The organism is Enterococcus caccae ATCC BAA-1240 (genome assembly GCF_000407145.1).
In the GTDB taxonomy this organism is placed as follows: Bacteria; Bacillota; Bacilli; order Lactobacillales; family Enterococcaceae; genus Enterococcus_L; species Enterococcus_L caccae.
Genome location: NZ_KE136473.1, coordinates 781853 through 836759 on the forward strand (window position 1 = coordinate 781853; position 54907 = coordinate 836759).

General features: G+C 35.8%; 82 protein-coding genes (1 of these 82 only partly in view). 68 read left to right on the plus strand and 14 right to left on the minus strand.

The genetic code is table 11. The annotated features are described in order from the left end of the window. Positions 1–1154 carry the 3' portion of an NADP-dependent isocitrate dehydrogenase gene (icd, locus tag I580_RS09150; RefSeq protein ID WP_010771680.1) on the plus strand. The gene continues 124 nt to the left of window position 1, outside the view, so the window shows 1154 of its 1278 coding nt (coding positions 125–1278); its start codon lies off the left edge, out of view; it ends in the stop codon at positions 1152–1154. Between the two features lie 113 nt (positions 1155–1267). On the opposite strand, the gene I580_RS09155 is transcribed toward icd, so the two are convergent. From I580_RS09155 to I580_RS16745, 6 genes are all read right to left on the minus strand, one after another. Then, the gene (locus I580_RS09155) at positions 1268–1468 is read right to left on the minus strand and encodes a cold-shock protein (protein ID WP_010760878.1); all 201 of its coding nucleotides are present in this window, start codon (positions 1466–1468) and stop codon (positions 1268–1270) included. Positions 1469–1941: 473 nt separating this feature from the next. After that, a complete protein-coding gene (locus I580_RS09160) occupies positions 1942–3072 on the minus strand; it encodes a baeRF6 domain-containing protein (RefSeq protein WP_010771681.1) in 1131 nt (376 codons plus the stop codon). A gap of 552 nt (positions 3073–3624) precedes the next feature. Next, entirely contained in the window at positions 3625–4767 is a 1143-nt protein-coding gene (locus I580_RS09165) for a tyrosine-type recombinase/integrase (RefSeq protein ID WP_010771682.1), read from the minus strand. A 130-nt stretch (positions 4768–4897) separates the two neighbouring features. Then, positions 4898–5353 carry an Ltp family lipoprotein gene (locus I580_RS09170; protein WP_010771683.1) on the minus strand — a complete coding sequence of 152 codons (456 nt, stop codon included), beginning with the start codon at positions 5351–5353 and terminating at the stop codon, positions 4898–4900. Positions 5354–5483: 130 nt separating this feature from the next. Next, complete coding sequence (locus I580_RS09175; RefSeq protein WP_010771684.1) at positions 5484–6398, minus strand: helix-turn-helix domain-containing protein; 915 nt, start codon at positions 6396–6398, stop codon at positions 5484–5486. Between the two features lie 790 nt (positions 6399–7188). After that, a complete protein-coding gene (locus I580_RS16745) occupies positions 7189–7557 on the minus strand; it encodes a helix-turn-helix domain-containing protein (protein ID WP_010771685.1) in 369 nt (122 codons plus the stop codon). Between the two features lie 299 nt (positions 7558–7856). On the opposite strand from I580_RS16745, the gene I580_RS09185 reads away from it, so the two are divergent. After that, positions 7857–8681 (plus strand): ORF6N domain-containing protein, encoded by an 825-nt coding sequence (locus I580_RS09185; protein ID WP_010771686.1) that lies wholly within the window; start codon positions 7857–7859, stop codon positions 8679–8681. 659 nt (positions 8682–9340) lie between these two features. Next, on the plus strand, positions 9341–9487 hold the full coding sequence (locus tag I580_RS16935; RefSeq protein ID WP_010771689.1) for a hypothetical protein: 147 nt from the start codon (positions 9341–9343) through the stop codon (positions 9485–9487). Here I580_RS16935 and I580_RS09195 read toward each other — a convergent pair. After that, entirely contained in the window at positions 9465–9662 is a 198-nt protein-coding gene (locus tag I580_RS09195) for a hypothetical protein (RefSeq protein WP_010771690.1), read from the minus strand. The genes I580_RS16935 and I580_RS09195 overlap by 23 nt on opposite strands. Before the next feature lie 79 nt (positions 9663–9741). Here I580_RS09195 and I580_RS09200 point away from each other — a divergent pair, with 79 nt between their 5' ends. The 19 genes from I580_RS09200 to I580_RS16945 all read left to right on the plus strand — a co-directional run bounded on the left by I580_RS09200 (position 9742) and on the right by I580_RS16945 (position 19091). Continuing rightward, positions 9742–9933 (plus strand): hypothetical protein, encoded by a 192-nt coding sequence (locus I580_RS09200; protein ID WP_010771691.1) that lies wholly within the window; start codon positions 9742–9744, stop codon positions 9931–9933. Between the two features lie 12 nt (positions 9934–9945). After that, positions 9946–10242, plus strand: a complete 297-nt coding sequence (locus I580_RS09205; RefSeq protein ID WP_010771692.1) for a hypothetical protein — start codon at positions 9946–9948, stop codon at positions 10240–10242. Between the two features lie 5 nt (positions 10243–10247). Next, the gene (locus tag I580_RS09210) at positions 10248–10466 is read left to right on the plus strand and encodes a hypothetical protein (RefSeq protein WP_010771693.1); all 219 of its coding nucleotides are present in this window, start codon (positions 10248–10250) and stop codon (positions 10464–10466) included. 1 nt (position 10467) lies between these two features. Next, on the plus strand, positions 10468–10722 hold the full coding sequence (locus I580_RS09215; RefSeq protein WP_010771694.1) for a helix-turn-helix transcriptional regulator: 255 nt from the start codon (positions 10468–10470) through the stop codon (positions 10720–10722). Further along, complete coding sequence (locus I580_RS09220) at positions 10715–10909, plus strand: hypothetical protein (RefSeq protein WP_010771695.1); 195 nt, start codon at positions 10715–10717, stop codon at positions 10907–10909. The genes I580_RS09215 and I580_RS09220 overlap by 8 nt, the downstream gene beginning before the upstream one ends. Before the next feature lies 1 nt (position 10910). After that, positions 10911–11108, plus strand: coding sequence for a hypothetical protein (locus tag I580_RS17140; protein WP_034860204.1), 198 nt, complete (start codon positions 10911–10913; stop codon positions 11106–11108). Then, positions 11105–11368, plus strand: coding sequence for a hypothetical protein (locus tag I580_RS09230; protein WP_010771696.1), 264 nt, complete (start codon positions 11105–11107; stop codon positions 11366–11368). The genes I580_RS17140 and I580_RS09230 overlap by 4 nt, the downstream gene beginning before the upstream one ends. A 31-nt stretch (positions 11369–11399) precedes the next feature. Continuing rightward, positions 11400–11768: a hypothetical protein gene (locus tag I580_RS09235; protein WP_010771697.1), complete on the plus strand. Its 369-nt coding sequence runs from the start codon at positions 11400–11402 to the stop codon at positions 11766–11768. Next, positions 11765–13708 (plus strand): AAA family ATPase, encoded by a 1944-nt coding sequence (locus I580_RS09240; protein ID WP_010771698.1) that lies wholly within the window; start codon positions 11765–11767, stop codon positions 13706–13708. Before I580_RS09235 ends, I580_RS09240 begins: the two co-directional genes overlap by 4 nt. Positions 13709–13711: 3 nt before the next feature. Next, positions 13712–14005, plus strand: coding sequence for a hypothetical protein (locus tag I580_RS09245; protein ID WP_010771699.1), 294 nt, complete (start codon positions 13712–13714; stop codon positions 14003–14005). Between the two features lie 3 nt (positions 14006–14008). Next, entirely contained in the window at positions 14009–14149 is a 141-nt protein-coding gene (locus I580_RS16940) for a hypothetical protein (RefSeq protein WP_010771700.1), read from the plus strand. Between the two features lie 200 nt (positions 14150–14349). After that, entirely contained in the window at positions 14350–15225 is an 876-nt protein-coding gene (locus I580_RS09250) for a recombinase RecT (RefSeq protein ID WP_010771701.1), read from the plus strand. Then, positions 15222–15950: an MBL fold metallo-hydrolase gene (locus tag I580_RS09255; protein WP_010771702.1), complete on the plus strand. Its 729-nt coding sequence runs from the start codon at positions 15222–15224 to the stop codon at positions 15948–15950. Before I580_RS09250 ends, I580_RS09255 begins: the two co-directional genes overlap by 4 nt. A gap of 22 nt (positions 15951–15972) precedes the next feature. Continuing rightward, entirely contained in the window at positions 15973–16833 is an 861-nt protein-coding gene (locus tag I580_RS16465) for a DnaD domain protein (protein ID WP_010771703.1), read from the plus strand. Between the two features lie 3 nt (positions 16834–16836). After that, positions 16837–17679, plus strand: coding sequence for an ATP-binding protein (locus I580_RS09270; protein WP_010771704.1), 843 nt, complete (start codon positions 16837–16839; stop codon positions 17677–17679). An 11-nt stretch (positions 17680–17690) separates the two neighbouring features. Continuing rightward, positions 17691–18092, plus strand: a complete 402-nt coding sequence (locus I580_RS09275) for a hypothetical protein (protein WP_010771705.1) — start codon at positions 17691–17693, stop codon at positions 18090–18092. Continuing rightward, complete coding sequence (locus I580_RS09280) at positions 18080–18313, plus strand: hypothetical protein (protein ID WP_010771706.1); 234 nt, start codon at positions 18080–18082, stop codon at positions 18311–18313. Before I580_RS09275 ends, I580_RS09280 begins: the two co-directional genes overlap by 13 nt. 161 nt (positions 18314–18474) lie before the next feature. Further along, complete coding sequence (locus tag I580_RS09285) at positions 18475–18942, plus strand: DUF1064 domain-containing protein (RefSeq protein WP_010771707.1); 468 nt, start codon at positions 18475–18477, stop codon at positions 18940–18942. A gap of 11 nt (positions 18943–18953) precedes the next feature. Continuing rightward, a complete protein-coding gene (locus tag I580_RS16945) occupies positions 18954–19091 on the plus strand; it encodes a hypothetical protein (RefSeq protein ID WP_010771708.1) in 138 nt (45 codons plus the stop codon). Here the strand turns inward: I580_RS16945 and I580_RS16470 are convergent, their stop codons facing one another. Continuing rightward, positions 19092–19805 carry a DUF4145 domain-containing protein gene (locus tag I580_RS16470; protein WP_010771709.1) on the minus strand — a complete coding sequence of 238 codons (714 nt, stop codon included), beginning with the start codon at positions 19803–19805 and terminating at the stop codon, positions 19092–19094. Positions 19806–19867: 62 nt separating this feature from the next. On the opposite strand from I580_RS16470, the gene I580_RS09295 reads away from it, so the two are divergent. From I580_RS09295 to I580_RS09500, 44 genes are all read left to right on the plus strand, one after another. Further along, complete coding sequence (locus tag I580_RS09295) at positions 19868–20578, plus strand: hypothetical protein (RefSeq protein ID WP_010771710.1); 711 nt, start codon at positions 19868–19870, stop codon at positions 20576–20578. Beyond that, complete coding sequence (locus tag I580_RS09300; protein WP_034860207.1) at positions 20575–20763, plus strand: hypothetical protein; 189 nt, start codon at positions 20575–20577, stop codon at positions 20761–20763. The genes I580_RS09295 and I580_RS09300 overlap by 4 nt, the downstream gene beginning before the upstream one ends. Before the next feature lie 5 nt (positions 20764–20768). Further along, a complete protein-coding gene (locus tag I580_RS09305; protein WP_010771711.1) occupies positions 20769–20993 on the plus strand; it encodes a hypothetical protein in 225 nt (74 codons plus the stop codon). Continuing rightward, positions 20986–21348 carry a hypothetical protein gene (locus tag I580_RS09310; protein WP_143141666.1) on the plus strand — a complete coding sequence of 121 codons (363 nt, stop codon included), beginning with the start codon at positions 20986–20988 and terminating at the stop codon, positions 21346–21348. The genes I580_RS09305 and I580_RS09310 overlap by 8 nt, the downstream gene beginning before the upstream one ends. Then, a complete protein-coding gene (locus I580_RS09315; RefSeq protein ID WP_010771713.1) occupies positions 21341–21763 on the plus strand; it encodes a YopX family protein in 423 nt (140 codons plus the stop codon). Before I580_RS09310 ends, I580_RS09315 begins: the two co-directional genes overlap by 8 nt. Then, positions 21760–21948 carry a hypothetical protein gene (locus I580_RS09320; RefSeq protein ID WP_010771714.1) on the plus strand — a complete coding sequence of 63 codons (189 nt, stop codon included), beginning with the start codon at positions 21760–21762 and terminating at the stop codon, positions 21946–21948. The genes I580_RS09315 and I580_RS09320 overlap by 4 nt, the downstream gene beginning before the upstream one ends. Positions 21949–21951: 3 nt before the next feature. Next, the gene (locus I580_RS09325) at positions 21952–22131 is read left to right on the plus strand and encodes a hypothetical protein (RefSeq protein ID WP_010771715.1); all 180 of its coding nucleotides are present in this window, start codon (positions 21952–21954) and stop codon (positions 22129–22131) included. Positions 22132–22160: 29 nt separating this feature from the next. Next, complete coding sequence (locus I580_RS09330) at positions 22161–22925, plus strand: DUF1642 domain-containing protein (RefSeq protein ID WP_143141665.1); 765 nt, start codon at positions 22161–22163, stop codon at positions 22923–22925. After that, complete coding sequence (locus I580_RS09335) at positions 22926–23150, plus strand: hypothetical protein (protein ID WP_010771717.1); 225 nt, start codon at positions 22926–22928, stop codon at positions 23148–23150. Then, on the plus strand, positions 23147–23710 hold the full coding sequence (locus I580_RS09340; RefSeq protein ID WP_010771718.1) for a hypothetical protein: 564 nt from the start codon (positions 23147–23149) through the stop codon (positions 23708–23710). Before I580_RS09335 ends, I580_RS09340 begins: the two co-directional genes overlap by 4 nt. Next, on the plus strand, positions 23688–24212 hold the full coding sequence (locus I580_RS09345) for a hypothetical protein (protein WP_010771719.1): 525 nt from the start codon (positions 23688–23690) through the stop codon (positions 24210–24212). Before I580_RS09340 ends, I580_RS09345 begins: the two co-directional genes overlap by 23 nt. A gap of 16 nt (positions 24213–24228) precedes the next feature. Further along, positions 24229–24447 carry a hypothetical protein gene (locus tag I580_RS09350; protein WP_010771720.1) on the plus strand — a complete coding sequence of 73 codons (219 nt, stop codon included), beginning with the start codon at positions 24229–24231 and terminating at the stop codon, positions 24445–24447. 65 nt (positions 24448–24512) lie between these two features. Beyond that, complete coding sequence (locus tag I580_RS09355; RefSeq protein WP_010771721.1) at positions 24513–24839, plus strand: hypothetical protein; 327 nt, start codon at positions 24513–24515, stop codon at positions 24837–24839. After that, the gene (locus I580_RS17095; protein ID WP_010771722.1) at positions 24839–25009 is read left to right on the plus strand and encodes a hypothetical protein; all 171 of its coding nucleotides are present in this window, start codon (positions 24839–24841) and stop codon (positions 25007–25009) included. The genes I580_RS09355 and I580_RS17095 overlap by 1 nt, the downstream gene beginning before the upstream one ends. Further along, positions 25009–25527 (plus strand): class I SAM-dependent methyltransferase, encoded by a 519-nt coding sequence (locus I580_RS09365; RefSeq protein WP_010771723.1) that lies wholly within the window; start codon positions 25009–25011, stop codon positions 25525–25527. The genes I580_RS17095 and I580_RS09365 overlap by 1 nt, the downstream gene beginning before the upstream one ends. Before the next feature lie 186 nt (positions 25528–25713). Next, positions 25714–25995, plus strand: coding sequence for a hypothetical protein (locus tag I580_RS09375; protein ID WP_010771725.1), 282 nt, complete (start codon positions 25714–25716; stop codon positions 25993–25995). Then, positions 25988–26119, plus strand: coding sequence for a hypothetical protein (locus I580_RS17340; RefSeq protein WP_010771726.1), 132 nt, complete (start codon positions 25988–25990; stop codon positions 26117–26119). The genes I580_RS09375 and I580_RS17340 overlap by 8 nt, the downstream gene beginning before the upstream one ends. A gap of 91 nt (positions 26120–26210) precedes the next feature. After that, entirely contained in the window at positions 26211–26678 is a 468-nt protein-coding gene (locus I580_RS09380; protein ID WP_010771727.1) for an ArpU family phage packaging/lysis transcriptional regulator, read from the plus strand. 328 nt (positions 26679–27006) lie between these two features. Then, positions 27007–27162: a hypothetical protein gene (locus I580_RS16950; RefSeq protein ID WP_010771728.1), complete on the plus strand. Its 156-nt coding sequence runs from the start codon at positions 27007–27009 to the stop codon at positions 27160–27162. 118 nt (positions 27163–27280) lie between these two features. Further along, entirely contained in the window at positions 27281–27793 is a 513-nt protein-coding gene (locus tag I580_RS09385) for a hypothetical protein (protein ID WP_010771729.1), read from the plus strand. 334 nt (positions 27794–28127) lie between these two features. Further along, positions 28128–28832, plus strand: a complete 705-nt coding sequence (locus I580_RS09390; RefSeq protein WP_010771730.1) for a DUF5677 domain-containing protein — start codon at positions 28128–28130, stop codon at positions 28830–28832. A gap of 48 nt (positions 28833–28880) precedes the next feature. Beyond that, positions 28881–29699 (plus strand): phage terminase small subunit, encoded by an 819-nt coding sequence (gene terS / locus I580_RS09395; RefSeq protein ID WP_010771731.1) that lies wholly within the window; start codon positions 28881–28883, stop codon positions 29697–29699. Then, the gene (locus tag I580_RS09400; protein ID WP_010771732.1) at positions 29700–30986 is read left to right on the plus strand and encodes a PBSX family phage terminase large subunit; all 1287 of its coding nucleotides are present in this window, start codon (positions 29700–29702) and stop codon (positions 30984–30986) included. A gap of 3 nt (positions 30987–30989) precedes the next feature. Further along, entirely contained in the window at positions 30990–32405 is a 1416-nt protein-coding gene (locus tag I580_RS09405) for a phage portal protein (RefSeq protein WP_010771733.1), read from the plus strand. Beyond that, positions 32398–32826 (plus strand): ribosomal-processing cysteine protease Prp, encoded by a 429-nt coding sequence (locus tag I580_RS09410; protein WP_010771734.1) that lies wholly within the window; start codon positions 32398–32400, stop codon positions 32824–32826. Before I580_RS09405 ends, I580_RS09410 begins: the two co-directional genes overlap by 8 nt. Next, entirely contained in the window at positions 32827–34110 is a 1284-nt protein-coding gene (locus tag I580_RS09415; RefSeq protein ID WP_010771735.1) for a minor capsid protein, read from the plus strand. Between the two features lie 186 nt (positions 34111–34296). Then, positions 34297–34953 carry a DUF4355 domain-containing protein gene (locus I580_RS09420; RefSeq protein ID WP_010771736.1) on the plus strand — a complete coding sequence of 219 codons (657 nt, stop codon included), beginning with the start codon at positions 34297–34299 and terminating at the stop codon, positions 34951–34953. A gap of 13 nt (positions 34954–34966) precedes the next feature. Continuing rightward, the gene (locus I580_RS09425) at positions 34967–35344 is read left to right on the plus strand and encodes a hypothetical protein (protein ID WP_010771737.1); all 378 of its coding nucleotides are present in this window, start codon (positions 34967–34969) and stop codon (positions 35342–35344) included. An 11-nt stretch (positions 35345–35355) separates the two neighbouring features. Further along, positions 35356–36465, plus strand: coding sequence for a major capsid protein (locus I580_RS09430; RefSeq protein ID WP_010771738.1), 1110 nt, complete (start codon positions 35356–35358; stop codon positions 36463–36465). Between the two features lie 13 nt (positions 36466–36478). Continuing rightward, positions 36479–36763: a hypothetical protein gene (locus I580_RS09435; RefSeq protein WP_010771739.1), complete on the plus strand. Its 285-nt coding sequence runs from the start codon at positions 36479–36481 to the stop codon at positions 36761–36763. Positions 36764–36778: 15 nt separating this feature from the next. Next, complete coding sequence (locus I580_RS09440; protein WP_010771740.1) at positions 36779–37114, plus strand: phage head-tail connector protein; 336 nt, start codon at positions 36779–36781, stop codon at positions 37112–37114. Continuing rightward, positions 37111–37467: a hypothetical protein gene (locus I580_RS09445; protein ID WP_010771741.1), complete on the plus strand. Its 357-nt coding sequence runs from the start codon at positions 37111–37113 to the stop codon at positions 37465–37467. Before I580_RS09440 ends, I580_RS09445 begins: the two co-directional genes overlap by 4 nt. Further along, the gene (locus I580_RS09450; RefSeq protein WP_010771742.1) at positions 37451–37996 is read left to right on the plus strand and encodes an HK97 gp10 family phage protein; all 546 of its coding nucleotides are present in this window, start codon (positions 37451–37453) and stop codon (positions 37994–37996) included. Before I580_RS09445 ends, I580_RS09450 begins: the two co-directional genes overlap by 17 nt. Before the next feature lies 1 nt (position 37997). After that, on the plus strand, positions 37998–38372 hold the full coding sequence (locus I580_RS09455) for a hypothetical protein (protein ID WP_010771743.1): 375 nt from the start codon (positions 37998–38000) through the stop codon (positions 38370–38372). Positions 38373–38384: 12 nt separating this feature from the next. Continuing rightward, the gene (locus I580_RS09460; protein ID WP_010771744.1) at positions 38385–38831 is read left to right on the plus strand and encodes a phage tail tube protein; all 447 of its coding nucleotides are present in this window, start codon (positions 38385–38387) and stop codon (positions 38829–38831) included. A gap of 73 nt (positions 38832–38904) precedes the next feature. Beyond that, positions 38905–39321 carry a DUF6096 family protein gene (locus I580_RS09465; RefSeq protein ID WP_010771745.1) on the plus strand — a complete coding sequence of 139 codons (417 nt, stop codon included), beginning with the start codon at positions 38905–38907 and terminating at the stop codon, positions 39319–39321. A gap of 104 nt (positions 39322–39425) precedes the next feature. After that, on the plus strand, positions 39426–39713 hold the full coding sequence (locus I580_RS09470; RefSeq protein WP_010771746.1) for a hypothetical protein: 288 nt from the start codon (positions 39426–39428) through the stop codon (positions 39711–39713). Positions 39714–39745: 32 nt separating this feature from the next. Further along, positions 39746–44602 carry a hypothetical protein gene (locus I580_RS16475; RefSeq protein WP_010771747.1) on the plus strand — a complete coding sequence of 1619 codons (4857 nt, stop codon included), beginning with the start codon at positions 39746–39748 and terminating at the stop codon, positions 44600–44602. A gap of 13 nt (positions 44603–44615) precedes the next feature. Continuing rightward, positions 44616–44981 carry a DUF6711 family protein gene (locus I580_RS09480; RefSeq protein WP_010771748.1) on the plus strand — a complete coding sequence of 122 codons (366 nt, stop codon included), beginning with the start codon at positions 44616–44618 and terminating at the stop codon, positions 44979–44981. 8 nt (positions 44982–44989) lie between these two features. Next, positions 44990–47719 (plus strand): phage tail protein, encoded by a 2730-nt coding sequence (locus tag I580_RS17145; protein WP_010771749.1) that lies wholly within the window; start codon positions 44990–44992, stop codon positions 47717–47719. A 3-nt stretch (positions 47720–47722) separates the two neighbouring features. Then, positions 47723–47854, plus strand: a complete 132-nt coding sequence (locus I580_RS17345) for a hypothetical protein (RefSeq protein ID WP_010771750.1) — start codon at positions 47723–47725, stop codon at positions 47852–47854. A gap of 218 nt (positions 47855–48072) precedes the next feature. Then, positions 48073–48636 (plus strand): hypothetical protein, encoded by a 564-nt coding sequence (locus tag I580_RS09490; protein WP_143141663.1) that lies wholly within the window; start codon positions 48073–48075, stop codon positions 48634–48636. A 97-nt stretch (positions 48637–48733) separates the two neighbouring features. Continuing rightward, entirely contained in the window at positions 48734–49126 is a 393-nt protein-coding gene (locus I580_RS09495; RefSeq protein WP_010771752.1) for a phage holin family protein, read from the plus strand. Then, positions 49119–49871, plus strand: coding sequence for a peptidoglycan amidohydrolase family protein (locus I580_RS09500; RefSeq protein ID WP_010771753.1), 753 nt, complete (start codon positions 49119–49121; stop codon positions 49869–49871). Before I580_RS09495 ends, I580_RS09500 begins: the two co-directional genes overlap by 8 nt. Positions 49872–49913: 42 nt before the next feature. On the opposite strand, the gene I580_RS09505 is transcribed toward I580_RS09500, so the two are convergent. Together I580_RS09505 and I580_RS09510 are read right to left on the minus strand one after the other, a co-directional pair. Next, on the minus strand, positions 49914–50120 hold the full coding sequence (locus I580_RS09505; RefSeq protein WP_010771754.1) for a hypothetical protein: 207 nt from the start codon (positions 50118–50120) through the stop codon (positions 49914–49916). 25 nt (positions 50121–50145) lie between these two features. Then, a complete protein-coding gene (locus I580_RS09510; protein ID WP_010771755.1) occupies positions 50146–50730 on the minus strand; it encodes a hypothetical protein in 585 nt (194 codons plus the stop codon). 196 nt (positions 50731–50926) lie between these two features. Between I580_RS09510 and I580_RS16750 the strand changes: the two genes are divergently transcribed. Beyond that, entirely contained in the window at positions 50927–51664 is a 738-nt protein-coding gene (locus tag I580_RS16750; protein ID WP_010771756.1) for a DNA/RNA non-specific endonuclease, read from the plus strand. Positions 51665–52486: 822 nt separating this feature from the next. Further along, entirely contained in the window at positions 52487–53056 is a 570-nt protein-coding gene (locus tag I580_RS09525) for a hypothetical protein (protein ID WP_010771758.1), read from the plus strand. 78 nt (positions 53057–53134) lie between these two features. Here I580_RS09525 and I580_RS09530 read toward each other — a convergent pair whose 3' ends face one another. The 4 genes from I580_RS09530 to I580_RS17100 all read right to left on the minus strand — a co-directional run bounded on the left by I580_RS09530 (position 53135) and on the right by I580_RS17100 (position 54762). Next, complete coding sequence (locus tag I580_RS09530) at positions 53135–53698, minus strand: Ig domain-containing protein (protein WP_010771759.1); 564 nt, start codon at positions 53696–53698, stop codon at positions 53135–53137. Between the two features lie 74 nt (positions 53699–53772). After that, positions 53773–53946 carry a hypothetical protein gene (locus I580_RS16960; RefSeq protein WP_010771760.1) on the minus strand — a complete coding sequence of 58 codons (174 nt, stop codon included), beginning with the start codon at positions 53944–53946 and terminating at the stop codon, positions 53773–53775. Between the two features lie 47 nt (positions 53947–53993). Beyond that, complete coding sequence (locus tag I580_RS09535) at positions 53994–54473, minus strand: hypothetical protein (RefSeq protein ID WP_010771761.1); 480 nt, start codon at positions 54471–54473, stop codon at positions 53994–53996. A 130-nt stretch (positions 54474–54603) separates the two neighbouring features. Continuing rightward, positions 54604–54762 carry a hypothetical protein gene (locus tag I580_RS17100; protein ID WP_010771762.1) on the minus strand — a complete coding sequence of 53 codons (159 nt, stop codon included), beginning with the start codon at positions 54760–54762 and terminating at the stop codon, positions 54604–54606. Positions 54763–54907 lie beyond the last annotated feature (145 nt).

Below are 54907 nucleotides of genomic sequence, written 5' to 3' on the forward strand. Positions count from 1 at the left end.
TTGATGCGGCAATAGCCAAAGCATATGAAGGAACACGAAAAGTAATGTGGCAAGAGGTTTTGGCAGGAGAAAAAGCTTTTAATGAAACAGGAAACTGGCTGCCGAATGAAACGTTAGAAATGATCAAAACCCATCTTGTCGCAATCAAAGGGCCATTAACGACTCCGATTGGTGGAGGTTTCCGTTCGTTGAATGTAGCATTACGACAAGAATTAGATTTATATATTTGCTATCGACCAGTTCGCTATTTTGATGGTGTTCCATCACCTCTGAAGCATCCGGAAAAAACAAATATGATGATTTTTAGAGAAAATACGGAAGATATTTATGCAGGAATCGAATTTTCAGCAAAAAGTCCTGAAGCAGTGAAACTGATTTCGTATTTAAAAACAGAATTTGGTGTCAATAAGATTCGCTTCCCAGAATCATCGGCGATTGGGATTAAGCCTGTTTCTAAAGAAGGAACGGAGCGTTTAGTACGTGGGGCAATTGAACACGCATTGAAAAATAATCGAAAATCCGTCACGTTAGTCCATAAAGGAAACATCATGAAATTTACAGAAGGTGGTTTCAAAAACTGGGGCTATGCTTTGGCTGAAAGTGAGTTTGCAGAGAAAGTATTTACTTGGAAAACCTATTTAGATATCAAAGAAAAAGCAGGGAAAGTGGCGGCTGATCAAAAGCTAGAAGAAGCAAAAGCAGCTGGGAAATTGATTATCAAAGACCGGATCGCCGATATTTTCCTACAAGAAATTTTACTGCATCCTGAAAATTACGATGTGATTGCAACGTTGAATTTAAATGGCGATTATATTTCCGATGCATTAGCTGCTCAAGTTGGTGGTATTGGCATCGCTCCAGGGGCAAACCTAAACTTGGAAACAGGACATGGAATTTTCGAGGCAACCCATGGAACAGCACCTGAATTTGCTGGTTTGAATCAATTGAATCCATCATCATTACTATTGTCAGGGGTATTAATGTTTGATTATTTAGGTTGGTCTGAAGTTAGTGAGCTGATCACGAAAAGTATTGAAGAAGCTTTAGTAAATAAAACTGTTACAAAAGATTTTGCGGACCAAATGGAAGGAGCAAATTTATTGAGTTGTTCTGATTTTGGAGAAGAGTTGGTACGCTTGATTAAAAAGAACTAAAAATGAGGGGGCTGCGGCAAACATCTATCAGTGTTTGCCGCAGCCCATTCATTTGTTTAGGATATAAAAAAACCTGACGACTAGTCGTCAGGTTTTGAGTTTACTAAAGTTAATTACGCTTTGTTAACGTTAGTAGCTTGAGGACCACGTTGGCCTTCTTCAACGTCGAAAGTCACTGCTTGACCTTCTTCTAAAGTTTTGAATCCGTCGCCTTGGATAGCTGAGAAATGTACGAATACATCGTTACCGTTTTCTGCAGTGATAAATCCAAAACCTTTGTCTGAGTTAAACCATTTTACTGTACCTGTTTCCATAATAAAAATCCTCCTTGTGATAGACACATATTTTGCAATTACTTGAAAGGTGAAAATGTGGAAGATGTTTATTTGAAACAGCTACACATATATTACCGAACAAAAACTACACTCTTAATATAGCATATTTAGACCCGTTTGACTAGTAATATCTCTCTTTAAAATAAAAATTTGTTAAGAAATAAAGATTAATTGTCAAAAAAAACTTATTTCTGTTATAGTATAGAAGTATTGAGCGTTAAATATGAAAGTAATGATAGAGTTATATCGTAGAAATCTATTCCGAAGGCGCAGCCTTGGAGCTGCATAGATTTGAAAGTAGGAAGGGTTCAGATTGTTTAGATGAGAATAAGGTTATCCTTACTAATAGATAGTTTTCACATGGTTTTATAGCTAACAAAATATTTAATCAACTTAATTAAAGAGCCACTCAACATTTTGTTGAGTGGCTCTTGTCCATTTTATCTACCTTGTCAGTAGCGTAGAACGGCTAATAACGTTTTTTCATCTGGGGAAGCTTTTTGATCTAATACAAAAACTTTTCCCCCAGTTCTAAGCACATTGTCCGTTACTTTATTTAAAACTTTTCGACGATCAAATTCTTCTGTCGACATGTCCGTTGTTTCATTGACAAAGTTTGAAGTAGAGATAAAGAAGTGGGAAACTTTTCCTTCAGCGGATGCAGGGACGATATCTACAAGCTGATCAGCAAATTTCTTATCTAACAACTGATTATAAGAAGCTGTTTCGATTGCTTCTAATTCTTGATTGATTTTTTGCGCTCCTTTTTCAATATCCTGGAAAGAAACTTGCGCAGGAGACAGTGGAATAGAGGCATCTGTTGTTAAAAATGGATTTTTCGCTATTTTTTTGAAAAGTGTTTGATTTTCTGGTAAAGCGTATAAACGGATCGGCAACTTATCAGAATTTACAAAGGTGTCTTTCAAGTAATTGTCAATAGCTTGATAGTAGTTTGTCCAATCGATTTTCACTTCTTCATCCTTTGTGTTGACACCGTGATAGGCAACGCCTTCTTTAGAAGAACCGTTATAGCCCGCTCCACCTTGAATAGAGTAGTTCATACTACCACCAGTTAGCTCATCACCTAAAGTGCCAACAAGATCAGTCGGTGCATCGGCAGGCAGATCAACCGTCTTCACTTGATTGTTTTCAACTAGATAAAGCTTCATAGAATCACGGTTCAACGTCATTAGATAATAACGATAGTTAAATTGATTATTTTTGATGATACCTAGGAGATAAGGTCGATCGTCAACATAATATTGATTGTCGACAGGTACATTTAATCGATGAATAAAAATGTCTTTTTCACTAATAATGATTGATACACTTTTTGAAGCATTCCGCCAGAATGAAGCATCAGCAAGTAATGCATCAATTTTATCTTGGAAAGAAGCCCAAGTTAAATCAGTATATTTTTTCTCAAAGCGGATTTTTGCAGCTTTCGCAAAATTTTTTAAAGCTAAGGAATCTTTTTCGACATCTTGATGAGCGACATGAGTATTTAGAATAAATGTTACAAAGGGACCTTGAACTTCGTCAGAGAATAGAACAGATAAGTTGTCTTTTTCTTGAGCTAACATAATACATTCCTCCTAAATTTTAACGTTAAATGAACCGCTTTAGACTTGACTGGAAAATAGGGAATTAAGGATGTGAGGTATTGGACCACACGTATACGTTCTCTTTTCTCCATAGAGCAAGTCAGTAGTAAAAAATAATACAGCGGTAACATTTCTTTGCTACTAATAAAAGTGTAGCACAGCCACAAAAATGTTGGAACTAATAAGGTTTGGAATAAACAAAAGTAAGAAAAACATAAAAAATAGAGTATATGAGGGTTTACTCATGATTTTTTTATGAAATACAAAATAGCCATTCATTTATATTTTAAGTGAAGGTGTTAACATGTCTTCATGCCAATTATCCCGAATTGGTTTTTCATACTTACTCCTACCAAGAGTAAATAACAACCTTCATTTCCACCACATGCGACGGCAAGTGGTGGTTTTTTTGTTCTTATAAAAGACTTATATAAAGGCTTTTTATTAAAAATACTAGTTATTTTATATGTTGGCATTCAGTTGCTGGGAAATTAGTTTTCCACAAATTTTCCACAGTTAAGTCTAAAAAAATTAAAGCTTATCAAGGATTTCACCAAACATATCACCTGTTTCAGTTTCTTTGTTTTTTAATAGGTGAGTATAGGTATCTAATGTTGTAGTGATTTTCTTGTGACCTAATCGTTCCGATACATATTTTGGATCTGCTCCTTCAGCAAGAAGAAAAGTAGCGTGAGTATGTCTCAAACCATGGATAGTGATATTTCTAATAACTGCTTTTTCAGATGAATCATTTATTGTAGTGATGATTTTGTCAAACGCATATCTAGCGTTAACTGGACTATAAGGATTATCGTATTCATTGTTGAACAAGTAATCAATTGAGTGAGTAAATCTAGTTGCAACTTTCAATTGTTTTAGTAAAGAAATTACGTTTTTATGAACTGAAATGATCCTCTTACTTGTATAAGTTTTTGTCTTACCCAATCCGTTGGCATTTCTAGATTTATTGATATCAATCTTTCGATTTTCGAAATCAACATCACTCCAGGTTAATCCCAAAGCCTCACCAATCCTCATACCTGTATTTAGGATTAATGAAAACAACGTCTTGTTAGTTATGTTTTCATTTGCCAATTGTGCATTAAAAAGTTTCAATTCTTCTTTGGTAAATGCTTTAATCACTTTTTCTTCGGATGGTAGTTTTATTCCAGTTAATCTGTTGCGATCTAGTTTTTCATGCTCTACCGCTGCGTTTGTCATTGTCATAAAACGTCTATGATAAAGACGGACAGTCGCTGGTTTGTATATCTCAAGTAGTGGATCAATAAATAATTTTTTATAAGTTACCTTATCTAACTTAGCATACTTTTGAGTACCTAGTTTTGGAACAATAGCTTTTTTTATAGCCTGCTTAGTATTTTGTAATGTGCTAGGAGACCAGGTATCTTTGTAAAAATTAAACCATTCGGTAGACCATGCTTCAACGGTCATATTTTTACTGTCGAATAATTGTATGTTTCCATTCTCAATCTGATTCATAACTTCTAATAGTTCTGCATATGCATTTTTTTCAGAAGAGAAGCTTGCTTTACTAGCTTCTACACGTTTCCCTAAAGAATTATAGTAAGGATATCTATAGCCCCAGAAAGTGCCCTTTTTATTTGAATAAGAGTAGATATGTTTAAATCTATCTGACCATTCTTTTTTTACCATCCTGTATCACTCCTAATTTCTTGACACAATAGACATGACTTAGTAAGCCTATTGTAGGTTTATTTTAAGCACCCGCTCATTTTTTGTGAGTGGGTGCTTTTAATTTATAGAGAAGAACCTTAAACTAGTCTTAGTTCCCTAAGTTTTGGATAGCATATTCAGCTTCTTCAGGAGTAAATTTTTCTCCGTGTTCAGATGTTAATTGATCCCTAACCGCTTCTTTAGACATAGACATCGACTCTTGATAACTTTTAGCTTTTTCTAGTGCATTTGCATTCCAATCAGCTTTTACATTATCAATAGCGTATTGCGCGGCTTCAAGTGGGAATTTTTCACCATACTCAGATGTTAATTGATCAAAAACACCAGCTTTTGACATATGCATTGATGTTGCATATGATTCAGCTTTTTTAAGTGCTGATTTAAATTCCGTGGAAACACCATCATCTTGTTGTTTCGCTTCATTGTTAGCAGGAGTTTCCGATTTTTCAGCTGCCTTATCTGATGGAGAGCTAGTGCTACTAGTTCCACATCCAGCTAACATCAGAGTTGCGACTAAAGACATACCAATTAAACTTTTTTTCATTTTTGTATTTCCTCATTTCAAGATATAATTTTATTACAATTTGATTATATCATGAAAGTTGAAAGTATTTTATACATTTTAAAACTAAAACATTCTATTATAAAAAAAATTTAATTCACTCATCACAGAATTAGTAAGTATCTTTGATTAGGGCGATTATGTATTCATTATTAGAGTCCCTACCGTTGTTATATGTTAATTTTTTTACTTCTTCTTTGACACTTTGAGCGTATGTCAAGTCACCAATGTCCTCTATGTTTTCTATAAAATTATAAACTTGCTTCATATATTTAGTTTCACCTTTAATAAGATAATTTGTAAGATTTTCAAGATACTTAAGATTCATTCTAAAGCTGTAGTTACTAGCTGATTTGTCTTGCTTTTGTGCAATTTTTATATATTTTAGAGCCCTTGTATAATCATTTTCGTGTAGACGAATTGAAATTAGATTGAGTAATGTATTATAAGCAAATTTCTTCGTAATATAATCTCTATCTTCCTCAAGTTCTATAGGGTAAGCCTTGCTGATAAGAATGTCACTTTGTTGTACAGAGAAGTAGGTAATTAAATTTGATAGTAAGACATAGTCATATTGAAAGTAGAACTTTCTTTGATTTAATTCATTAAACAAAGACTTCACTTCTTCGGTGCTAATTGTATTTACTTCATCCCAATGCTGGTGAAAGAAATTTTTTATGGCAATGTAGTTTGATATTTGTCTCAAACTTTTGCCTTTATTATTTTCTAAATCAAAATAGTAATCAAGTAACTTTTTCTTTTTTGTCTTATTGTCAATATGATTTCCACAATAATAAAATAGATTTCTAAATTGTTGTTGTTCGTGATCTAAAGAACTTAAACTGAAAAATTCATCAGGTGTTATAGATAGCCTATCTAGTATTTCCTGCAAATCATTAATTCTTATGGGTCTTTTTTGTGACTCTACGCGAGAATATGCAGAGGGATCAATATAATCAGGGAGTATTTCTTTTTGCGTAAGATTCTTTTTTGTTCTTATAAATTTTAAAGTTTCACCAGTATTCATATAGTTTACCATCCTTTCAATTGACATTATATCATTAAAATTAATACTTAAAAGATATAGATTAGGATATTTTGATTAAATATAACTATTTTATGACATATAGTCAATAATCGAAAATAAGACTTTTCTTTCTCCTGATTGTTTGATATTGTTGTCTTACAGATAATTATATGTTTGCAAACGTCTTTTGTCTTATAGTATATGTAGTTAGGAGGGAATAAACATGGTTAGCATACTAGTAGCAGCTGTTAGCGTAATTAGTGTTTTTGTTATTCAAGGTGGGGCATAGAAGCAACATTAAAAATAGAAATTAACATTTAGAATATGATGTATTAAATGAAAAGCGCGTAACACAAAAAAGTATAAAAAAATAAAGAGCTGACCTTAACATCCACGGGCTACCAACCTGTGTCAATCGTTAAGGCCAGACACTAAAGTTCGTACCTTCAGTGTGCTACTCTCATCTTGTAGCTATTGCTACAACATAAATAGTATAACAAACTATTATCTTAATATCATCCCTTTTTATCAATTGGAGTTGATTTAATGCCTATTTGTTTTACTTTTGTTGTTGATTGCTGCAATTAAAGAGCCAGTGCATACTAAATTTGCTCTGGCTTTTTTGGTACATATGGGATATCGATCTCATCTTAATTTACACACATAGGAGTGTTACTTATGGAAAATCAGAAAGAACTAATAATTGAGTTGGTAAATGAAATTCAAGATCAGAAAGCATTGTGTTTCCTCATAAAAATAATTAAAGAAGTTTTAACTTAAGAGCTGCATATCAGCTCTTATTTTTTTTTGAAATCATTACTTCAGCCATGTTACTAAGGGCCTGTATTTCATCATCATCTAATTGTTGTAACTTTTCTATCAGGTTCAAATAGTTACTATCTTTACCTTCATATATTTTTTTGATTGAGCCAATAGAAGCATCACTAAAATAATAGTTTTCTGGTGTTTCTACACGACCTAGCAAATAATCAGTTGAACACTTGAAATGGTCTGCTATTTTTTCAAGTGTTTCAGAGCTAGGATTTGTTCTTTTCAATCTATAAAGAGTATTTTTTGAATATCCCATCTCACGTTCGATATCATTAATTGATTTTCCTTGTTTGTTAGCCAAAGTCTTGATTCTATCAAATAAAGTCATAATATAAATCCTTTCAACAAACAAAAATTAAAACATTCGAATAATAATGGTTGACAAAATTACTATAATGTTTTAAAATTCTGTTTGTAAGCTAGTTTGTTAGCTAAATGCATAACTATAGATGGCATAACAAAAATCGCAAATATACCGTTGGGGAACGTGTAAAGTGATTATCATTAGACTTTTATAGTCTTGTTTAGCTATGTTTTTATGTTAAAACATTTGTATAAAAAAGTCAATAACTATTAAAAAACAGCTAACAAACTAGCTAACAAACTTTATATATGGAGGTGTATTTAATGAAGGAACTTAAAGTAATTGGAAAACAAGAAATCGGATCATTTGAGTTTATAGGCATTGAAGGTGGATTCGGAGAAGATAAAAAAGCGATGACGTTGAAGGATATTGCAGTTATTCATGGTCAACCATTAAAAGAGATCAATCGTAGAATAAATGATAACCGCAACAGATTCAGAAATGGCGTTGAAATTATCGATTTAAAAACCGTGGTGGGTCTGAGCCACCTCGAAAAATTCGGCTTTACTCAAAACGCCATCAATCGTAGCAACAACATCTATATTTTATCCGAGCGTGGTTATGCTAAATTACTAAAAATCTTAGAAGATGATATAGCTTGGGAAATATACGACGAGTTAGTAGACAACTATTTTTCGATGCGTGAATCAATCAAATTAGGAACAACGGAAAGTTTAAAACTCAAACGTCTAGAAATTATGGAAGTGAACGCAAAAACAAGACGCGCTGATTTGTTATTGAAATCTGCACTGGAAACAAGCTCTGAATCTGCCAAGGAACAAATCTTATCCGATTTAGTTTATGAACTAACAGGCGAAAGAAGAATTCCGATTATGAAACAAAAAGAATACACGGCTACCGAAATCGCCGACGAATTAGGTATTACTTCTATTATGGTAGGTCGCATCTGTAACAAATTAAGCTTAAAAGCTGAGAAGCCTGGTCAAAATAAATATGGCCGTTGGGCCAATGGGAAATCTAAGTACTCTTCTAAAGAGGTTCCACAATGGATATATTTTGAAGAAGGTGTTCAAGCGATTAAAAGAGAATTCTTGAAACAAAAAAAGAAGGTGCAACCTAATGAATAAAGACGGAAAAAACAAAGATCAACAATACTTCGATTTATCAGTAGGAGTAACAATTGTTGTCTCAATTATCGTTTCTGCTTTAACAACTTTATTTTTGATCAGCTGTACCTAAATCAATAGTTTGTTAATCCAGAATAAAACAATAGAGGTGACGGCAGAGACTAATATCGGGATGAAAATGCTTGTAAATAGAAATTGTTTAAATCTTTCTGCTCTCCAAGCAAAATACCGCAGGCCTTGAAATGTTAATGCGAAATCTACACAAATAGTTGTATCTGGGACTATGCGTAATTTTACAAGCCCTGCGCTATCTAATTCAGATAAATAAAGTCGGAATTCATCTTGAAAAAATATTTTTTCTATTGAAGTTGAATATGTGTGATTATAGCTCAATCTTGAAATTTTATTGTTGCTAATTTTAATTATTATTTTCAATAATTTTCTACTATTTCTAGTAATCATGATTATCACCTCAACTTATTATAGCAAATGAGTAGAGAGAAATATATTACAGATTTGAATGTTTCATTAGAAGATATTTTTCTTAAAAAGAAGGTAATGTGCAAGACGCAACTACTTAATTACTGGTAAAGGCCAAATGTATTTTGTAAACAAGTTTCTAAGTAGTCAGCTAATAACTAATAGAGTGAGGTGAGAACATGAAAGAAAAAAATATTCAAGAGCGTTTAGAGGATTCACTAATTGAGTTTATTGAGCGGGCGAGTAAAAAAGATGCAACACCAGAAGAGATTGCGATTCTTCCAAGTGTTGCAACGGTTTTAGTTAAGATTTTGTATCGGCTTTAATAAATGATTTTTGTACTGCTTCATGAATGGATAAATACATTTCGCCAATGTGTTTACCAACATCTGCATTGGTGGTGGTAGCTGAAGCGGAGTTTAATTTAGCGATTGTTAGTTCCTTAGCGATTTGTATTGATTGCCATTCAAAATCTATTGAAGTATTACTAATTTCTTTCATATTTTTTCACCTCACTTTCAGCTTTAAGTATATCAAGGTTAAACATTTCTAACAATACTAATATAAAGGAGTTGATACTATGCCAGAAACAATCAGTGGCCGAGAAGCAATTAGAACTTATATAAACGAAAAAAATATCTCTATCACAAGTCTTGCGACTATGTATGGAAAGAGTCGAGCGTACTTGCATGAAGTGCTTGAGGGAAAGAAAAAAACTAAAGCAGCCAATGAACTTGTACTAAAAATCATTGAAGACTTTCAAATCAGATAGGAGGTATTTCGAGTGGAAGAAACAGGGCTAAAGCGTGCGTTATATGATTTGGTCTATAAGATTTTAAAAGACATGCTCAGTGAGGCAATTAAACTTTCTGTTGAACGGTTCGATCTAGAAAAGGATATGTTTGATCGAAAAGAGATTGCTAGGCGTAATTCTATGTCAATGTCAACTGCTGAACGAGATCTTTTTAGCGATCCGAGAATGATTGCTATCGAACGTAAAAAAAAGAACGGGAAATGTTACTACGATGCTGAAAAAGCAAAGAAAGTCTGTAAAGAAATTATTGATGGATGGGATGGGTGAAAAAAATGAAACGATTAACAAGGTTGAATAGATTAACTACTGTTGCTTTTCTTGTTGGATTAGTAATCATATTTACAAATAATGCTAATCCCAAAGTTGCTGTTGCTTATGTGATGTTAATGACTATTTACATTTTATTTGCTGAATTGTTCGGCTTCCACTTATGGGAAGATGCAGCAGCAAAAAGAAACCAAACGAAAAATATCGAGAAGGGTGAGAGATGAAATGACAGAACAAATTACTGAAACAACTAAGGAAAAATCGAAATTTGAGAGTACGATTCACGTCTTCAGAGCTATGAAACGTATGACTCAACAAGAACTTGCTGACAAGGTAGGAGCATCTAGACAAACAATCATTCAGTTGGAAAGGAACAGATATAATCCTTCTCTTTTATTAGCGCATAAAATAGCGGCAGTTTTTGAAGTGCCAATTGAACAAATCTTTGCTTTTAAGGAAGGAGATGATGAAAATGTTTGATCAATTAGAACTGCATCTAATCCGAGATTTAGCTATGGATAGAAAAATGAACTTAGAGAAAGTAATAAATGAAAAGACAAGCCATCCATTGAAGCATCAGAACTTAAATGAGATCAATCGCTTAATGATCGAATCAAAGAAGTTTTCTGAGTTGCATCAAAAAGCTTTGATACTGGCAGGTGAATGAGTTGGATTTAACAAAGTTCTTTAAAGAACGTAAAGAAAAAATAATCTTAATAAATCCAAGTTTTGGATATACAGTTAACGGTTTTAGATACATTACTACTGATAAATGCGAGTACAAAGAAGACTCTAAAGGGCAGCTTCACAAATTCAACAAAGGGTTACTAGAAGAAGGGGTTGAAAGGTGGGAAAAGGTGCAATGAACGTGACTTACGACGAATACGGCCGCATGAACTATTGCCCAGAACTACATACCAAAAGAGGCGAGCCTTGGACACAAGAGGATCTTGATTACCTGAAAGAGTGGTACTCGGTTATTGGTCCAGAGGAAATGAGTTTTGCTTTAGAACGTCCTGTTAAAGCGATCATGACAAGAGCAAGTTCGATGGGTATTAAAGTTGTTGGAAACAACAAACGACTAAAAAAAGAGCCAACGTCGGTCGCACCCGAAGAAGGCCATTAAATAAATATCAAATCTAAGGAGAGTATAGCATATGGATGAAAAAAAGGAAATTAACGAAATAAGACAAGCAATCAAAGATTTGGGGAATCGCTGTAGAGAGTTGAATTTGAACTTAGCGGTCTCTTTTTCAGAAGAAAAAGGAAACGCAATTGGAACAATGCTAGTTGGAGATCCAATTGAGTTATTCATATTGCTTCAACACTTCAATGAAACATTGAAAAAGCGATCAAAAATGACATCAGACGAATTAATCAATGCATTTTTATTGAAGCAAGAAGGTTGTGGATGTCCGAGATGCAGAGCGAAAAGAGCAGCAGAGAATGAACGCGAAAACAGTCCGGCATCAATGGATGAAATCAAAAGCATGCTAATAAATATCTTGGGAGGTATGGAGTCATGACACAAATTTTGATTAACCGTGTCTCATATAAAAACTTTAAAGGATTCAAAAATTTCACACTAGATTTAAATGGAAAACCAGCAGTGGTAAGTGCACGGAATGGATTTGGTAAAACAAGTCTTTCTGACGGGCTACAGTGGCTATTCTTTGGCAAAGATACTCAAGGGTCAAAGCTAAACCCTAAGCCATTAGACGCTAACAATAATGAGCAAATCGGTCTCGAACCAGAAGTGGAAGCTGAACTAATCATTGATGGTAAAACAGTCACACTCAAAAGAATTCAAAAAGAGTCTTGGTCATCTAAACGAGGAGAGGTAGAGAAAACTCGTGGATCAGACACAACCAAATATTTTATTGATACTGTACCAACCAAGGAAAAAGACTGGAAAGCTTATCTTGAAGAAATCGGCGGCGAGTCTAAACTTCAAATGCTATCTAATGCATCGTTTTTCATGCAAATGAATTGGAAAGAACGCCGTTCGATCCTAATTAGTATGTCAGGTTTGACTGATGAAGATGTCATCCAAAACGATCCTGAACTTGCTGAGCTTGCGACAATTCTTGATGGACACAGTGTTGATGAAATGAAAAAAATACTAGCAGGACAAAAGAAGGAAGTCAAAGCAAATATTGAAGGCATTCCAGCTCGTATTCAAGAAAATACAGATGCAATCAACAACATTAAGAATGACAAAACACCCGAAAAGGTTCAAGAAGCTATTGCATTTTTTAGCAAAGAAATTGAAGACAAAGAGAAAAAGCTTTCTTCTTTTGTCGCAGGTGATCCTACTTTAGATCACCGTCAGGAATTATCGCAGTTACAGATAAAGCTTGCTGAAGCAAACAACCAGTTTTTAACCAGCTCCAACTTGGCGACACAATCTTTACAAGAGGATGTCAATGCGCAACAAGCAAAGGTGAATAATATCCGTGCTGCCAAACAAGAGCTGGAAAGCAACGAATATCGTTTACAACGAGCTATCCAAGAAAAAAATGAGTTTAGAGCCGCTAAGCTTGCTGAGTATAAAGCTCTAAACGAAAAAACATTTGATGATCATCAGACAACTTGTCCTACCTGTAATCAGGATCTACCGCTTGATCAAGTTGAAGAATTAAGAAATAAATTTAACAAAGATAAAGCTGAAAAAATAGAAGAAAATAAAGCAGCAGTCGAAGCTCAAAAAGCTACGAAGCAGGACATGGCAAGCCTCGATAAAGAACTACAGCAAGTTAGAACTGAGATCAATCGTTTAACAGGTGAGTTCTCGGCAGCTAATCAACAGCTGGATTTAATCAATAACGATCTTAATTTCCAACGTACAAAGATTGGATCGTTTGAACAATCTGATCAATATCGAGAAATCAATCAACAAATTAATCAGTGTCAACAAAAAATCAAAGATGCAACAGGTGACAAGGGTGGCGAGGAACAAGCCTTGCTGCAAGCAATCGCTGAGGACAAAAACAACCTTGCTGTCATGCAGGCTACTTTAAAAGAGTTTGATCTTATCAAACAGTTTGAGGATCGGATCAACGAACTTAAAAACAAGGACCAAGAACTCAAACAACAGAATCAGGATATTGAAAGAAAATTATGGATGATCGACGAGTTTACTCGCCGCAAGGTTAAAAAGCTAGAAGAATCAATCAACGATAAGTTTGAGATGGTTAAGTTTAAACTGTTCAACATTCTAAAAAATGGCGCAATCGATGAAGTATGTGAGGCGACTTATAAAGGTGTTGAGTACAGCAGCGGATTAAACAATGGTGCAAGAATCAACTGTGATTTAGATATTATCAACACTTTGTCACGAGAGTTTGGTATCCATTTACCAGTATTTGTAGATAATGCCGAATCCGTTAATCAGTTGATTGATGTTGATACTCAGATGATCGAGCTTCAGGTGACAGAAGACGAACAATTGAAAGTTGAGGTATAAATAATGGATTTAAAAAAAGTCGAACTTTATTCAGCAGAAATTAATAATTTGATGAACGAGATTGAAGCTTTGAATAATTGGTTAGAGATCATAACCAACATAAGTGGCATTCGTGTTTCGGGTAAAGGGTCAAGCGGGAATCAAGTAGCTTTTGAAATCAAAGAAAGTCGCTTTTTAAATTTAAATAGTCCATCAGTTAAAGCTTTTCAAGCTCTTGCATTTAACGAAATAGACGAGTTATCAGTAAAGAAAACTAAGGAACTATCTGAATTGCTAAAAAAAGGAATTGAGGTATAGAAAATGAATATTTCTGATCAGGAATTAAAAAAAATCGCTGAACATTTACTAGAAATGTCAGCAGAGTTGATTTCGTTTTCGAATCAATTAAGTAGCGACAGTGTAGTCCAAGACGAAAGTATTTCTAAGGTCGAATCGGATTAAATCAATATCAATTTGAGCTAAGCCTTTTTGATCGTAAGTCCCACTAGTCATCAATACTTTATTTTCGGTATTAGAGATGGTGAAGTAAAATTCACCTTTTGAATTTTTTCTTATAACAAAAAAGATTCCTTTGATATCTTTTTCCAAAAATCAACACCTGCCTTTTAAAAATAGTATAGCAAAGAAAGGAATAAAAAAACATGGCTAATCAAACACCAGCACTACTACAAAAAGATATTACGGATCAAGTAACACATAAAGTAGCAGCAATGCAAAAAGAGGGTTTAGCTCTACCACCCTCATACAGTCCAGCCAATGCTTTAAAAAGTGCATTTTTCGCAATGACTAATGCACCTGGAGGAAGTTTGCTAGAAAAATGTTCGAAAGAATCGATCGCCAATGCTTTATTAGATATGACGATTCAAGGTCTAAGTCCAGCAAAAACACAATGTTATTTTGTCCCTTATGGTCAAACGTTAAAACTTACACGTTCTTACTTCGGAACAATGGCAGTTGTCAAACGCTTGAGCGGAGTTAAAAATATTTGGGCAAACGTGATCTATAAAGGCGATGAATTTGAAATCGAAATCGATGAACACGGTCACGAAAAATTATCTAAGCACGGCACCTCGTTTGCTAACCGCGACAATGAAATCATTGGAGCTTATGCCATCATCGAAAGTAATGAAGGTGAACAGTTTTTAACTACCATGACTAAAAAAGAAATCGATAAATCTTGGAGTAAAGCAAAAACTAAAAACGTTCAAAATGATTTCCCGCAGGAAATGGCAAAACGAACTGTAATCAATCGTGCTGCTAAAGCCTTTATCAATACAAGTGATGATAGCGACCTTTTGATCGAAGCTATCAACAATTCAACAGCTAATGAATATCCAGATGCGGATGAAATCAAAGAAGCTGAGATTATCGAAGAAATTGACGAAAAGGCAAATAGTGAAGTTCTCGATCCTAAGCCTTTGCCAAAACAAGCAGAGCCGACCAAAGAAGAACAGCACCAAAAAGAACCAGAAGTCGAGAAGCCAACAATTGAACAAGCAGAGGATGAACCATATTGATTAAGATAAAAAGTTTTGGATCTGGAAGTTCAGGGAATGCATATTTAATTGATGATAGTCACAGTCAGTTAATGATCGAGTGTGGTGTCCCATATAAACAGATACAGCAAAACATGGGACACGATTTTTCGAAAGTGCTGGCATGCCTAGTCTCACACGAGCATCGAGACCATTGTCAATATATCAAACCTTTGATTGATGGAACAACATTAGATATATACGCAACTCATGGCACGCTTGATGGGATTTACTCGGACGATAAAATCAAGCTTTCTCAGTTTGATCATTATCGGATGAAAACTTTCGAATATAAAGAAACTACAAAAATCGGTACTTGGTTTGTCACTCCTTTTGAAACTCAACACGATGCAAATGAACCTTGCGGTTTTTTAATTGATAATACTGCCGGCGATCGATTAGTTTTTATCACTGATAGCTATTACGTCAAATACAAATTTCCTAACGTCACTCACATGATGGTTGAGGCTAATTATTCAAAAGAAATTGCGGATGAAAAAATGACTGAGGGTTATGATCTGAAACGCAAAATAAGATTGTTAGAAAGTCACTTTGATTTCGATCGAACTAAGGATTTTATCCAAGCGAATAAATCAGCAAAATTACAAGAAGTTTGGTTGTTGCATCTTTCAGACAGTAACAGCAATGAGAAGCAGTTTAAAGAAGAAATACAAAAATTAACTGGTGTTCCAGTTTATATAGCATGACACAGAAAGGGGGCGAAAATTTTTGGCACGAAAGAAAAAGCAGACTGTAGATTATTTTCCGCATATGGCAAATAGTGGGAAAACACTTTTTATTTTAGAAAATTCTTTTGGAAATGATGGTTATGCTTTTTGGTTTAAGTTGCTTGAACTTATAGCTTCCACTGATGGTCATGTTATTGATGTCGGAAATTCCGCTGAGTGGAGGTTTCTGTTAGCAAAAACTCGGGTGAACGAAGAAACTGCTAACAATATCTTAAATATGTTAGCAGAATTGGATGCTATTGATCTTGAGTTATGGAAAGAAAAAGTCATATGGGCAACTAATTTTATGGAGAATGTCGGTGATGTATATCTGAGAAGAAAGGTAGCAAAGCCTAGAAAGCCAGATTTGAAAAATAAATGTCAACATAATAGCTACTCACCCGCAATTATCGAAGCAGAAACCGAGCACAACAAACAAGATGTAGACATTAATCAACAAAGTAAAGTAAAGGAAAGTAAAGTAAATAAAAGTAAAGTAAAGGAGAGTAGTAATAAGGACGATTCAGACGACCTCAAAACTATTTTCAGATTCTACGAATCCAACGGCTTTGGAACATTAGGTCAAAAAACAATGCAAGATTTTGAGTATTGGATAAAAGACTTCATTGAAATTGGAGCAACAGAAGGAAATGCTATAAAAATTATTCTCGCAGCAATAAGTGAAGCTGTAGATTATAACAAGAGAAGTTACGCTTATATAAATAGAATCCTTCAAGATTGGGAACAAAAAAGATATTTAACTATTGATGACGTTAAGGCAGGTCAAAAGAAAATTCAAGCAGATAAAAATAATCAGCAACCAGAGACAAACACTGATTACGACGATTTGGATTGGGGGTAAACAATGCAAACGGCAAATCCTTTTCAAATGATGATCGCTAAGCTTTTATATATCACTGGTGACAGTTGCCCTCATTGTGGCCAAGATATGTACGCTTGGCGGCAGAAGAATAAAGATGGGAGTGACCGATGCCCTCCTGCTTGCATGCAATGTGGATATAAAATGCTTAAGAAAAAAGAAGTAGCAGCTGTCGAAAAAATGACTACTGACAGCATGAGAGGTAAGGTTATTAACTTCCTTAAACGTGGTTCTTTGCTGACTGACAAGCCACTCATGGATAAAAGGGTTGAGAGTTACCAAATTATTGATGATGAGACTAAACGTGCTAAGGAGCGGGCAAAATTAATCGTTAATAAAGTTCTTTTAAATGATCCAATCCATGGCATATTTCTTGGCAATCCAGGAGTCGGAAAGAGTCATTTAAGTATGGGTATCTGTTGGGAAGTCATCGAAAAATCGAATTACAGCAAGAAAGCTCTTTATGTCAGCTATCCATATTTATTGGACCAATTAAAGTTCGCGATGAATGACGAACAAGTTCGAAAAGCTATCACAGGTGAACTGATGTCAGACATACAGAAGGCTGATTTTGTTGTGATTGATGATATAGGGGCAGAGTTAGGTTTGTTCGATGGCAAAACAGCAAGTAGCCCATATAACAATGAAATTTTAACTAGAATTACTGATTCTAGACAAAATAAAGCCGTAATTTACACAACAAATTTAACGGTCGAACAATTAAAACAAGCTTATGGTGATCGCGTTGTCTCTAGGATGGCTAATAATTCAAACGGGTATGGCTTTACTTTTAGAACAACGAAAGATAAGCGAATAAGCGGAATTTAGGAGGGAAGAACTTGAAAGAGAATATTATCGTATCAAAAGAATTATACAAAGTTGCAATTCCTATGGAAGATACAAACGATTGGGGAATGGTGCATTGCCACAAAGTTTCAATCGGGGAATTTTCGTTTGTATTTATTCCTCTAGAGGCACAATGGGGAATTAAGCTCAATGTTACTGAAGAAACATCAGGTTGTAAACTGACTGAAATTTGGGTGAATCCTTTTGAATTTGCTGAATGTGATACAAAAGAAAAAACGATTGAACTATTTAAAAATAAAGCAGAAAAAGTTGTGGAAATGATTAAGGAAATCGGCAAGGAAAAACTCAAAAACAGTATAACGAAACGGACTGGAGAAATTATTGCTATGTGTGGACCTAGACCAGAAAGCGAAGTGGTCGAATGCCTTATGTAGTCAAAGTGTGGGCGTATCTTGATAAAGATGGGTTTCCAGTTGGTGATCTTTCAAGAGCATATCACCATGAGGATAAACAGCTGGCAAATTTAACAGCTGCAACAGCGGATGGAATTATGGTCAGGGTTAAGCGATCCGTAGATATGAAAAAGGTGAGTAAGCCTGAGAAGAAAATCAAAGTATCCAAGTCAAATCAAACTTGGATGAAAGGTGGCGAATGAAATGACTAAATGCATGACTTGCAATGATCACCGTGTTGTTTGGACTACTGGAGATTTCGGGCTAGCCACCGCCAAACCTTGTCCAAAGTGTAATCCAAACGGAAACTATGTTAGAAATCAGATTGATGAAATTGAAAGAAGTAGGAAGGAGACCAACCATAATGGCAAATAGCCCTACAGCCTTAAACAAAAGAGGGAATAAAGTTAAATTGGATGGTCATACGTTCGATTCACAAAAAGAAGCCACATTTTATGAAAAATTTGTAAAGAATTGCGGCTTCCCTTATGAAGTACATCCGAGATTTATTCTTAATGAAAAACATGAATTACCAGGTGCGAATATTTCGAGCATCGCTTATTCACCTGATTTTCTAATTAAGGATCACAAAGGCAACTGGTTACATGTGATCGATATTAAAAACAGCTTTGGCGCTTATGGGATTGATCAATCAAACAAGTTAAGATTCCGATTGTTCGCTATGAAATTTAATCATCCAGTTGAAGCAGTTGTTATCAGAGCAAACGATTTTAAAGTGATCACTCAAGGTGTAACGAAGCCGCTTAACGAAAAGAATCCATTTATTACAAGAAACTTTAATTATCACTGGCGACAAGCCACTAACTATTAGGAGGAAAACTGATGGATTTAGAAGTGAAATATTTAAAAGAGAAGATTGAATTCTTGGAAGCTTTACTTGAACTTAATTCAAACTCTTTACAAAAAGCAATGGAGAGCAACAGAAAATTAATTGATTATATAAAATACAAAGGGAAATGATTATTTCCCTTTGTTCAAAAGTTTTTCTGCTTCAAGTAAAGTCATTTCATTTTCAACATCACTTAAGAGAGCCTTAATGAAAGTTTTGATTGACTCAACATCGTGTTCTGGGTGTCGACGTGTGTAATGGGTTTCATCATTTCCTAGAAAAGAAATAGCTTTGGATAGTTTCTTGATCCGTCGGTTTTCTAATTTTTCAATCTTATTACCTAAAGTAGTTTTTGGATTGGTTAACCATTCTTTAGTAACATTTTCCGGAGGATAACAAAGTAGAAAATCGGTAACTAGAAATTCTAAAGATTTTCTGAACCCCATGCCAGCGATTTGATCAAGTCCATCATCTTGAGCTTTTTGAGATTGATTGTAAATATTGAAGAATTCTGGAAATTTATCTAACAAATCTTTGTTTTGGGTTATTGAGTTTTCAACTAATCTTGATTTTGGATGTACTTCTTTAGTTTCTAACCATCTATTATTAAGCCCACGTGATTGAAACTCCATATAGTGAACAGATGATTTTTTACAAAAGTAACAACTGAAAAAACAAACAGCGGCTACTTCGTCATCAGTATTATCTAAATATATTCCTGATATAAAAATTTGTTCTCCAACGTTATTGCAATAGTTACAGATTCTAGGTTCTTCTATATCTAACTCATAACTGTCATGATGTCTTTCGTCAAAATCATAGTAATTAAGTCTTTCTGTAATCAATATTGTTTCTCCTTTACGTTTTAAATTAATAATATCATACAAAAAAGAAAGAAGGAAAAAACATGTCATTAGAATTTAGACCAACAATTAAATCAATTAATATCGCTAGCGAGGATTTAACAAAAATAACCTTGGAAGTGAAAAACGGAACATTAGACGGTAAATATGATGATTTACGACGATTTTCAGGAAAGACGGTAAATATCACTATTGTTCCTGAATACTACAGTTACTCAATCCCTTACGATCGTTCAACTAACTCTCCTACTCAAAGATATGTTGTTAACAACGACGGAACAATTGACTTTATAAAAGAAGAACAAACACAATTAGAACTTGACGAAAACGGAAATGTAGATCTTGAAAATCAAGACTTTATGGTTACAAAGGAAATTGTAGATGAATTCATCCTTGCAGCTAGATCTCTAGAATTTCCAGGGAGAGTTAATCCTCGAGATGTGTTGCACCGTTTGAATGACGGAGAGTCAGCAGCTGATATCGCTGAAGACTACGAAATTTCAGAAATTAATCTTATTAACGGTATGGAAAACGCTAGAGCTTATTACGCTCCATATGCCGACGCTTGGAACAAGAAGCGAAATGAAGTCGTATTTGAAGAAAAAACAGAGGTTTCAGACGAAGAAGAAACAGCAGAGGATAATTACTCATCGGAAGAGCAAAACGTCACAGAGGACGAATCAGAGGGTGAAAACGAACAGTCAGAAATCGTGACAGAAGATGACGACGAAGACGGAGAAGTTGATCCGTATTGAGCAAGATAATCATTCTTGAAGATCAGAAATTCGATTGGACGCAGAAAGAAATTGATCAAGCTATTGGACTGTTCAATAGTGGAACAAAGCCAACAAAAGTTGCAGAAATTATGAACGAGAAGGTCATTGATATTGGCCTTCTGTTCATTCATCTTGCTGACAAAGGAAAAATACAACAGAGGTGAATGAAGTGGATAAAAAATACTATGAGTTTCCAATAATTGAAACAGACGACGATCGTCAGTTGCTTTACAAAGTCGGCGACCATTTGGAGGTGTTATGGGAATCAAACAACGAAGGGTACTGGAATCCTTATTTTACAGAAGAAGAGCTATTTCATCTTGACTGGCATTTTAGAGTTTTCCAGAGAGAAGTAGTTGATCCTGAATTTTGTGATGGTGAACCGAATGAATAAAAGAATCTTGTGGAAGAAAATTAAAAAACGCGGAGCGATATTACCAAGTAATGCACGATCAATCATGAGGGATGCAGGGAATCTGTATCGAATTAATGATGAAGGTGAATTGACTGACGAAAGCGTAGGTACTATGCCTAATACGTATTTATTTAACGGATGTACTCCTTATTATTCTTTTTCTGCTTCATATCCGACTGGTAGCAAGAAGGATCCATATGTATTTAGCTATTTTCAATTTGATGAAGATGAAGGGTGCAGTGATGAATGGATGGGGGAAGAAATTCGAAACCCACTAGAGTGGCAGACTGAAAACGAATTCCTTGAAAAGATTGGAGAGAAGCCGAATGAATAAGCCGAAGTTTAGAGCGTGGAAGAAAATACGTATCCAAGAAATGTTTAACGATGTAGTCAGAATTGATTGGTTGAACAATAAAATAGCAATTAAATATCCGAATCCAGGAGGCAATACTTTTAGGATCGATGAGGAAAGCTTAGATAATGTCATCCTCATGCAATACACAGGACTAAAAGACAAGAATGGTGTGGAGATTTGCGAGGGGGATATCCTCAGGAAAAAATATAAATCAATTAATTATAGCAACGTGGAACATACAATTGAGTATGCTGTTTTCCGAGATAACACAGGTGCTTGGAGGGTAAAAAATCCGAATAAAACATTAACTAATTTACTGCAGATAAGAAAAGCAGTAGAAGTAATCGGTAACATTCACGCAAATCCAGAATTACTAAACGAGGTGGAGAAATGAAATATATCATCACTACAGACAATAAAGAGCAAGGCTGGCTAGATGCATTTAATAGCTATTGCAAATCAAATTACAAAATGGAACAAACAATTGAGGAGCAAGAAGTTCCTGAAATAAAAATAAAGATTGACGAGTTTAACAATGCTGTCGCATGTGGACCAGCGATCGAATTAAACGAGGCGTAGTATATGCATGAAGATTGTTGCATACCAATTTGTCCAGATTGCGATGAAGAGCTAGAACGCCTTTACTATTGCGTAGATTGCAATAAAGAATGGACGCAAAAAGAATTGGATGATCATCAAGAAAGAGAAAACGAAGCATACGTGGAATGGTGTAAAGAACAACATCCAGAATGGTTTGAATAAGGAGGACACAACGTATGAAAATTGAGGAATTGATAGAGAAGTACGAAAAAGAAATCCATAATTACGAGAAATATATTGATGGTCAATGGGCATGTGAAATTGATCGTATCAGCGGCATGAAGATAGCTGTCGAAGTCTTAAAAGACATGGTAAAAGAACTACAACAACTCAAATCATCACTACCAACCCAACAGGACAAGGTTGTGGTGCCAGAGTTTATCAAAAGCACTATGGAGCAATACGGCTCATTGCAAGAAATGCTGACGGAGGAGTACTACAGCGACTGCACAGATGAGATTGACGATGACACAGTCGAATGTTGGATTGATGATAATTTTGATCTGTTATGTCGCGCTTGGTTGAATAAATCTGATAATAAACTTAAGTTGCAATTTCCGCAGGCGATTGTTGATTGGTTAGGGACACCATTAGAAGATGATCACGATGAATTATTGTCTTATATAATGCGTTATTACTGGAATGAAGATTCTGCGTATGATGACACAATCCCTAGTGAGGTTGGAGAATATTTAGCGGAAAGTCTAAGCAATGTTGTTAAGTTGTTGAGAGCTGTCGAAGGTGAGCCTTATACTGCGGCAAAAGAGCCATTGTATTATGTCAGAGTTGGTGAACTAGCTTTTGTCGATTGGGAAGATAGTATGTTGGCTAAAATGACGACAATGGATAGTCCAGGTTGGGTAAACGAAGCCAATCATTTTACTACAAAAGATGGAGCAGATAATATCGCAAGGATTGTAGGCGGCGAAGTTGTACCAGTAGAGGAGGACGAATAAATGGCAAAGTATAGATGTATTGATAATTTTAGTGTACCGTTCCTTGAAGATTTCGAAGGAAACGAAGTAGAGGGAAAGGAGCTGTCTGTTGAAAAAGACAGTATTTGGGAAGGTGTAATTATTCATGGAGATTCAGAAGTATTTCTTCAACAGGAAAATGGCAATTGGCTAGACATCAGCAGTGAACTGTTTGAACTGATGTTTGAGAGGGAGGAATTACAATGACAGAGAAAACAGAGCTGCTAAAACGTTGGGCAATAACGACGGCTGAAACTTATCCAGAATTATGGTCTGAGGATGATGAAAAGCTATATCAGTCCATTTTATCATCCTCAGACCACCAACCAACGTTTGCGGTCGGGGAGTATTATTATAGCTATTACGTATCGGAAAGTTTTTTTAAAGTTACAGGATTCCGAGAAAACTTTGCGGAAATCAAGGAATACAACAAAACATTAGAAAAAGTATCAGAAACAGAATTTAAATTAGGGTCACCTTTCGGAAATGAAGCAGCACCAGCCACCGCCGAACAGATAGCAACGTTTAAACGTGCAGAATACTTTGCCAGTAAAGGACGTAAGTTGGATGAGTTTCGGGTGGGGGATATGTGCGCGTTTGAAAATCAGGCAGCATTAGTCACCGAGGTAGGAGAGGACACCATCTATTTTTATTTAGCTGATTATGGTTCTGATTATGTTGATATTGATAATGAACTTACGTTAAAACTCATCCAAACAGCCGAAGAACTGCAGGAGGTAGGGGATGGCGAAGACAGAGAAAACTAAGCAAATAGAAGCTGTCCTCTGGAAGGAAAATAACAAACAGGGAATATTTGGATGTTTCGAAGTGACGATCGGTTGGGGCGGTCAAGAAATAGTTGATTTTATTACCTACAAAACAAACGGAGAGTTTCGCTGTTATGAAATAAAGGTCAGCAAGGCTGATTTTAAAAGCAAAGCCAAATTATCTTTCCACGGCGATTTTAACTATTATGTAATGCCAAGTGAATTGTACGAAGAATTAAAAATTGATGCTAAAAAAGAAGTAGAAAATGTTAAATACTACACGGAAAAAGAGAAAATCGAGCTTTTTGATACTCGTTTGAAAAATCAAAACCTCGGATTAATCACTATCTCACCACTAGGATATATGCGTACAGTGATTAAACCCAAGCGAAAATACCCTGATTTGTCGGTAAGAATGACACTTTTACAAAGTATGTTGCGGTCGTCGAATCGAGAAATAGAAAAGTTTTATAAAGTTCCTGGTCATGGATATTGGGAATAGAAAGGGATGAGTAGGGATGGAGCAGGCATACGGATACACTCAGATGCGAATCAATTATATAAAAGATCATGCTAAGACCATATACGAGCAGACTGTGCAACTCGAAAATACGTGGCATAATCGGAATAATTTTAATACAGATGATGAAACGATTAATAAATATTTTGAGAATCAGCGTAAACAGATTGAGGAAAATATTAAATATTTAAATAGTTATTTGGAGCCAAGAGATTAACCCAAGAAAGGAGCGGAGGTTTGTCGGCCGACACTAAAAAGCTTTTTACTCCTTTGTGACAAGAAATGAATTTATTAGAAGAGACAACAAAAAAGTTAGAAGAAAACGGTCACTCATTAAGTGACATCGTTTGGGTAGGGTGTCCAGATTTTAAAATGAATCTTGAACAATTCTTTATCTTAGCAAACAAAGCATATGACAATGGATATGGTGGTGAAGAAACCGCAACAGATTTATTGGTTGTGGGTGAAGATTGGTGGTTAGAAAGACACGAGTATGACGGAGCTGAGTGGTGGGAATATAAAAAAATACCAACAGAACCAGATACAATCGAACTAACTGAGTCTTTGTTTACAGGGTGGATGGGTCTGAGGAAAGCGGGTGATCACTAATGTATGCAATATACAAAGGTGATGACCTAATCGCCACAGGAACAAAACAAGAATGCGCTGAGGCGCTAAACGTTAAACAGTCAACGATTGAGTTTTGGGCAACACCTAGCAATGTAAAGCGTGACAAAGGCAAGAGGACGGTTGCTGTTAGATTGGATGGTGATAGCTGATGGATATGAGAAGAACTTGGGCGATGCCTAATAAAAATACTTTTACAATAAAACCGATTAATGATTTGTTAAATAAATACATTAGTCAAGAAATGACTGTGATTGATCCTTTCGCAAACGATTCTAAGTGGGGAACAATTACGAATGACCTTAACCCAGAGTTTGATACTACTCATCACATGGACGCTTTAGACTTTTTGAAAATGATCGATTCGGAAACGGCCGATATAGTGCTTTATGATCCACCGTATTCCGTTAGACAAGTATCTGAGTCATACAAAGGTTTTGGGTACGAGGTAACACAAGAACATACGCAAGCATCATGGAGAGCGAGGCATCTTGATGAAATAGGTCGTATCTTAAAACCTGATGGAATAGCTCTTTGTTTTGGGTGGAATTCTAACGGAGTTGGCAAAAAAAGAAATATGGAATTGGTCGAGTTACTTGTAGTACCTCATGGTGGTAGTAAGCACGATACTTTAGTAACCGTCGAGGTCAAGAAAGCAGGTGATAGCTGATGTGTGAGTATTGCATAAGAGGCAAAGCAATCGTTAAAGGAATTGAGCCTACGCCTTTTGGAGATCATGAGCAAGAGATATCAATATACAAATATTTGCTAGTATCTAGAGTGACATATCACGGTACAAGAGCGGTGCCGATAAAATACTGTCCAATGTGTGGCAGAAAGCTAGAGGAGGTAGACGATGTCCAACCAAATCAAAGTCGTTAAAAATGCCGAAGTAAAAGTATTCGACAATCAACAGCAAGCGGCAGACTTTTTAGGAGTGACTAAGCAAGCAGTTAGCAAAGCAATGCGTAAAGGGCATGAGTGCCAAGGAGCTAGGTTATCAGTACTCTATTATAAATGTGCTTATACTGACAAATCAAAGTGCCTAATTATTGACGGCAAGCTCATTGGATCGTATGACAAGATACAACGTAAAAATGGCAATGTGTTTTTAACTGGATTTGTTGCCAATGACTAAACGCAACGGCACCATGAGCAGGCGTTTGGCGGACTATTTAAATAATATGGGAGGGGTAGCGGATGGGAAAAACAAAGTCGAAAATCAAGAAGAAAAAACGCAGACTGGAACAAAAAGCAATTAATAACGGAACTGAAAAAAAGCGTAAATAAAAAAAGCCGAGATTCCTCTCAGCCCGACAGCTTATTATATCATAACAGGAGGAATCAAGGAAAATGGTGCTTTTTGATGTTAGTAGATACGAAATGCCGGATCAAAAGGACGTGGATATGGATCGAACAAGGCATAATATGGGAGTATTCCTTTCAGCTTATCTTTCCGCGCGTTGCAGGGTGGGACAACCAAGAGAACCAAAAGTTACAGCAAGTTTCTCTTTGATTCCTCCTTCAACCGTTGACAGTGGTCCAGAAGCTGAACAGATTTTGATACAACAAGAAGAAGCTAAAGAAGAATTTGAGTATTTACACAAGTTGTTTGTAAGAGGTTATGCGACAATCCAGCATCCTTTTAAACCAGATATTACAGAGCGAAGAAAGAAAATATTTTACGATCGGTATATCAGTGGTCATTCAGTATATGTAACAGCAGAAAGAAGTAATATCAGTGAGGATCTAGTTTCTCAAGAGTCATCAAAAGCTATGATTCAATTCGCTTCGGCATTGGAGCTAGTAAAATTCCGCTAAAAATCGGGTTCTTGTCGGTGCTTTATACTGAAAAGATACTGACAACATGCTGATTATCCATTGTATTATGATAGTGTCGAAAGATAAGGAAAGAGATCAGCAAACACAATTACACGATTAGTCGGTGACCTCCTTTCTTTATTTTTTTGGACAAACAGTTGATGGAGAGACTAAGAATAGACTACTCACATAGTGCCATTCTTATATCATGCCGTTAACTAAGAGGATTCACTCACAGGTAAATACCTAGTTTACAGCCTGTGGGTGTTTTTTAAAGACAGATATTATTGCTGGAGTGAAAAGAACAAATCATTGTGAGGACTTCGTAATGGTCGAATTCACCGATGGAACAGTTCGATCATTTTCTGCAGGTGAAGTTGATAATTCATTTGATGCTGATGTAGCAGAAGAGTTTAAAGAATATATTATCTCGCAAATTTGGTTATTAAACGACGAAGGCAAAACACTGAGACAACTAATTTAATATCCTGGTGCATTGCACCTATATAGTCATCGCTTATGCGGTGGCTTTTTATATTATAATATTTCTTTTTATTTGTCTTTGTGATAGAATTAATATTCATAAAGAAAGGAGTGTTTTTATGTTTAAAAAAAGTTTATTAATTGGAAGTTGTTTGGTAGTTGTAGGGATGTTCGGGATAGCTAATGCAGCAGAAGCGGAAGAACAAGCGCCAGAAGCGTTAAGTTTTTCGGTTACACGAGCGTTACCGCTTATTAAAGAAGCAGAACTTAAATCAGGACAGTTTGTTGAGTTTAATGTTGGCGGATTTTCTAGTGAACAACTAGCTTCGAAGTTCAAAGTGAAATTTAAACTTGACACTTGCGAACCTGAAACGATTGTCGTTGACAGGTTTGGTTACTATGATGGGCATATGCGTCGATTTAGCTCTTTTGTGGAATATGGTACTCATGGAACTATTATTTTTTCTGTAAATGATGATTTCCCAGGAGGGACAAATCATTTGGGAAATGAACGAATTAGGGTGATGAATGCATCGGCAACAACACTAAAAATAAAAGTAGGATTAACTTCGGGAATTCATGTGAAATCTCAGGAAGTCATTGACTACAGCGACATTGATTTTAATTTATAAAACAAACAAGGAGACAGCTTAATGGCTATCTCCTTTTCTTGTGCTTTGGTTTATACTGCTTATCCATATGAGGGTGATAGATATCATGCAGTATTTTAACCATGGATAAAGTTTTATACAGTAAATCTAATATGGCTGTACCTCCTTTGAGGTCGCCAAATCAATACAATAGTAATATAACATATTGAACTTAAGAAAAGGTTACAGAATTTAAAAGAGGACGAGTTCAAACTTAACTCAGTATCTGATCTAAAAGTTTTGATAGAAGTTGACTTGATGTTGAAAGAAATTGAGAACTGAGAGATAATCAGTGTAAAATTAATCTGGAGGTTTTATGAAAACAATTGATCAAATTAAAGAAGATTTTACATCAGTGCTTATCGAAGTTTTTAGAAAGAGTTCTTTAGAAGAGGTAGATACAGGAGTATACTTGGTTTCAACTGAGATCGCATATGAGGTATTCGATATCTTCCAGTCAGTGGTCGTATTAATACAAAACAACAGATTTGCAGGAGTAAAATCATTAATTAGAATAATGCTTGAGAACTATGTTTATTTACGATACATCTTGCTTGAGGATTCTGAAAGACGAAGTAATGCATATAAACTAAATATTTACAGGGAAATGGATTTTCAAAATAGTGAACAAAATAATAATTCAAATTTAGAAATTATGAAAAAGAAAGATCCTGAATTAAACTCATTAAACAACCTAGTGAATGATAATAAAAGTGAAATTGAATCATATATAAAAGAGCTAGACTCTATTTATGGACATAGACTTAAACCATGGTATAACGATGACAAAAAAACAAAAAGTATAAAAAGACTTTTCAGTCGAGTCGAAAAAAGTCATTTATATGATGGAATTTATAGATATTTATGTTTGGAGACTCATGGTGGTGATGGAATTAAACACATTGTTATGGAAGGTGAATATACTAAATTGCAACCAACTCTTTTGGATAAAATAAATATTGAAAATATAATTATAAACCTTTTAGAGTATGTAACTGAAGAGTTGAAAACTTTGCTTTGATAAAAACGAAACTCAACAAAACAATGATCGCGAGGTGGTGTGATATGGATGGCTAGACAGAGAGATCCTAGAAGGGACCAAGCAAAAGAGATCTGGCTTAAATCTGATGGAGAAAAGCTCTTGAAAGATATTGCCAAAGAAATAGGTGTGTCAGATTCTCAAATTAGGAAATGGAAATCAATTGATAAATGGAGTGCTGAATTGAAAGGTAATGTTACTAATGACAAAGGTAACGTTACTAATCAAGGAGGCGCTCCTTTGGGTAATCAGAACGCTAAAGGGAATAAAGGAAACAGCAGAGCATCGCCGCCAAAAGGCAACAAGAATGCTGTAACCACTGGTGAATACGAGAACCTATACAACCAATATTTAAATGATGATGAAAAGGATTTACTTCGAACTGAGGTAGATTCTTTTTTTGTGCTGCAAAATGAGATCAATCTTTTAAGGGTGCGCCAGTCGAGAATGCTAAAAAGAATAGCTGAAGCTGAAAAGGATCTTAATGAAAATGAGCAGCATCTACTCTATGAATTAAGAGGTCGGAAAAAGATTGTTGAATCTAAAGGAAAGCAAGTGGCCGTCAATAATCCTGAACTGATTGTCACTGAAAAACGAGTGAAGAAAACTCCTAAGATTGATCTGATTCTTAGAATCGAAGATGCGTTGACAAGGGTTAATAACTCGCTGACTAAGGCAATTAAACAGCTCAGTGATGTCGACATGAATAAGACCAGAAAGAAACTTATGAATGCTCAAATCGATTATACAAAAGCTCAAACGACTCGTGCGCTTATAAATAAAGATGGTGATGAGGATGAAGGCGGCACAGTGATAAATATTATTGATGATATACCGAAGGTGAATTAGATGGCTGAGAAAAATGTACAATTAACAGACGTTATCGCACCAGCTTTTTACCCGTATCATCAAGCAGTCAAAGACGGTTTGTTCTCGTCTTGCTGGCTCAAAGGTGGACGTGGATCTACCAAGTCTTCTGTAATCTCTGTTGAGATTATTCTTGGCATTGAGAAAGACCCTAATGCAAATGCAGTAATACTACGTAAAGTTGCCGAAACGCTCAGAGAATCAGTTTATGAGCAGATGCTTTGGGCTATTGATATTTTGGGTTTAACGGACGAATATCATGCATCTGTCAAGCCTTTAAGAATTACAAAAATAAAGACAGGACAACGAATAATATTTAAAGGTGCTGAGAAACCTAAAAAGGTGAAAGCGTCCAAGTTTCGTAGAGGTTACGCAAAGTTTATTTGGTATGAAGAAGTCGACGAGTTTAATTCAATGGCTGAGATAAGAACAATCAATCAGTCACTTGGTCGTGGTGGTCCAAACATTACTATTTTCTACTCGTTTAACCCGCCAGAATCAAATACCAATTGGGTGAACGTGGAAGTAGAACAACAAAAGCTTCGTAATGAGGTTTATGTCCATCACAGCGACTATACGACCGTTCCTCCAGAGTGGTTGGGTGAATTGTTTATTCAAGAAGCAGAACACCTTAAAAAGACTAACAGGGACAAATACGACCACGAGTATATGGGTGAGATTACTGGGACTGGTGCTGAGGTATTTAAAAACGTTACTGTTAGAGCGATTACGGATGATGAGATTGCATCCTTTGATAAAGTTAAACGCGGTCTCGATCATGGATATGCTGGAGATCCAATGCATTACACTGGTAATCATTTTGATAGCACTAGACGTAAACTATACATCTTCCAAGAAATTCAGAAAGTAGGTCTTAGCAACCTTAAAGCTACTAATCTAATCAAGGATTTAAATCCAGATAATGAGTCCATCACTGCTGATAGCGCAGAACCAAGAACTAATAACGAATTTAAAGAATTAGGATTGAAGATCTCAGCAGCTAAGAAAGGACCAGGATCAATCGAGCATGGTGTTAAATGGTTACAAGATTTAGAAGAAATAATCATTGATCCTTATAGATGTCCAAATACTAAACGAGAGTTCACTACTTATGAGCTTGAGCGAGATAATAACGGAAATCTCAAAGGAAACTACCCCGATCACAATAACCACAGTATTGATGCTGTCCGTTATAGTCGTGAGGACGATATGAAGAATAAGAAACCAGCGAAGGTTACTATAACACCTAACTGGATGAATAGGAGGTAAATTATGGCGATCAAAATAGATAGAGAATTGGCAGGTGATATAAATAATCCCTCGCTAGAATTAATAGCTTATGTCATTAAAGAACACAAAAAAGATATTCCTAGACTTCAGATGTTATTTGATTATTATGATGGAAAACCACATAAAATTGGTAAAGATGTGACCGATACACCTCACGATCGTGGTGAAGTATACGTGAATAATGCGAAATACGTCACAGACAATATGGTTGGTTTTACAGTGGGTTCTCCGATTTCATATGCTGCAGCAAAAGGAAAGAATATCGATCCAATTATTGATGCTTTTAATCTTATGAAGATAAAGAAGCACGATAAAGAATTAGAAAAAGACTTGTCTGTATTTGGTATTGGATACGAGTTGCATTACTTATCCGTTAAACCAGGAACAGCATTAGAAACAGTTTTAAAGATAACTAAAATAGACCCACGAGGAATTATTTTAGTGGTAGATGATACAGTTGATAATAATAAGCTTTTTGCGGTTAGGTTTATTGAAAAGTTTGATTTAAAAGGAAAACGCACTGGTTTTATGGTGGAAGTGTACACCTCAAAATTTGTAATCTACTATTTTACCAAAAGCTTGAATATGAAAGATGCTGTAATATCAAAAACTAAACCACATTATTATGGTGATGTACCAGTTGTTGAATATCGTAACAATGAAGAGAAGCAAGGCGACTATGAGCAGCAACTATCCCAAATTGATGGTTATAATAAGCTTCAAACTGATCGGATCAAGGATAAAGAAAACTTTGTTAAAGCCATCATGATTTTGTATGGCTTTAGCTTGCCAGAAGAAAAACCAGAAGAAGTAAACGGGTCATTGGTTATTCAAGATGCACCAGTTAAAAGTGAAGGGGCAAGTGCTGAGTATCTAACAAATACATTCCAAGAATCTGAGGTACAAGTGTTGGCTAAAGCTTTGATTGATGACTTTCATAAAACTTCGTATGTTCCTGATCTAAATGATGAAAAATTCGGTGGGAATATTTCTGGTGAGGCTATGAAATATAAATTATTGGGCTTACTTTTAGCACTGGCTACTAAGATTGGTTACTTTGAGGATGGACTTGTTCAGCGCTTGAAGTTAACTGAGAATATGTTGCGTGTGAAGGCTCAAAAAGTCGATGCAGAGGGAGCTAAGATTACATTTAAACCAAATCTACCTATTAATCGAAAAGACGTTATAGATCAAATCAAAGAATCACAAGAGTTTGTTCCGTTACTTATAAGCTTGGGATGGTTAGATGATATTGATGATCCAAAAGAAGCAATCGAATTATTGAACGAGCAAAAAGAGGAGAACATAAAGCTAGCTCAGAAGGCAGCTGGTGTTCAAAGCGAAGATAGCCACAGTGATTTAGATGATCCACCAGAGGAGGGCGAAGAGAATGATTAAAGCATCGTTTAAAAAAGACTACGATGGATTTTATGCATACGAAGTTAGTGGCCATGCTAACTACGCTGAGAAAGGGAAAGATATCGTTTGTGCAGCAGTTTCTTCTTTATATTTGGCTATCAGCAATTACTTAGTATCGAAAGAATATGCTTATTTCGGTGATGAGGAAGGACAAGTTGTAGAAATATCTGATATAGATGAATCACAGAAGCTTATCGAAGTTCTACATCAAGGTTTAGTTGATATCTCAAAGCAGTATCCGGAGTTTGTAACGGTTGCTGTTGAAATAAAAGATAGTCGAATTTTTAGAAGCAATCCATCTAGAATAACTACAGGCACTGTAAGCGCGGAAAATGTAAAAGTAACATCTGCAATAAACTCAGTTGATCAAGTGGAACACTTAAGACAGAAGTTGATGTAAATGGCTCAAAAGAAGTACAAGCCATCATATTGGGAAAAACGCTCAATTGATGCGGAGAAACGTGTCAATGATGGAGCAAAAGCATTAGAAAAGAAAGTTGCTTCTGCCTATCGTCAAGCGCAGTCCTATTTAACAAAGCAAGCAAGAAAGATGTTTGCTAGGTCTCAACAGCGAACAGGCTTAAGTGAAGAAGAAGCGAAGCGACTGCTAAATGAGACGGTACAGCCAGAAGAACTTGTTGAACTTAAAAGCCTATCAAAACAGATAAAGAATCCACTTTTACAAAAAGAAGCCAAACAAAAATTAAACGGGTTAGCTTTCAAAGAAAGAATAACCAGAGTTGAAGACTTGAAAGCCAAGTCTTTTTTTGTTTCTAAGCAAGTTGCCAATGTTCAATTAGATAAATCAACCGACTTTTATATTGATACAATTCATGATTCGTATAACGAAGCTACCTCAGAAGCTATCATTCGGCAGATGGAACATTCAAATCCTAACAGTATCATTGAGGTTTGGAATAAAAAAGAATATGAATCTTCGTTGGAATCTGAGTTGCCGAAACATGAGTTTAAAGAACTTTCTACCAGGTATACCAAGAACATCCTTGATAGTCATTGGAAAGGATCAAACTACTCTGAACGGATATGGGGAGATACAGAAGCTTTAGCCAAACGTCTTGAAGAATTATTTACAGTTGAATCAATGACAGGGATGTCTGAATTCGAGATGGCTAAGGAGATAGCTAGCGAGTTTGACCGCTCTATCGGTGTTGCCAGGCGTTTGATTAGGACAGAGGCAAATTATATGGCTAACCAAGCGAAACTTAAAGCATGGCAAGATAGGGGCGTTGAGCAGTACATCTTAATTGCCGTATTGGACTTGAGGACATCTAAAATTTGTCAAGGCAAGGATCATAAAATCTATTTAGTGTCTGAGGCTATAGTTAATGGCAAAGAAGGAACTTATCCACCTTTTCATCCATGGTGCCGTACTATCGCTGTTGCATATTTTGGTGAGAGAACTTTATCAGGAACTAGAACGGCTAATGATCCTATATCAGGTAAAACTATATTAATTGATCAACGTGATAGCTACAACGATTGGATGGATAAACTCAAAGAGATGTATTCAACAGAAGAAATCAATCGTCAAAAACAAAAGCTTAAAAATAAGAATTATGATGATCAAGTAAAGAAGATAAAAAGCAGAGCTAAAAAGGATGTATCTAGTCGTTTTAACGCGGTTAGAAAAGCTGGAGATGCCAAGGGTTCTAAAATACCATAAACACAAATTAGATTATGCCCATAACCTGCTTGGGGCTTAATAAATTAAGTGAGGAACAATAAAACGTGTGTGGATTCTAAACTAAATAATAAAAGATACAAACATCGTGTACGGGCTGATTAAGTGTGTATGGGGTGTTTTTATTATGGAATTTTCGAATGTGCATGGGTAGGAGGAAATTTTACAATGAAAGATTTTATCGAAAAGATGGCAAGTAGAAAGTCAATTAATTTACAGCTTTTTGCTGAAGGCGGAGAAAATGGCGCCGGGGATGGTGACCCTGGAAATAATGGCGGAAACGGAGATGATCCAAAACCAATTGTATTTGATAGTCAATCGGAATTTGACTCCGCTGTAGATAAACAAATTACCAAAGCCTTGAATACAGCGCAAGAAAAGTGGAAAGCTGAATCTCAACAAGCTATTGAAGCTGCTAAGTCTGAAGCTGAAAAAATGGCTAATATGACAGCAGAGCAACAAGCAGAAGCTAAAAGACAAAAAGATTCCGAAGAATTAGCCAGTCGCGAAGCTGACATTACACGTCGAGAGTTGCGTGCACAATCACTTGAGCAGTTAGCTGAAAAAGAGTTACCGAAAGAGCTTGTTGACGTTGTTGTTTTAACAGATGCTGAGTCTTGTTCTAAATCAATTGAAGCAGTTGAGAAAGCTTTTAGAAGTGCTGTAGAGGCTGGTGTTAATAAACGATTGGCAGCATCTGCGGTTGATTTGCCTGGAGGGACTAAAGGGTCCGGACCAGCCAGTAAAGAGTCAATCGGTAAACGGCTAGCACAAAATAATACAGCAAGCAAACCAAAAAGTAATCCATATTTCAAAGAAAACTAGGAGGTAATAATTTATGGGAATCAAAAGAATTAAAACACAGAATGTAAAACAGATCTTAGCAAACACAGAACATTTTTATTCAGTGGGAGCCATCATTGGTGATGCTGGTGTAACTGCTGTAAATGGCAAAAAGATTATCAAAGCAGGAACACCAGTTGGTGGCGCAACTAGTACGCTACAAGATTCCACAGCAGTATTAACTGTTGTTAGTGACGATAAAGTTCAAGGTGTTTTAATGCATGATGTAGATGTCACAGAAGGAAATGCGAACGGAACTTTATTAGTTTGGGGATTTGTTAATGAATTACGTTTAGATAAAGAAGTTACGATCAATGGAGCTGTTAAAACAGCTTTAGCTGGAAAAATCACATTCTTGAAAAGAAATAAATAGGAGGAAAATCAATGAAAAACTTATTAAATCTACATCAGAATAAATTAAAGATGAATTTACAAATGTTTACAGATGAGGTGCCTTTATTTGAGTTAGTGGCTGCTCCGGAAATGGCAACTTATTGGACAGAAAAGACACTAGAGCAGGCACCGTATTTGGGTGAAGTGCTTTTCCCGAATAATAAACAACTAGGGATGGAACTAGCTTGGTTCATTGGACAAACAGGAGCGCCTAAAGCATTACAACCATCAGCGCTTGATGCAGCAGCTATTCCTCGTGATCGTGCAGATTTCGAGAAACTAGTTACAGATATGTTCTTCTTCAAAGAATCTAAATATATTGATGAAAAACTACGTCAAGAATTATTAAAGGTTATGCAAAGTGGAAATCAAGGCTATATTGATGCTGTTATGAATAAAATCTTTGCAGATGTTGTTGAGCTAATTAATGGTGCGTCTGTTACTCGCGAGATCATGCGTATGCAGTTATTGACAACAGGAAAAATCAATGTATCTGGTAACGGCCAAGATTATTCATTGGATTACGGAATGAAAGAATCGCATAAAGGTCATGTAAAAGTATCATGGACTGATTCTGATAATTCTGACCCTGTAGATGACATCGAAACAGCAATGGATACTATTGAAGCTGATACCGGCGAACGACCTACGCGAGCTATTTTTAATTCTGTAGTGTTACGACAATTGCGTAATAGTAAAAAAATCGGCTTGAATTTATATCCAAATGGTGCTGGAAATATTCGAGTTAGCAAAGCGGATGTTATTAAATACTTACAAGACGAACTAGAACTTGAAGCGGTAGTTTATAGCAAGCTTTATACTGATGAAAATGGAAATTCTAAAAAGTTTGTTAGTGATAACATTTTAGCTTTGTTACCTGCAGGTGAACTAGGTTCTACATGGTTTGGTACAACTCCGGAAGAAGCAGATTTGATGGCATCTAATATTGCTAATGTATCTATTGTAGATACTGGCGTTGCTGTTACAACAACAAATAAAGTTGATCCAGTAAATGTTGATACCAAAGTATCTATGATGTCTCTACCGTCATTTGAACAAATTGAAAAAGTATTTATTTTAAATACAATCGCCAAAGCATAAGGAGGAATGACGAATGAAACAATATAAAGTGTTATGTGATTTTTATGATTCTCAAGATGAGGATCGTGTATATCGTAAAGGAGATTTATATCCTCATGAAGACAAAGAAACGGATGAAAACCGAATCAAAGAATTAGGTTCTGAAAATAATTCAACTGGTATCAAGCTAATTGATTTACCAATTGAACTTGAATCAGATGCTGAAATCAAGGCAGAACAAGCCGAGAAGAAGAAACAGCAAGAAGCCGATAAGAAAGCGGCTGCCGAAGCTAAAAAGGCAGAAGGCAAAAAAGACTAGCTAGGAGAATAGCTTATGAATCAAACAAATAAAGACGCTTTAGATAAACTCCAAGAACAGCTAGAGCGGAAGTTAAATATTACAGATGAGAAGGCTAAGCAGGTATTGTCAGATGACCTAGCCGACTCTCTAACGGATGTACTTGACTATTGTAATCGTGATACCTTGATTGGAAACATGATTACATCTGTCAAGGATTTATTTATAATCCGATACAATCAAGAAGGAAATGAAGGAGAGACGTCTCGATCAGAAGGAGGCGTCTCTCAAACTTTTGAAACAGGAATTCCTTTAAAGATTAGATCTAAGCTTAATAGATACAGAGTGGCATCTATGAGGTCCTTATTATGAGATTGAGAGAAAGAGACCTTGTAACTGTGTATTTAAAAAAACGGCATGTTGAGCAAGACGATGAGAGTAACGATATTGTTAGATATAGTGACGAGCCTATCGAACTCGACATGACCGTACAAGCTGCTGGTGGTCAAGTTGCTGCTGCGATGTATGGTAAACGATTGAAGTATATCAAATCGTGTAAGTATCAAGGGAATGAGCTTGTAGAAGGGAAAAATGAGCATGATGGTATTTGCTTAAAGGTTTCTAAAACATCAGAACCCGATTACCAAATAACTTCAATCCAAACTTTTTCAACTCATTTAAATGTGACCTTAGAAAGGATAAAACAGGATGGGAGTGCAGATTAAAGGATTATATAGTCTAAACAGAAAATTAAAAGCATTGCCTAAGCTCACGGAAGATGCTGTTTGGGATGCTACTTTTGATATCACAGAAGAAGTCGCTGCTAGAGCAGCAGGTAAGTTACAATCTAATATTAAATATGGTAGTGGAGAGTTAGCTGGAAGCATCAAAAATGAAGTTGTGATAAATGGTCAAGGAAATGTAGTTGGTCGAGTCTGGTCTGATAAAAAAGAAGCCTTATTCCGTGAAATGGGAACAGGTCCAGTAGGTGAAGCATCAACTAAGCAATTGCCTGAAGGGGTTAATCCCGTTTATACGCAAGAAACATGGTTCATTTCAGCTGATAAAGTCAGTGTTGACTTAGAAGCAGTGTACGGTATTCCAAAAATCACAATTAAAGGTAATGACTTTTACATGACTAAGGGGCAACCTGCAAGACCATTTATGTATCCATCTTTGCTAGAAGCAATGGAAAATGCTCCTGATGAAATTAGGGACAGAGTTCAATCCAAATTAAACGAGGGGTTGAAATAATATGATTGATATTTACAATATGAAATTCGAAACATCGAAGATACTTAAAAGTATTTCCGTTTTAAAAAAAGTATCAACTGATTATCCAAGCTCGTGGAACACTTTTCCGATAGCTATTTATCGAACATCACGATCGCCACACTTTATAGATGCGTTTCAACAAGAGTTACAAAGCTATTGGCAAATCACGGTAGAGGTTTACGGAGACAGTAAAACAGGGAATCTCACAAATATTGTCAAAGAAATTATGGAACAGTTTAATATAATCGGCTTTCAAGGCGATGCAAAAGATGCAAATACTGCGGGTTTAAACCGTGTGATTTGTGTCTTTTCTGCGATTGTCGATAACGTAACAAGGCAAGTTTCAAAAAAATAGAGGAGGATTAACATGAAAGAATTAAAAACAGATTTACAGCTTTTCGCAGCTGAACAGTTTGACGGTTTATTATCTAAAGGTACCGTTTTATCTTATGAAAAAGCGGGGGCAGAAACTGCAATTGCTGCAGTAAAAAGCATTCCAGCTATTGGATCTGACCCAGAAAAAGTAGATGTTACTCATTTGATGTCTGAAAAGAAAGCGTATATTCCAGGGTTGCAAGATTCAGAAAACTTAGAGTTTGCTATTGTGTATCAAGGTGGCAACTTTAATGATATCCATGCTTTAGTTTCAACTGGTAAATCACAGAATTGGACTATTACTTATCCAGATGGACTTAAAGCTAAATTTAAAGGCATTCCATCATATAAATTTGATGGTGCAGAGGTCAATGCTGCTATTGGTTTTTCCCTTGTTGTAGTAGTGAGTGAAGGACCAGATTTTACACCTAAAGCTTAGGTAAAAAATATTTACGACTGGCCTTAATCAGCTAGTCGTATTTTTATAAATTATGAGAAAAGAGGAAAATATAATGGGATCAATTATTAATACTAAATCAATCGAGTTCGGCGGAAAAACACTTTTATTAAGATTAGATGCAAAAACAATCGTAAACGTAGAGAAGCGTTTAGGCAAATCAATGCTCAGTCTATTCATTACTAATGGAGGTATGAACTTCCCAACTTTAGGCGAATTATTGCTTGTCTTACAAGCTGCGAATACAACAAGTGGTGTTAAAGAAGCCGATATGTATGAGCTGTATGACAATTATTTAGAAAGTGGCAAATCATTCATGGATCTATTCGAATTCGTAAGCGATTTGCTAAGTGATGCGGGGTTTCTACCAAAGGAAAAGACCAAGGAAGCAGGGCTGACAGATGGGGAATCTCAGGACAACAATCAAGCGTTAACCGATCTAGAAGTGGAGCAAGAAGGGGAACTAGTCTAAAGCAATTTAGTTGTTTAACTGAATTATTTGAAGAGATAGAGCCTTTAGCTATTGAATGGGGAATACCTTCAGATAAGTATTGGTCACTTACTTTTTTAGAGATTATGAATCAAGTACAGGCTAACAAGAAACGTCATGAGCTAGAAAGTAAAGAAAGAGCCATCTATGATTATAAACAAGCGCAAATGCTTGCTTATGCCTTTAACAGTCCGAAGAAGATGCCAGCACCCGAAAAGATGTATCCAATTCTTGATGACAACAAGAAGCAAGAGCAAGTGGTGAGTCAGGAAAGAATTTATACTCAAGAAGAAATGTTGAAAGAACAAGCGTTATTTAGGATGACCGCTGAAGGTGCTAAACGAGCATTACGTATGAAAAATAAAGAATCATAATCACGTTTAAACAGTAGGGAGGTGAGCACGTTATGGAATTAGAAACTTTAGAAGTGTTAATTGAAGCTAATATAGAACAAATCCAAGATCAAATCAATAAAGTTTTACCGACTATCAATAACATGATGTCAAAGGTTGAACAATTTACAGGACAATCTACTAAAAATATTGAAAAGAATATGGATTTTGAAAAAGGGACCAATCGAATTGTTGATCAGTTAGCAAAACTGAATACTAAGTTTGAACAACAAATGAATAAGATGGAAAAAGCTAGCGAACAGTCTTCAGCTAATGTAGGTAAAAATATGTCTAAGGGCTTTACACAGGCAAAATCTAAAGTAGGCAAAGATGTCGATGCAATTGTAAACGAAATTAACGCTAAAATGGGTCAGGCAAAAGCTCAACAAGAAAAATTAGCATTTTTACGATCTAAAAGACAAGGCGCCGATTCGTCCGGAGACACAGGTAGTGTGGTGAAATACGATGAGCAGATCGCGAGAGCACAAGCAGCCATGACTAAATATCAAGACAGTGCCAAAGCTCTTGCTAATAGCATACAATCCGAATTTAAGACTATTCCTAAAACTTTAGATGATATCACAAGTAAGATGGATGCCAATGAAGGGCAAATTGAAAGTTATAGATCGAAAATTAAAGCTTTACAAGCTGAGTATAATAATCAAAAGACACCGATTGGTAATTTTAATGATGGTTTTAAAGGTGCTAAAGATAATAAGGCTTCACTGAACACAAGTGATGCAATACAGAAACAATCTGAAAAAATGAATAAATTGATCAACGAAAACGATAAATTGCAACAAGCTTTTGCACAGGCAGAAGATCGAGCTCAAGCTCTTAAATCTGTTTTAGGCGGAGTTAACACGGAATTGGGTGAAACATCACTTAGAACGAATACAGCTGCAAACGGGTTAAAAAAGATGGCTCGTAACACGGATCAATCTAAGAGTTTCTTCTCACGTTTTGGTGGTTTATTCAATCGAGTTTCAAACTCTATTTCACACGGAACCAGACGTATGACCAATGGTTTTGGAAAGATTGGGAGTGTATTTCAAAGAAATTCTAATCAAGTGCATCGTGGATCACAAAGAATGACTAATGGATTAGGCGGTTTTAATAGACGTTTATCTAGTATGGTCAAACAAGTATTTGTATTTGGATTAATCTACAAGGGATTGAGTTTGGTAAGCAAAGGGTTATTTTCTGCTTTGCAAACCAATGATCAATTTTCAGCATCTCTAAATCAAATTAAGGTTAATCTGCTAACTGCTTTTTATCCAATTTATACAGCAATACTTCCTGCAATTAATGCGTTGATGAGTGCAATCGCAGAAGTCACTGGCTATCTTGCTCAATTTATCGCGATGCTCTTTGGTACTACATACTCAGCAGCTAAACAAGGGGCTCAAGGCTTGCAAGAAAATATTGAGGCGATGAATGACACTGGAACAGCTGCTGATAAAACAAGAGAGAAAGTTAAAAAATTAGAACGATCACTAATGGGATTTGACGAAATAAATAAAATAGGATTATCGGACGATAACAGTGATGAAGATTTAGATATTCCTTTAGTAAATAAACCTAAGCAATCGGGTAATGGAACTAATTTTGACGTCCCTGAACCAGCAACACCTAAGTGGTTAACTGATTTTGCTGATAAGTTTAAAAAGGTTCTTGCCGATCTTTTTGAACCAATAAAAGCTGCTTGGGATAAGCACGGGCAAAAAGTAATTGACGCTTGGAAATACGCACTTAACAACGTGTGGAGTCTTATTAAATCTATTGGCAAGAGTTTTATGGATGTGTGGACTAACGGGAGTGGTGAAAGGTTTGTTAGCAATATTTTAATACTACTTGCTGACGTACTCAACATAATTGGAGATATTGCTAAAGCTTTTAATAATGCTTGGAATGATGGTGGTAGAGGGACTGCTCTTATCCAAAGCATTTTTAATATGTGGAATGCAATTTTAGAGTTACTCCATGAGGTTGCAGTAGCATTCCGCGATGCGTGGAACAGCGGTGTTGGCGAAGCTATTATTGCTAATATCTTAGAAATATTGACAAATGTTAATAATACAATTGCTGAGATTGCAAAACGGTTTACTGAAGCTTGGACAAATGCTGGAACAGGCGAAGGAATAATTCGTACAATTTTGGAAATAGTCAATATCATACTGAACTCACTAAATGATATGTCTCGTGCTACTTTGGAATGGGCACAAACGTTAGATTTTACGCCATTACTAAAATCAATCCAAGGATTATTAGAGAGTATCAAGCCACTAACTAAAAACATCGGCGATGATCTGGCGTGGTTTTACAAAAACGTGTTATTACCATTAGCAAGTTTCACAATAACAAAATTAATTCCCAACTTTTTAGATGCATTATCAGCAGCAATCAAGGTTGTAAACTCTGTTGTAGATGCTTTAAAACCTTTTGGACAATGGTTGTTTGATAATTTCTTAAAACCGTTAGGGAAAATAACCGGTTTTGCTGTAATCGGTGTTCTTAAAACGTTAACAGCCGCCTTAACTGGTGTTAGCGATTGGATATCAAATAATCAAGAAGCTTTTAGAACTATCACTAAAGTTATAGGAGGGTTTTTCTTAGCTTGGGAAGGGATGCAAATAGCATCGTTTATTCAACAATCAGGAGGCCTTGTAACTGTTTTATCTAAAATAGCTACAGGAGTTAAGTCAGTAACTACAGCTAAACTTGCTGATAAAGCTGAAACAATAGCGCTTAATGCTCTTTATGCAAAAGATTTTGTTGTGAGTATAGCGAAAGGAACAGCCGAGTTAGCGAAACAGGCTGTTAAATTTGGTGTAAACACTGCAGCAAAAGCCGCAGATGCGTTAGCTCAGGGTGCTATGACTGTAGCAACCACCGCTTGGAATGTCGTTGCTGGAATAGCAACAGGAGTAACAACTGCTTTTGGTGCAGCTGTAGCTTTCTTAACATCTCCAATAGGTATTGCTATTGCAGCTATTGCAGCTATCATAGCAATTGGAGTAGCACTTTATAAAAATTGGGATACGGTTAAAGAAAAGGCAGGTCAATTAGGTAAATGGCTTGGTGAAAAATGGGATGGTATAAAAGAATGGACGGTCAATGTATTCAACAGCATTATTGAGTTCTTTAAAGAGTGGGGTGCTGAAATTGTCGGAGGCCTATTACTAGGACCTATCGGAATATTAGGTGTTGAAATAGTAAAACATTGGGATGAAATCAAAGAATGGACTAGCGAAAAATGGAATGCTATAAAGGAAACGATGGGCAACGCCGTAGACGGCGCAGTTACATGGGTGTCTGACAAATGGGGCGCATTAAAGCAAGGCACGTCAGAAGCTTGGGAAAACATCAAGTCATCAACTTCTGAAAAATGGTCAGCTGTTAAGGAGACAGTATCCAAAAAGGCTCAAGAAATTTCTGCTACTGCGTCAGAAAAATGGAAAAAAGTGAAGTCCGACACGTCAGAAGCTTGGGAAAATGTTAAGAAAACATCGACTGACAAATGGAATCAAACGAAAGATGCTATTGGTGGAAAAACTCAAGAAATATTAACTGCTACATCGGATAGATGGGGACAAGTTAAATCATCCACGTCAAACGCTTGGGACAATGTAAAAACCAATGTCTCTAATGCAGCTAGCAAAGCGAAAGATGGCGCAGTTGCTGCTTGGAATAAAATGAGTAGCGGAATTGGCGAATGGATGGGGAATATTAAAAATACTTCTCAATCAGGGTTTGATACCGTAGTTGGTTGGGCTAGTGGTTTAGGTAAAAAGATAGCTGATGGAATAAAAGGAGGCGCTTCGGCAATCGCAGGAGCTGCTAAATCAATAGCAAACTCTATTGTTGGAATAATCGGCGGTGCAGTGAATGGTGTAATTAAAGGAATTAACTGGGTTCTTGCAAAAGTAGGATCAGGATGGTCAATTACAGAGTGGAGCGTACCTAGATTTAAAAATGGTACAGATTATCATATGGGCGGTCCAGCTCTAATTAATGATGCCCCGGGTAGTGTTTTTAGAGAAGCTGTTAGGTTACCGAATGGTGAGGAGTTTATCCCTACTGGTCGAAACGTTATGTTGAATTTACCAAAAGGTACTAAAGTCTTGAATGCGCAGAAAACAGCGCAAACATATGGTAACATACCGCAGTACAAAGATGGCATCGGCGATTGGTTTGAAGAAAAATGGAATAGTATTAAAAATGCTGCAAGCGGAATGTTATCTTCTGCCGTAGCTAGTTTTACTAATCTTTCTGGCGTCCTAGAGCCGACACTATCAATTGCAACTGGTGGTATATCTATGATGACTCAAGGCGCGTTCTCATTTGTTCAGAAAAAAATTGAGCAACAAGAACGCATAGATCGGATAAAAGAGAGAATCAGAGCGATGAGAGAGAAGGCTAACAATCGTAGGAAAGAAAATGGAGGTTTAGTCACGGAAGACGGACTATATAGGTTGTCAGAGGGGAATAAGACTGAAATGGTTTTACCATTAGAAAAGCCAACAATTGCGATGCCGTTGATCGGTCAAGCTCTTGATTTTATGGGAATAGATTCTTCATTTTCATCATTACAATTACCAGAAATTTTCAGAACCGAAACCGGCTCGTTTAATTCTTCAAATTCTTATGAATCTCAGCAAAATGATTTTGTCGGTGGAGGATTAAATCAAATAACAGATGCAATTGTTAGAGCAATTACAACAGCAATGCAGAGTGGAAATGGAAGGCAAAACAACTCTCAACCAGTTGAATTGATTATCAATCTTGGCGGTAGCGAGTATGCACGTCATTTGATTTCTGAAATAAATGAATATCAAGAAAAAACAGGAAAAAACGAATTAATGATATAGGAGGTTTTGCGAAATGTCTGGATATTTAGCGATAAATGGGGCTGTTGTAAAGCCTCCTAAAGATTTCAAAATTAGCTATGAGGATATTGATGCAGACTCATCAGGGCGTAATGCTGACGGCACAATGGTGAGAGATCTAATTGCTAGGAAAGTGAAACTAGAACTTTCGTGGGGACCGATGAGTGATTTAGAAAGTTCAAATATTTTGAAACGTATTGATGGAATTTTCTTTACTGCATCTTATCCTGATGCTAAAGAAGGTCGGATAGTCACCAAAACTTTTTATGCCGGACCTAGATCTCTAGGCGCTTATTCATGGCATGAAAAGTTCAACGCTTTTAAATGGGAAGGGCTAACAGTTAACTTCATTGAGAAGTAAGCAAAGAGGTGATAATTATTTTAAACGTAACTAAATCTTTTAATGATTCATTTAGGTCTGATTTACGGGAAATATTTGTTAAGGTTTGGATTAAAGATGAATTGTACACAAGAAAAGAAATCAAAACATTAGATTATGACGGGGGAAGTATTGTAGGAGATAGCTTTGCTATAGGTTCCACATTTTCGAATTCCGTTAAAATCGTTTTTCCATTGATTTTGGAAGGCATAAATGAGCTTGATGAAGTAAAAATTGAGGTCGGCATAAAAACAAAAAATGAATCATCAATTCCAAATTTAGAAGAACCTGCATTTGTTAACCAAGCAAGAGTCGGTAAAGCTCAGTTAATGAGTTATATTGATGCCATCTATGAATTTGTACCACTTGGAACATTTTATGTGAAGTCAGTAGATCCAGATAGAAATGAGAATAAGACAACTTTAGAAGCGATGGACGGGTTTATATTCATGGGTGGTTTATACGAATCGAAACTAAATTACCCAGCTAAAATAAGAGATGTTGCTTTAGAAATTGCTAATTTATCTGGTTTAAGTGTAAATGAATCAGATTTTTCTCGACTCAGTGATTCTTTGATCGATAAAATGGAAGGTTACACATGCCGTCAAGCGATAGGCTTGATAGCTCAATTTGAAGCGGGTTACGTTAATTTTGATCGATCAGGTTTATTGACTGTGCGAACATTATTTGATCCTAATTACAAAGTTAATACAAGTGAATATTATTCTAAAGGGCTCAAGAAAAATGAATTACTTTATCGCTTAGGAGGAATTTCGTGTAAAATAGGAAACGAAGAAAATAGTGTTTTGACAGCTGGTTCTCCAACTGGTTCTCAAATATCACTTGAGAATAAAGTGATGACCCAAAGTTTACTAAATATAATATATGAAAAACTAGAAAATCTAAGCTTTTATCCAGGTACTCTAAGTTGGAGAGGTAATCCAGCGATTGAAGTTGGCGATTGGGTAACCTTAGCCGATACAAAAGGAACGCTGTTTAAAATGCCTATTCTTACGTATAAAATGTCTTTTTCTGGCGGACTGAAAGCAACAATAAGCGCAAATGCCAAATCATCTCCTCAAACTGTAACTCAATACAGAGGTCAGTTACAGCAAACAATCGAATGGATGAAAGATCGAATTTCCGCAGCAGGGAAAAACAATATACATTCTGGTTTGGATGCTCCTTTATATCCAAAAGAACACGATATTTGGTTTAGACCTAAAGGACCAGATATTGAATTATGCACATGGGAAAAAGTAGGTAATACTATATTCGATTGGGTTGTGCAAGCCTCAACGGTGCCTAATGAAGATTTGTTAGAAGCTATAGCAAATGCTGCCCAAAAAGGGAGTGATGCTCAGAAGGCGGCTGACAAAGCCAAAGAATTAGCCGAGAGCGCTGTAGAAGGATACATCCATGTCACTGATAAAACGATATTTGACCATGCAGTAATCAAAGAGGCGTATATTGTAGACGGAAGTATTACATCCGCTAAAATTGGCGAATTAGCGGTCAATACTGCAAATATAGCGAATGCAGCTATCACTAATGCAAAAATAGGGGAAATATCTGCAAATAAGATTACCTCTGGCAAAATTGATGCAGCAAATGTGAATATTATCAATTTGAATGCTGATTCTATTTCTTCTGGAACAATCAGCTCAATAAAAATTAAGGGTGGGACAATAGAAGGAACAAAAATTATAGGAACGGAAATCATCGGATCAAGAATTACTAGTTCTAGTAAGGATTTTCAAATGATTATGGATGTCGGATCATTTAAATGGTTTAATAACAACAATAAATCAGATGCTTTTGAAATAAAAGTAGAGCCGTCTTTAAACAACATTGGTCAAGCAAATATGAAATTGTTTAACATCGGCGAATTTGCTATGTCAAATGGTTTGACTGATAGAAAATATTTAGTAATTTCGAGAGTAAGCGATACATTGAATTTAGATGTAAAATATCTTTCCGTGAAGAATAGTTTCAATTTTAATGCTAATGACACAATGGAATTTTATTTATCTAGTTCATCGACTAAGGTATCTATGGTTAAAAATGATGTTAAGCATCTTTTCGATTTTAATTATTACGGATTATCTTATGATTTTACCAAGGCTGATAGCTTATCTGAAGTAAATTTTAACGAAGGAGGATTGTATTTAAAGTATAAAACGAACAAACTTTCAGAGTATATTTTTAGTGTTGGAACCACATGGGGGATTTCCTATAGTAGTAAGGGGAAAAATCTATTTAATTTGTACGAAGATAGTGCAACGATTGCCTCTACAAATTTTTATTTAACTGGTAAATCTGTAACTGTTAATGGCAATTTTCATGTGAGAGGCTCAAAAAATGCTATACATTTAACTAGAGATGGTGTTCGTGCTACGCCAGCTTATGAATTAGCAGAATCATACTTAGGAGACATAGGAAGAAATGTAACGGATGAGCATTGTCAAAAGTGGGTTCCTATAGATATTTTATTTAGTGATACCGTTAATTTAGATATTCCGTACGAAGTATTTTTACAATCTTATGAAAAAAGCGTAGTTTGGGTATCTGATTTTAAATCAGATGCTTTTTTAGTTTGTTCTGATGAACCATATACAAGATTTGGTTGGGAAATAAAAGCTAAAAGAATTGGTTATGAAAATGAGCGATTAAAAATGCAAGATTACGACAATGAAAAAATAGAAAAAATATGGAGGTAAGACATGGAACTAGATGCCGAAAAAATTATTAGTAAATTATTACAAAGAATTGCTGAGCTGGAACTCGAAAACGCAAAACTATCTGTTGCATTCGGAGAAAAAAATCTTGTAAATGAAGAGCAAGGTGATGAGTAATGGCTTATGTAAAACAAAATTGGAGACCGTTTGACGATACTCTTAGTGTTGAAGAGAATACTCTTAGAGGAGGGGTTGTTACTGCTGAAAGAGCTAATCACATCGAATCAGGTATAGAAATAACAGATAAAGATCTCACTGTACACAAAAGCGATAAAGTCATCCATGTAACTCAAGCAGATAGAACAAAATGGAACGGCATATCAGATGTACAAAAAGTGAAAATAACTACTGATAACGGAACAGCTTATTTAAACGTTGCTGACCACGAAACAATACTTGATCGGATATTGAAAGAGGGCGGGGGATTTAAAACTGGTTTAGCTAGTGCTAAAGTCAGTGACTCACCAAGCAATACGAGTGCGACAAGGTTTACATCAAATATGGTAGCTGCTACTGGCGGTAGCGTGTTAGCACAAGATGCAGCAGGCAACGTGTGGTCAAGGATTATATCAAGTAGCAAATGGCATACAGAGTGGCAACGGCTCGCAGCAACTAGTCAAGTACAAATGTCTAAAATTACTACTGATGATGGTAAGCCGATTAACACCATTACCAGTGGAGATATTTTATCCGTTGTTTTAGCTAATGCACCAGGAGTAAAATCTTATGCATCAACTAACGGAGCAAGTGACCACCCATCTGGTGTTGTGCCTTATAGATTTACTGCACAGATGACGTCAACGACTCATGGCAATGTTATTGGCATGACTGATACTGGAGATGCTTATCTAAGGGCTGTTGTCGGCGGTAAGTGGGTAGCCGAGTGGAAAAAAGTATGAAGTTTTTTAAAGGTTTAAGGAATGGCTGTTTGATGGTCATTCCTTTTTGGTTAGTTGTGATACTGATGGTACTCAAAATAATGAAAAGGTGGTAATTATGATAGTGTTTAAATATTTAGATCAGTTTGTGGCTGATGCGGATCACAAAGCAATTTACGTTTTGGCGTTAATTTGCATTGCGATGATTATTGATTTTTTAAGTGGGACTTTGTCAGCAAAGATAAATCCTAATATTGAGTTTAAGAGTAAAACAGGTATCAATGGTATCTTGCGAAAGGTAGCGAGCATGGTCCTGTTGATGTTCTTCATCCCTCTAGCGCCATTAATCCCTGGCGGTGCTGGCGTAGGTCTGATTTATGTTTTATACGTAGGTTATCTATTGATGGAATTGAAATCAATTCTTGAAAATTATAAAAAAATGGGAATCGGTACAGAGCTGTTTGAAGACTTTATCAAAAATATTAAGAATAAGGATGATAAACATGAGTAGTATTAACGCGATGATCAAATGGATGTCTGACCGACAAGGAAAAGTAAGCTACAGCATGAATAGTCGTTTAGGTCCTAATAGCTATGACTGTTCCAGTGCCGTTTATAACGCTTTGATTGCGGGCGGTTTTTTAAAAGCTGGCTCGATGGGTAATACTGATAGTTTGTTCAGCCATTTAGAAAATGCCGGATGGCAGCAAGTGCAACCAGTAGATGGTAATTATCCAGCAAAACGCGGCGATGTCTTTATTTGGGGTAACCGTGGTGGTTCTGGTGGTGCTGCAGGTCACACTGGAATTTTTGTAGATGATCACGACAATATAATCCATTGCAATTATGGTTTTAATGGTATCACGGTAAACAACCATGATTATATATGGGAGCTTAACGGACAGCCAGCAATTACTATTTATCGATATACAGATGGTAACTCAGATCCAAAACCAAGCGCGCCAAAACCAATTGATCCAGTGCCTCAAGCGCCAGATAAAAGGGTTATTATGAGCGGTGTATTTTATCCTGATAGGCCGCTGGCGGTAAGTGCTGACACTAATCCAGATGACGTAGCAAGCCCAGCGCTGGACTATTACAACGCAGGTCAACCAATCAAATACGATGGTTATATCATGGCTAATGGTTATGCGTGGATCAGCTACATTTCCGACAGTGGTAAACGTCGTTATGTTGCTGTTGGTCCAGATGATGGACGTATCGATACAACATGGGGGAGAGGTTTTTTTAATTAATAAAAAAGCCCTCCTGATAATTCAGGGGGGCTTTTTAAAGAATCATTTAATATTTTCCCAAATGAATGTCCACAAATCCTCAAAAGAACTATTCTCGGAATTTTCATCTGTTTGGACGTTGATTCCCATAGTAGTATCTGTATCATTTATCATTTTTTTGATAGCTTCATGTAAGCTATCGGATTCAAAATAGCCTAATTTTTGATATTGTTCTAAAATTAATCCTATTTTTGATAAAGGGATTTCCATTTGAGTTACCTCATTTCTTATTTTTTTATTTACCTAAAGTCACTCCGCCAGCAGTGGAAGTGACTGTGCCAGCACCAAATCCGTTGTAGACTTGAGCAGTAACTCTAACACCGCCGTATCCTTTAGAGCCAGAATGATTGATATAAACTCCGCCATTGTAATCAAATCTATTCGGGATATTAACGGTTGAATTAAATTTCTTCCCGCGATAGGTAACGCTAAACTCTGCTTTATACATCGCAGAATTTGACGAAACTAATGTATAGCTTGTGTAAGCCATTGTATTACTGATTTTTCTAGTGGCAGCGTGGAGTACCAGCGCATTTACAAGCCGCTGATTTTTTGCAGGTGAATTACCATCAGCTGGTTGTATAACGGTTGTCTGATAAAAATCATCGTTTTCGCTGAAACCATCCGAGTAAAAATGTGCTTTCACGTTTTCTGGCAAATCATTAAAATCAACTTCACTTTTTTGATCTGTTGTAATTTCGTTTGTTGTGGATTCGGCATGCGATTCCGGAGCGAAGTTTAAAGCAAAAACTAAACTTAATGATGTGATTAAAAGTGTCAATTTTTTCATAAATTTATACCAACTTTCATTTTTTCTCATCGCGATTGAGTTACTCCATATAATACATTAATACCCAAAAGTTGTAAATATATTTATGGATTATTTTTTCTAAAAACTCATTGTATGTTAATTTTAAGCATGGTTGAGACCGATAGGAAAATGCTGTAATATTAATGTTTATACGCCTATAGGCGTTTTATGTTTATGGAAAAAGAATTATTTTGGAGGTTTTTAAATGAGTAAGATTAAAAATGCATTGGTTTTTACAGTTGTATTAGTTATTTTCGTTTTACCAACTGTAGTAAATGCAGAATCTACGGTTAATGTCAACACTGCTATTTTGGATGAGTTAACAAAAATCACAGGAGTAGGTCCAGTCACAGCACAAGCAATTATTGATAGCAGACCATATGGCAGTCTGGATGATTTAGCAAACGCAAAAGGTATTGGTCCAAAAACGTTGGAAAAAATTAAGCAGCAAGGTATTGCGAGTGTGACTGGTACCTTACCCCCAGCGGTTGAGGATGATCATTGGTTGATACCTAATAAAATATTAAAGGCAAACGTAGAGTACTTTACAGGTGAGTATGACTACAAGTATAGGACAGACGATAAAGGACGGATAGTGGCTGTTGATATTGGTAAACTTAGTATGACAACACGCACTGCAAGATTGCCTCATAGCGCTGATACCTTGGATAAATTACAAGGAGATCATGCAGGGCATTTGGCTGGCGATCGTTTTGGAGGGTCACCCAAATTGGATAATCTTGTGTCTCAGGCTAGTCATGTTAATTTAAGTAGTTATAAAAAGTTAGAAAATAAATGGGCTGATGCTGTCGTAAAAGGTCAGCAAGTAAAGCTTAAAGTTACACTTAATTATGCTGATAACGCGCGCCCTACGTCTTTTGATGTTGATTATACAATTGACAGCACACAAGCTGTGGAGACAATACAAAACGTAAATCCATAGTTTTCCCCCATCTCATTTGAGGTGGGATTTTTTGCGTTAAAATAGCCCTACTTTATTTGGAGGATTTGTACATAGCTTTAATATTGGGAGAAACATGGGTGAATTTTGATACAAAAGTTTACAGGTTAGTTGTTATATTAGGTGTAGAAATAAATATAGCTTCTGTTTAAAAACCGGGTATAGAGTAATATTTAGTAATACTTAGAACTACTAAAAGTGTGAAAAAACAATGATTTGTATATTTTATATAAACTAATTGTAAAAAATAATTGTTATGATTGATTCATCATGGTATTATATAGTATATAAAGTACTGGAGAGAGGATCGATTATTTTTGCAGACGAAGGTAATTGAAGATGAAGAAAATATAGAAAATGACGTTTACAAAAGAGATAAAATCAAATCAGAAAATTTCATTTTCACTTTCGATATCATTTGGTTTATTTTAACTGGAGCAGTATCATTATGGAAGTTCGACAAACTGTATGTTTCATCTAAGTCAAATTCAGATGTAGCATATTTTGTATTAGTTTTTGCAATGCCGATTCTAATAAAGCATTTTCTTAGGATTAGTTTTTTTCAAACATTATCAGAATATACAAATAAATACATAGTATTTTTTTATAGAACAGCGAATACTTGTTTTGCGATATCGGGATTTTATTTCGCTATAATTTTTTTGTTGTTAAGCAATCATGGATTCGTTGTTAATGAACTTGTCTATATTAGTACTTTAGTATTTCATATTGTTGTGATTCTGTTAGGGTTATATGATAAGATAATGGTAAGATTGAAACCAAAAAAGACGGGAGGTAATTAAAATGTTATTAGCATGGATTGGTGGAGTTTCTATTTTAGTCCTATTGTTATTTGTTTTAGCTTTATTTATAGTCACTTTATCCTATACTAATGATGTTGAAATTAGTTACATGATCTTGGTTGATGAGATAAAAGATGCCTTCTTTATGAGGAAAAATAAAAAAATAGAATTTTTTCGAAATATAATTAATAATGAGCGTTTAAGAGTGTTGAAAAAAATTGTAAAAACGAAGGATAGCGATTTGATGAAGATTCTATCCATAGATAAAGAAAAGGCATCTGAGTTTAAGAGTATGGTTCAACAAGATATAAAAGAGAAACAGATATTCTTCATGTCTCACGAAGACGCAAAAAAGGTTATGGAACAAGAGGATATTCTCAGCTTTATGGGAAGCTATAAAGCTGCTATTGAGGTTTTTTCAATAGAGAAAAATAGAGTTGATTTTAAGCAAGAACTTAAGAAAAATAAATCAAAAAATGCAAAGAAATTTGAAGAAGTTTATGAATATCAAATTCATAAAGAGAATAATAGTATTACTGACTTGTTTAATGGACATTTCAAAGCTTGTTAGATTTTATACCGACCGGTTAGGGTCGGTATTTTTGTGCAAAGAAAAAACCCTCACGATTGTGGGGGCTAAAGTAGATATTTATTTATAGTAAAACTGAAATTCAATTGCTTCTAAGCGTCGACTTTGTCCTGTGGTGCCAACTATCAAACCGTCCCTTTTCCATTCTGTCCAACCAATATCTTGAAGGTGAGCTCTGTAACGCATCCATATCGTGGGATGTTGAAATGCCATTGCGACAGCTTCAATCCGCAAAGATTGACCAATCGTTCCGGACAAATCTGCATTCTTTTTTCCGCCTTGCCAACCTATGTCCTGCACGTGGGATTCATAAAGAATGTTTCCGGAGTAAGCGAAAAGAGCAAAGGCTTCTAGGCGTAATGATCTACCTGTAGTCCCCAAACGAAAAGTTTGGGAATCAACCTTGCTTAAGTTAACAAAGCCTAGATCCTGAATATGAGAGTAGCCGCTAATTGTTAAGGTAGATCTCGAACGTGAAGGTGCAGGATTTCCGTCTAATGAATCTGGAACAACCACAAAGGAAGGGTGGTTAGATAAATTCTCTTCAGCGCAGGAGATATTCGCTCCTATCCCCACAAATCCAAACATTGCCAACAACGCAACAAACAATTTTTTCTTTAACATTAAATTACTCCTTAATCATATTTATAAGATTAATTGTCCTATATAAATAACTATATGGTATTTTGTATTCGCTGTCAATAAATATTTTTATCCCACAATTCCGCAATCCTATCCTCAACATCTACGCTCAAAACTAGCAACCTGTACAATTCTTCCGCATCCTCTAAATCCTCAAACTCCCACCGAGCCGCACCTTCCTCGCTAACCAATCCTACTACGTTACCATCTAATATAATAATTTGATCCATAATAAAAACCCCCTTACATATAAATACGCAAAGAGGGGAGGGGATTATTACAATCCGACAAAATCAGTTGGATCTTTAGATAGTTTATAATTGTAATCAATCGTGTAACCTACGGGTGTAGGAGCAAGATTAGTTACTCTGGCAACAAGATAATCAGTACCGTAATCTGAGCTACCTGCAGTAGAACCAAAAAAGCCCTTTGAAAAATTACCTGCGACTACCTCTTCCGAAAGAACGCACTGTCCATCAGGAGAAACATGTTTTACCAAGAAATTTTCGTTATACAACGCAGAAGTGCGAATCTTAAAATGATAATTCACGTGATATCCAGATATAACTGGTAATTTAAGGATTAAAAAGTCGGCGGATTCAAATGACTTTATTAGCTTACTATTAGAAACACTAGCAAAATAAGGCTGAAAACTGAACCGTTGGGTGGTTACATCCTCTTTTGCATAACCGCTAGTACCAGATAACGAAAGAACTCCAAAAATTAAAGTGATAATTACTGCAAATTTCTTTTTCATAAAAAAACTCCTTTTGATATAAAATTTACTTTTACTAATTATAATATATATAAATCTCTATGTCAAAAAATATTTATATATTTTTTATATCAATTTAATAACTCTAATCTTATCAACAATACCTATAAAACTATTCTTCTTCAAAAAATTCATCTTCCTCAGCATTTAAGTAAAAAACAAACTTATCCAACCCAACGTCGTTAATCAATCGTTGGCCACACCCCCAGATGAACTGTTGGAATTCTTGATAGGTTAGAAGACCATTTTCATATTCCTCGATTAAATTCACTAATCTGCACGCTCCCAATCATCATAGATGTATTCAACTCGTCTTTTTTTCATTTTGAAGTCAGTCCTCTTGTATACTTTATTAGTTGGTAAAGTTAAATACTGATATGGATCTGTATACTCTAAAACAATAAAATGATCTATTT

Excerpts from the sequence above, each read along its gene's own strand:
- I580_RS09155 (WP_010760878.1), bottom strand. The coding sequence starts at position 1,468 with ATGGAAACAGGTACAGTAAAATGGTTTAACTCAGACAAAGGTTTTGGA.
- I580_RS09160 (WP_010771681.1), bottom strand. The coding sequence starts at position 3,072 with ATGTTAGCTCAAGAAAAAGACAACTTATCTGTTCTATTCTCTGACGAA.
- I580_RS09165 (WP_010771682.1), bottom strand. The coding sequence starts at position 4,767 with ATGGTAAAAAAAGAATGGTCAGATAGATTTAAACATATCTACTCTTAT.
- I580_RS09170 (WP_010771683.1), bottom strand. The coding sequence starts at position 5,353 with ATGAAAAAAAGTTTAATTGGTATGTCTTTAGTCGCAACTCTGATGTTA.
- I580_RS09175 (WP_010771684.1), bottom strand. The coding sequence starts at position 6,398 with ATGAATACTGGTGAAACTTTAAAATTTATAAGAACAAAAAAGAATCTT.
- I580_RS16745 (WP_010771685.1), bottom strand. The coding sequence starts at position 7,557 with ATGACTTTATTTGATAGAATCAAGACTTTGGCTAACAAACAAGGAAAA.
- I580_RS09185 (WP_010771686.1), top strand. The coding sequence starts at position 7,857 with ATGAAGGAACTTAAAGTAATTGGAAAACAAGAAATCGGATCATTTGAG.
- I580_RS16935 (WP_010771689.1), top strand. The coding sequence starts at position 9,341 with ATGAAAGAAAAAAATATTCAAGAGCGTTTAGAGGATTCACTAATTGAG.
- I580_RS09195 (WP_010771690.1), bottom strand. The coding sequence starts at position 9,662 with ATGAAAGAAATTAGTAATACTTCAATAGATTTTGAATGGCAATCAATA.
- I580_RS09200 (WP_010771691.1), top strand. The coding sequence starts at position 9,742 with ATGCCAGAAACAATCAGTGGCCGAGAAGCAATTAGAACTTATATAAAC.
- I580_RS09210 (WP_010771693.1), top strand. The coding sequence starts at position 10,248 with ATGAAACGATTAACAAGGTTGAATAGATTAACTACTGTTGCTTTTCTT.
- I580_RS09215 (WP_010771694.1), top strand. The coding sequence starts at position 10,468 with ATGACAGAACAAATTACTGAAACAACTAAGGAAAAATCGAAATTTGAG.
- I580_RS09220 (WP_010771695.1), top strand. The coding sequence starts at position 10,715 with ATGTTTGATCAATTAGAACTGCATCTAATCCGAGATTTAGCTATGGAT.
- I580_RS09230 (WP_010771696.1), top strand. The coding sequence starts at position 11,105 with ATGAACGTGACTTACGACGAATACGGCCGCATGAACTATTGCCCAGAA.
- I580_RS09235 (WP_010771697.1), top strand. The coding sequence starts at position 11,400 with ATGGATGAAAAAAAGGAAATTAACGAAATAAGACAAGCAATCAAAGAT.
- I580_RS09240 (WP_010771698.1), top strand. The coding sequence starts at position 11,765 with ATGACACAAATTTTGATTAACCGTGTCTCATATAAAAACTTTAAAGGA.
- I580_RS09245 (WP_010771699.1), top strand. The coding sequence starts at position 13,712 with ATGGATTTAAAAAAAGTCGAACTTTATTCAGCAGAAATTAATAATTTG.
- I580_RS16940 (WP_010771700.1), top strand. The coding sequence starts at position 14,009 with ATGAATATTTCTGATCAGGAATTAAAAAAAATCGCTGAACATTTACTA.
- I580_RS09250 (WP_010771701.1), top strand. The coding sequence starts at position 14,350 with ATGGCTAATCAAACACCAGCACTACTACAAAAAGATATTACGGATCAA.
- I580_RS09270 (WP_010771704.1), top strand. The coding sequence starts at position 16,837 with ATGCAAACGGCAAATCCTTTTCAAATGATGATCGCTAAGCTTTTATAT.
- I580_RS09280 (WP_010771706.1), top strand. The coding sequence starts at position 18,080 with ATGCCTTATGTAGTCAAAGTGTGGGCGTATCTTGATAAAGATGGGTTT.
- I580_RS09285 (WP_010771707.1), top strand. The coding sequence starts at position 18,475 with ATGGCAAATAGCCCTACAGCCTTAAACAAAAGAGGGAATAAAGTTAAA.
- I580_RS16945 (WP_010771708.1), top strand. The coding sequence starts at position 18,954 with ATGGATTTAGAAGTGAAATATTTAAAAGAGAAGATTGAATTCTTGGAA.
- I580_RS09295 (WP_010771710.1), top strand. The coding sequence starts at position 19,868 with ATGTCATTAGAATTTAGACCAACAATTAAATCAATTAATATCGCTAGC.
- I580_RS09310 (WP_143141666.1), top strand. The coding sequence starts at position 20,986 with ATGAATAAAAGAATCTTGTGGAAGAAAATTAAAAAACGCGGAGCGATA.
- I580_RS09315 (WP_010771713.1), top strand. The coding sequence starts at position 21,341 with ATGAATAAGCCGAAGTTTAGAGCGTGGAAGAAAATACGTATCCAAGAA.
- I580_RS09320 (WP_010771714.1), top strand. The coding sequence starts at position 21,760 with ATGAAATATATCATCACTACAGACAATAAAGAGCAAGGCTGGCTAGAT.
- I580_RS09325 (WP_010771715.1), top strand. The coding sequence starts at position 21,952 with ATGCATGAAGATTGTTGCATACCAATTTGTCCAGATTGCGATGAAGAG.
- I580_RS09335 (WP_010771717.1), top strand. The coding sequence starts at position 22,926 with ATGGCAAAGTATAGATGTATTGATAATTTTAGTGTACCGTTCCTTGAA.
- I580_RS09340 (WP_010771718.1), top strand. The coding sequence starts at position 23,147 with ATGACAGAGAAAACAGAGCTGCTAAAACGTTGGGCAATAACGACGGCT.
- I580_RS09345 (WP_010771719.1), top strand. The coding sequence starts at position 23,688 with ATGGCGAAGACAGAGAAAACTAAGCAAATAGAAGCTGTCCTCTGGAAG.
- I580_RS09350 (WP_010771720.1), top strand. The coding sequence starts at position 24,229 with ATGGAGCAGGCATACGGATACACTCAGATGCGAATCAATTATATAAAA.
- I580_RS09355 (WP_010771721.1), top strand. The coding sequence starts at position 24,513 with ATGAATTTATTAGAAGAGACAACAAAAAAGTTAGAAGAAAACGGTCAC.
- I580_RS17095 (WP_010771722.1), top strand. The coding sequence starts at position 24,839 with ATGTATGCAATATACAAAGGTGATGACCTAATCGCCACAGGAACAAAA.
- I580_RS09365 (WP_010771723.1), top strand. The coding sequence starts at position 25,009 with ATGGATATGAGAAGAACTTGGGCGATGCCTAATAAAAATACTTTTACA.
- I580_RS09375 (WP_010771725.1), top strand. The coding sequence starts at position 25,714 with ATGTCCAACCAAATCAAAGTCGTTAAAAATGCCGAAGTAAAAGTATTC.
- I580_RS17340 (WP_010771726.1), top strand. The coding sequence starts at position 25,988 with ATGACTAAACGCAACGGCACCATGAGCAGGCGTTTGGCGGACTATTTA.
- I580_RS09380 (WP_010771727.1), top strand. The coding sequence starts at position 26,211 with ATGGTGCTTTTTGATGTTAGTAGATACGAAATGCCGGATCAAAAGGAC.
- I580_RS16950 (WP_010771728.1), top strand. The coding sequence starts at position 27,007 with ATGGTCGAATTCACCGATGGAACAGTTCGATCATTTTCTGCAGGTGAA.
- I580_RS09385 (WP_010771729.1), top strand. The coding sequence starts at position 27,281 with ATGTTTAAAAAAAGTTTATTAATTGGAAGTTGTTTGGTAGTTGTAGGG.
- I580_RS09390 (WP_010771730.1), top strand. The coding sequence starts at position 28,128 with ATGAAAACAATTGATCAAATTAAAGAAGATTTTACATCAGTGCTTATC.
- terS (WP_010771731.1), top strand. The coding sequence starts at position 28,881 with ATGGCTAGACAGAGAGATCCTAGAAGGGACCAAGCAAAAGAGATCTGG.
- I580_RS09400 (WP_010771732.1), top strand. The coding sequence starts at position 29,700 with ATGGCTGAGAAAAATGTACAATTAACAGACGTTATCGCACCAGCTTTT.
- I580_RS09405 (WP_010771733.1), top strand. The coding sequence starts at position 30,990 with ATGGCGATCAAAATAGATAGAGAATTGGCAGGTGATATAAATAATCCC.
- I580_RS09410 (WP_010771734.1), top strand. The coding sequence starts at position 32,398 with ATGATTAAAGCATCGTTTAAAAAAGACTACGATGGATTTTATGCATAC.
- I580_RS09415 (WP_010771735.1), top strand. The coding sequence starts at position 32,827 with ATGGCTCAAAAGAAGTACAAGCCATCATATTGGGAAAAACGCTCAATT.
- I580_RS09420 (WP_010771736.1), top strand. The coding sequence starts at position 34,297 with ATGAAAGATTTTATCGAAAAGATGGCAAGTAGAAAGTCAATTAATTTA.
- I580_RS09425 (WP_010771737.1), top strand. The coding sequence starts at position 34,967 with ATGGGAATCAAAAGAATTAAAACACAGAATGTAAAACAGATCTTAGCA.
- I580_RS09430 (WP_010771738.1), top strand. The coding sequence starts at position 35,356 with ATGAAAAACTTATTAAATCTACATCAGAATAAATTAAAGATGAATTTA.
- I580_RS09435 (WP_010771739.1), top strand. The coding sequence starts at position 36,479 with ATGAAACAATATAAAGTGTTATGTGATTTTTATGATTCTCAAGATGAG.
- I580_RS09440 (WP_010771740.1), top strand. The coding sequence starts at position 36,779 with ATGAATCAAACAAATAAAGACGCTTTAGATAAACTCCAAGAACAGCTA.
- I580_RS09445 (WP_010771741.1), top strand. The coding sequence starts at position 37,111 with ATGAGATTGAGAGAAAGAGACCTTGTAACTGTGTATTTAAAAAAACGG.
- I580_RS09450 (WP_010771742.1), top strand. The coding sequence starts at position 37,451 with ATGGGAGTGCAGATTAAAGGATTATATAGTCTAAACAGAAAATTAAAA.
- I580_RS09455 (WP_010771743.1), top strand. The coding sequence starts at position 37,998 with ATGATTGATATTTACAATATGAAATTCGAAACATCGAAGATACTTAAA.
- I580_RS09460 (WP_010771744.1), top strand. The coding sequence starts at position 38,385 with ATGAAAGAATTAAAAACAGATTTACAGCTTTTCGCAGCTGAACAGTTT.
- I580_RS09465 (WP_010771745.1), top strand. The coding sequence starts at position 38,905 with ATGGGATCAATTATTAATACTAAATCAATCGAGTTCGGCGGAAAAACA.
- I580_RS09470 (WP_010771746.1), top strand. The coding sequence starts at position 39,426 with ATGAATCAAGTACAGGCTAACAAGAAACGTCATGAGCTAGAAAGTAAA.
- I580_RS16475 (WP_010771747.1), top strand. The coding sequence starts at position 39,746 with ATGGAATTAGAAACTTTAGAAGTGTTAATTGAAGCTAATATAGAACAA.
- I580_RS09480 (WP_010771748.1), top strand. The coding sequence starts at position 44,616 with ATGTCTGGATATTTAGCGATAAATGGGGCTGTTGTAAAGCCTCCTAAA.
- I580_RS17345 (WP_010771750.1), top strand. The coding sequence starts at position 47,723 with ATGGAACTAGATGCCGAAAAAATTATTAGTAAATTATTACAAAGAATT.
- I580_RS09495 (WP_010771752.1), top strand. The coding sequence starts at position 48,734 with ATGATAGTGTTTAAATATTTAGATCAGTTTGTGGCTGATGCGGATCAC.
- I580_RS09500 (WP_010771753.1), top strand. The coding sequence starts at position 49,119 with ATGAGTAGTATTAACGCGATGATCAAATGGATGTCTGACCGACAAGGA.
- I580_RS09505 (WP_010771754.1), bottom strand. The coding sequence starts at position 50,120 with ATGGAAATCCCTTTATCAAAAATAGGATTAATTTTAGAACAATATCAA.
- I580_RS09510 (WP_010771755.1), bottom strand. The coding sequence starts at position 50,730 with ATGAGAAAAAATGAAAGTTGGTATAAATTTATGAAAAAATTGACACTT.
- I580_RS16750 (WP_010771756.1), top strand. The coding sequence starts at position 50,927 with ATGAGTAAGATTAAAAATGCATTGGTTTTTACAGTTGTATTAGTTATT.
- I580_RS09525 (WP_010771758.1), top strand. The coding sequence starts at position 52,487 with ATGTTATTAGCATGGATTGGTGGAGTTTCTATTTTAGTCCTATTGTTA.
- I580_RS09530 (WP_010771759.1), bottom strand. The coding sequence starts at position 53,698 with ATGTTAAAGAAAAAATTGTTTGTTGCGTTGTTGGCAATGTTTGGATTT.
- I580_RS16960 (WP_010771760.1), bottom strand. The coding sequence starts at position 53,946 with ATGGATCAAATTATTATATTAGATGGTAACGTAGTAGGATTGGTTAGC.
- I580_RS09535 (WP_010771761.1), bottom strand. The coding sequence starts at position 54,473 with ATGAAAAAGAAATTTGCAGTAATTATCACTTTAATTTTTGGAGTTCTT.